Consider the following 55235-nt stretch of genomic DNA (forward strand, 5'->3'; position numbering starts at 1 on the left):
TGCGCCGCCGGCAGAAGGCGGCTGCCATCGCGTTCACCGTGCTGACGCTCATCCTGCTGTACGCGTTGGTGGAGAACGTGATCGAGAAGCCGGACGGCCTGACGATCTCGCTGTTCTTCATCCTCGGCATCATCGCGATCTCGCTGGTCTCCCGCGTCACCCGCACCACCGAACTGCGGGTCGAGCACATCGAGTTCGACGAGACCGCACGCCGGTTCGTCGCCGACACGCTCGCCCACGACGGTGCCGTGACCATCATCGCCAACCGCCGCCAGGCGGGTGACGCCGCCGAGTACGCGGAGAAGGAGGCCGAGCAGCGGGGCATGAACCCCGTGCCCGGGACGGCGGACGTGATGTTCCTGGAGATCGACGTGGTCGACCCGTCGGACTTCAGCGAGGTGCTGCAGGTGCGGGGCGTCGAGGTCGACGGGCACCGGATCCTGCGCGCCGGCAGCCCCGCCGCGCCCAACGCCATCGCGGCGATCCTGCTCGCCCTGCGCGACTGCACGGGTGTGCGGCCGCACTGCCACTTCGCCTGGAGCGAGGGCAACCCGCTCGGTCACCTCTTCCGCTACCTGCTGCTCGGCCGGGGTGACACCGCGCCGGTCGTGCGGGAGATCATCCGCGCCAGCGAACCGGATCCGGAGCGCCGGCCGGGCATCCACGTCGGAGGCTGATCACAGCTGCCGACGTGGACGACTCGGCGCTACTGGCCCCGGCGGGTCATCGGGACGACTCCTTGATCGAGGTGACGGTGTCGTGGAACAACCGCTCGGCGCGTTGCCAGGGCGAGGTGGCCCGCGGCAGGTCCCGCAGCAGGGGCAGCAGGTCGGCGGAGAACGCGTCGGTGGCTTCCAGTGGTACCAGCGAGGGGAGGTTGTCGATCGCGATGAGGTCCAGCGGCGGCTCGTCGCGCAACGTCCGTGCCGGCTGCTCCCAGGTGGTGGTCCGGTCGTAGACGGGCAGGACGTTGAACGGCGAGCCGACGTCGCACGTCACGTCGCACACGGTCCGCAGGACGCGGCCGGGCTCGTCGAGGTCGGAGGGCCGCAGGAACGGCGGCACGGGCTGGGACGTGAGCACCGCGTTCACCAGGACCTCGTGCCGCAGCAACGCGGGCCGGTCCAGGTCGCGGGTCTCGGCGAGGTCCCAGCGCGTCGGCGTGATGCCCGCGGCGGTGAGCGCCCGGTCCGCGCCGCGACCGCACCGGCCGAGGGCACCGATCACCACCGCGCTCAGCGGGGCACCGCCGGCCAGCCGCGCGTCCAGTTCGGTCGCGGACGTGGGGTGCAACGGCGTGTCGAGCGTGCCGCGGTGGTGCAGCACGGCGAGCGCCGCGCCCACGTAGCCCGCCCAGTAGCCGAACGCCGCGAGCCGCCTGCCGGAGTCGTCGGTGAGGTACTCCAGGTCGAGCAGCACGCCACCGCCCGCGTCGAACCGGCGCAGCAGCCGTTCGGCGCCCTCCTGCTGCTTGTAGGCGTGGCCGAAGAAGACGTGCCGGTGCCGCAGCGCGAAAGGCTCTTCCGGCAGCTCCTTCAGTCCTACGACCACGGCGTCCTCAGGCGCGTCGACCCAGCTGCCCGCTTCCGCCACGGAGCAGCCCGCGGCGGCGTAGTCGCCGATCGGGTGCACCCGTTGCGCCGACTCCTCGATGGTCACGGCGAAGCCGTCGCGCACCAGCGAGGCGGCGTCGGCGGGCGTGATCGGCGCGCGGCGCTCGGTGGCCCGCACCTCGTTGCGCATCCACAGTTGGACCGTCATGTCCTGGAAAGGTAGTCGGTGCGGCTGGCGGCGTTCCTCGTCGCCCGCGCCCGTTCACCCGTTCTCGCTCTGTGATCATTTCGAAGGTTGATGTTCGTCCGTGCTGGGCATCCGGGGCGCGCCCGTGCTCGACACGGACCGCACAGAGAGCCGGAGAATTGCAGATCCAGCACGCCACGCACTCGATGCCCGCTTTGCCGTCCGACGGGCTCTTCAGCCACCCGGACGTGGTGCACGCCAGGCCCGTGGCCGGCATCTCGCCTGCGCAGGGTGGGCGGTACACCGGCCTCTTCCACGAACCCGCCGGCCCGGTACCGGCGGGTGACGCGCGGGGCGGTCAGTCGTCGTAGGGGTCGTCGGCGGGTGAGGCGCTGTCCCAGTCCGAGGCCAGGTCGGGGTCGATGATCGCGAAACGGGTGCCGAGCGGGTCGGCCAGCACCGCCACCTGGCCCAGCGGTGAGGGATAGGGCTGGAAGCGGAGCCGCGCACCCGCCGAACGGGCCAGGTGCAGCGTCTCGTCGAAGCCCAGGCCGGGCGGGACCGCGAAGTGGGCGATCCACCGCGGCGGGACGGTGGCAGGGGTGTCCGGTGCCATCCGGACACGTCCGATCACGGTGTCGCCGCCGGTGGAGTACACGACGTGGTCCACGGACGTGCCGTCACCGACCTGCCGCTGCCGGTAGCCGAAGAGCGCGCCGTAGAACGGGTCGGCCAGGCGGGGACCGCGCGTGACGAACTCCAGCCACACCAGCGCGCCGGGCACACCCGCGGTGAAACCCCAGCCGTCCACGGGCTGGGCGATGCCCACCGTGGCCCCGCTCGGGTCGTCGACCAGCACCTTCGCGACGAGGCCGGGAAGGTGCTGCGGACTGGTCTCCAGCACGGTGCCGCCGAGGCGGCGGACCCGCTCGCTCGCCGCGTCGAGGTCGGCGACGGCCAGGTAGGGCGTCCAGTCCAGCGTCGCGCGTCCCAGCGGACGGACGCCGGCCACCGGTTCGCCGTCGAGCAGGGCGACCGCGTAGTCCTCGCCCGCGTCGTCCCGCGTCCAGTGGTACTTCCAGCCGAACACGCTCTCGTAGAACCGCGTGCTGCGCTCGGTGTCGTTCGTGGCGAGCTCCACCCAGCACGGATGTCCCGGTCGGATGATCATGAGAAGGCGTTGGCTCCTATGGACGTGTGGTGTCCGAGGCGTGCGTTCGAGGCACTCGTGGACACGATTCCACCGTACCTGTTCCCGCGGCCGTCGCGCGGACCCGAGTCCGTCCACTGTGGACACCGAGTTTGAGAGGAGCGGCCGGCGGCTAGCCAGTGGTCCTCATCGGACCTCCTGTGGAGGAGAGGCGTGCATGGCGAAGGACGAGCAACCGCAGGCGGCGCCCGAGGCGGTGGACCGCGCGCGGTTCGACGCGGCGTTGTCCGGGCAGGTCGCGCTGGAGAAGGAGGTCACCCGGCACAACGACCGGGTCGCCGCCGCCCGGCGCCGCCTGCCGATGGTGGAGGTGGAGGACTACGCGTTCACGGGACCGGACGGCCCGGTGCGGTTGACCGACCTGTTCGGCGACAGGTACCTGCTGCTGGTGCAGAACGTGATGTTCGGTCCTGACTGGGACGAGGGGTGCCCGAGCTGCACCTGGGCCGTGGACAACCTCCCGTGGAACATGACCCGGCTCTCCGACGAGGGGATCGCGTTCGCGATGGTGTCGCAGGCGCCGATCGGGAAGCTGGAGGCGTGGCGGGCGAAGCGCGGCTGGGAGCACCGCTGGGTGTCGTCCGCGGACACGACCTACCACCACGACTGGGGCTGGACGCGCACGGACGACGAGGGCGAGGAGTACTGGATGCCCGGCTACTCCTACTACCTGCGGCGCGACGGCAAGCCGTACCTGACGTACATGACCGACCGGCGGGGCACCGAGGCCATCCTTCCGGTGGCGCAGATCATGGACCGCACGGTCTACGGGCGGCAGCAGGACTGGGAGGACAGCCCGCACGGCTGGCCGCAGTACCCGACCTACGGGTGAGCGTGCCGGGGTTCGTCAGCCGTCGCGGTCCCCGAGTGCGTCCAGGCCGTCCTGCCAACGCTGCCGCCGCTGGTCCGCCGTCTGCTCCCACCACGGCGTGCCGCGCTCGCCGAGTGCGGTCTTCGCGAGATGGACCCGTGCGCGCGCATCGCGTTCCGCATCGGCGTCCTGAGCGCGGAGGGCGGCGCCGACGTCCCGGCGCGCCGCCATCAGCAGACTCCGCAGCCGTGCCGCGGGCTCGGGCGGGATCTCGGGATCGGTGGCCCGCCACCGCCGTCCCTTGATGATCACGAAGTGACCGTCTGGGGTGTGCTCCGGCTCGGCCATCACGTCAGGATCGCACCGATCGGGACGTCCGGCGTGCCGATCGCGGCTTGCCGCCGCCGTGGTGCCGCGCTAGATTCCGCCACGACGTGCGAAAGTCACTGCCCGGTGGGTAGTCCGGGTGACGCGTGAGCGTTCGTGCAAGAGCCTGGTCCCAGGTCACCGGTGCGTCCTTTGTCGGCAATCGACCAAAGGACACCCGTGTCTGATCTGAAGGTTCTCGTCATCGGCGCCGGTCTCGGCGGCCTGTCACTCGCCCAGTCGTTGCGCGGCAACGGGATCGACGTCGCCGTCTTCGAGCGCGACGCGAGTCCGGGGGAGCGGCCCCAGGGCTACCGCCTGCACCTCGACGCCGATGCCCTCAACGCGGCGCGCGAGGTGCTCCCGGCCGGGCCGTACGCCGTGTTCGACGCCACGGCCCAGTACACCGAGCCGTTCACGACGATCCTCGCGACCGACCTGTCGGTCGTGAAACGTCTCTTCACCCAGGACGTCCACGGTGACGTCTGGCCCCGCGGCGAGGCCCGTCACGCCAACGTGGACAGGGCCGTCCTGCGCCGGATCCTGTTGGCAGGACTGGAGAAGACGGTGCACTACGGCCGGACGCTCACGCACTACGAGAGCACCGCGCAGGGCGTCACCGCGTTCTTCGCCGACGGGTCCACAGCGCGGGGTGACGTGCTCGTCGGCGCGGACGGCATCCGTTCCGCGGTGCGCGGGCAGCGTGCTCCTCAGTGCGAGACGGCCGACGCGGGAGTCACCGCGATCTACGGCCGCGTGCCGTCGTCCGTCGCGGCGCGGTTCGTGCCCGCCGAGACGTTCACCGACATCTTCACGATCGCCTCGGACGAGCGGAAGGTCTTCCTGGGACTGGGATCCGTGCGTTTCCCGGTCGCGCCGGCGGAAGCCGCGCGGCGCTTCGCACCCGGTCTTTCCCTGCCGGACCAGGACGACTACGTCGTGTGCGTCGTCGGCGGACGGCACGAGCACTTCGCCGGTGTGCGTGACCTCAGTGGTCACGGCCTTCGCACGGCCGCCGCGGAAGTCCTGCGGGACTGGCCCGGTCGTGCGGCGGAACTCCTCACCCGCGCGGATCCCGAGTCGTTCTTCGTCGTGGAGATGCGCACGAGTGTGCCTGCCGAGCTCGACCCGCCGGTCAACGTCACGCTGCTCGGAGACGCGATCCACGCGATGACGCCGACCCTGGGGCGTGGAGCGAACGTCGCGATGCGCGACGCCGCGCTCCTCGGCCGCGCGCTGAAGGCGGTCGAGAAGCGGCGGGCCTGCCTGCGGGACGTCCTGGCGGACTACGAACGCGACGAGCTGACCGGCTACGGGTTCTCCGTGGTGAGGGAGGCCGCGAGGACCGGTGAGCAGCGGATGGCGCAGAACCCGTTGCCGCGCGGGTGAACCGGCCGGTTCACACCAGGGCCGGCAGAGCGCGGTCACTGGCGGCCACCTGGGTCGCCTTGGCCGTCAGGGGCGCCAGCAGCCGCGACGTGAGCGCCTTGTCTGCCAGGCGGCGCAGGCGCAGACCGAGCCGCGTGCGGGGGTAGGCGAACGGCAGGATCCAGCGCGGGAGGTTCTGCACGTCGTCGACGAGGGGCCGCATCCACTCCTCGTAGGCGGCGAGTCCGCCGTCGAGCCGCGCGGACCCGGACAGGGAGGCTGCCAGCACGTAGCCGCTGACGAGTGCCAGCGAGGCGCCTCCTCCGCCCATCGGGGTGACGCACCACGCGGCGTCGCCCGCGAGGCAGACCCGGCCGCGGTGCCACGTGGGCATCCGGATCTGGGTGAGCTGGTCGACGTAGACGTCGTCGGAGCCGTCGAATCCGTCGAGGACGCGGCGCGCCTCCCAGCCGGCGTCGGCGTAGCGGTCGCGGAAGCGGCTCAGCGCGCCGGCGCCGGTGGCGATGTTCCCCGTGCAGGCGAGCATGGCCCGCGTGGTGCCGTGGTTGTCGGGGCGCAGGTGGATCTGCCGTCCGCCGGTGGTGGTGTACCAGCGCCACCGGGTGTCGTCGTCCGGCGTGCGGGGGATCGTGCCGAACACCATCGCGACGCCGAGGTCGCGGCGGTCGACGAGGCCGTCGAAGAGCAGGTCGCGCGTGCTGGAGCCGACTCCCTCGGCGATGACCAGCAGGTCGGCGCGCACCGTCCGGCCGGAGGTGGTCGACACCGTGACGTCCTCGGTGCCGTCCTCGACACCGGAGATCGTGTCGCCGTAGAGCACTTCGACGCCCGCGGGCAGGTGCCGCAGGATCGTGCGGGCGAAGTCGCCGCGCAGGACCTCCAGTTCGGCGGTCGCCGCGTCCGGGCCCGCCGAGGGCAGTTCCGCGAGCACCTGACCGGACGAGTCGACGAACACCGTGCCGGTCTCGGTGGTGTTCTGCTCCTTCACCGCGTCGAACAGCCCCATCCTCGTGAGCACCTCGCGGGCGGTGCCGCGGACGTCGACGTTCTGCCCGCCGTCGCGGAACGCCTTCGCGCGTTCCAGCACGGTCACCTCCCACCCGGTGCGACGCAGCCAGAACGCGGCCGAGAGTCCGGCGATGCTCGCGCCGGAGATCACCGCGTGCCGTGTTGTCATCCGAAACTCCCCACTTGATAGCTTTGCAGCAAAGCTACTTCGGTGCGAAGGGGGTTGCATGACAGACGCGGATCCGCTGGTGGAGGCCTGGTCGGCGGCCCAGGTCGAGGTGATGCACGGCCTGCGTGACTGGGTGGTCGGGTTCACGGCCCTGAACCAGCACCTCGCGGAGTGGTTGCGACTGCCGGCCTCCGACGCCAACGCGCTGGGCCAGATCATCTGGGCGGCGGAGTCGGGCGCACCGCTCTCGCCCGTCCGGCTGGCCCGGCAGATCGGCATGACGACCGGTGCCACCACGATCCTGCTCAACCGGCTGGAGGCCGCCGGTCACCTCGTCCGCAGCCGCGAGAGCGCCGACCGCCGGCGCGTCACGCTGAGGCCGGCCCCGGCCTCACGCGAGCACGCTCGTGGCTTCCTCGCCGTCGCCGGAGCGGAGATCGCGGACGTCCTGCGCACGACCTCCCCGGCCGAGCTCCGCACCGTGGTGGCGTTCCTGGGACGGATCACCGGCGCGGCGGCCGCGGCCGACCACCGGCTCAGCGCGGACGCCGCATCGACGTGATCACGCCGATCTCACCTGCGGTCCGGAGAGGACGGACTCGGCTGCCAGCCGGAAACTCCTGATCATCGGGTTCGGGTCCGCCTTGCGGCTCACCAGGACGACCTGGCTGGGAGGAGCGTCGTCGATCGGGACGGTGACCAGATCGGGACGCAGTGAGCTGCGCCGGTCGCCGACCGGCAGCACGGCCACCGCCTGGCCGCTCGCGACCAGTTCCAGCTTGTCCTCGTAGTTCTCGATCACCGGTAGGTCGGCGCCGAGAAGCCGGTACGAGGTCCACTCGGTCGTCCCGAACGCGCACGGGGCCGCCTCTCCCGCCAGTTCCCCGGACGTCACCGAGGTGCGTGCGGCCAGGGGATGCCCGAGTGGGACCACGAGCACGCGGGGCTCTTCGTACAGCGGGGTGACCACCACGTCGTCGGCGTCGAGGGGGAGCGGCGCCCGCGCGATCAGCGCGTCGACCCGCTTCTCGGCCAGCGCGCCCACGTCGCGGCAGCTCAGGTGCCGCGACGTGATCTCGGCGTCCGGGTGGCGGCGCCGCAGTTCCCGCACCGCGGCGGTGATCACGAGGTCCTCGACGTAGCCGACGGTGATCCGTTCCGCGGCGGCTTCCGCGCGCACGGCCAGTTCGGCCTGGCGAGCGGCGAGCAGCAGGGCTCGTGCCCTCGGGAGGAACGACTGCCCGGCCGGGGTGAGCCGGGCGCCCTGGGGGCCGCGGTCCAGCAACCGCGCGCCGAGGTGGTTCTCCAGCCGTTGGATCTGACGGCTCAGCGCGGGCTGCGCGACGTGCAGATCGGCGGCGGCCCGGCTGAAGTTCTGGTGGGTCGCCACCGCCGTGAAGTAGCGCACCAGCCGCAGGTCCAGGTCCCGTCCGGAGTCGTTCACCCTGCCAGCGTACGCAGTATGCGTTTTCGGAATGACCACGTTGCCGGACGGGTCTTGGACGCCCGCACCGGTGCGGGCTTTGACTGGAGGAGCACCGATTCCCCAGGAGAGTGACGAGCGCGATGAAGGCGATCCAGTTCCACGAAGCAGGCGGTCCGGACGTTCTGCGGTACGAGGAGGTGCCCGTTCCCGAGATCGGACCGGGCGAGGTGCTCGTCCGCGTGCACGCGGTGGGCGTCAACCCGCCGGACTGGTACCTCCGCGAGGGTCTGGAGGTCATGCCGCCGGAGCTGAGGCCGCCGCTGACGTTCCCCCTCACCCCGGGAACGGACGTCTCGGGCGTGATCGAGGCCGTCGCACCGGACGTGCGCGAGTTCACCGCCGGCGACGAGGTCTTCGGCATGCTGCGCTTCCCGGGCTTCGACGGCAGGGCCTACGCCGAGTACGTGGCCGCGCCCGCGTCGGACCTGGCCCGCAAGCCCGCCAGCGTCGACCACGTGCGGGCCGCCGGCGCGCCGATGGCCGCGCTCACGGCCTGGCAGTACCTGATCGACCTCGGGCACGACGTGCCGTCCCCGTTCACCGGCCGCGTGCACCGCCCGGTACCGATCACGCCGGGAACGACCGTGCTGGTCAACGGCGCCGCCGGCGGAGTGGGCCACTTCGCGGTGCAGCTGGCGCGGTGGAAGGGGGCACGGGTGATCGCGGTGGCTTCCGGCCGCCACGAGCAGTTCCTGCGCGACCTGGGCGCCGACGAGTTCATCGACTACACCGCCACGCGTGCCGAGGACGTCGTCCGGGACGCGGACCTGGTGATCGACGCGGTGGGCGGCCAGGACAGCTCACGCCTGCTGGCCGTGCTGAAGCGCGGCGGCACCATGCTCCCGGTGTTCTTCGCCGAGTACGACCCCGAGGAGACGGCGCGTTCGAACATCTCCGTGTCCAACATCCAGGTGCGTTCGAGCGGCTCCCAGCTCGCCGAGATCGGACGCCTGCTCGACCTCGGCGAGCTCCAAGTCGGGCTGGACAGCACCTATCCGCTGTCCGGGGCGCGTGAGGCGCACGAGCGCGCCGCGCGGGGCCACATCCAGGGCAAGATCGTGTTGACGGTGTCCTGACACGGGAATCGCCGCTCCACCTTATGGCCAATTGGTATGTACCACTTGGGTGGACCCCGTCGTACGGTTCTGCGCGCAATCACCCTGCACGCAAGGAGCGGACATGAACCGCAAGCTCATCGCCGCCGCCATAGCGGCGCTCACGGGGGCCGGGCTGACCGTCGCGGTGGCGCTGACGTCCAGCGCCACCGCGTCCGGCACGGCAGACCCCGCCCTGCTGGCCGCCATGGCCCGTGACCTCGGCATCTCCTCGGACCAGGCGCGGGAACGCCTCGACGCGGAGAAGGTCGCGGCCCAGACCGACGCCGCGCTGAAGTCGCGCCTCGGCCCGGCGTACGCCGGGTCCTGGCTGGACGGCACCGGCCACACCCTCACCGTGGCGGTCACCGACCCGGCGCTCGCGAGCGCGGTCCGCTCGCGCGGCGCCAGCGCCACCACGGCGAAGCACAGCGCGTCCACTTTGGACAGCGCGAAGTCCAGTCTGGACGCCAAGTCCACCACCGCGCCCGGCGCCGTCCCCGGCTGGTACGTCGACGTGCGCGCCAACAAGGTCGTCGTGCTCGCCCGCTCCGGCGGCGAGGCGCAGGCCAAGGCGTGGGCGGCTGACGCAGGACTGCGAGGCGACATCGTCACCGTCGAGGCCAGCACGGAGAACCCGCGGCCGTTGATCGACGTCATCGGCGGCAACGCCTACGGCCTGCCCGGTGGCGGCCGCTGCTCCATCGGCTTCGCCGTCGAGGGCGGCTTCGTCACCGCGGGCCACTGCGGTGCCGCGGGCGGCCGCACCTCCAACCCCGGCGGCACCATCCAGGGCAGCAGCTTCCCCGGCAACGACTACGCCTGGGTCCGCACCGACGCGGGCAACACCCCGCGCGCCCTGGTCAACCGCTACCCCGGCACCGTCCCGGTCGCGGGCTCCCAGGAGTCCCCGGTCGGCTCCTCGGTCTGCCGCTCCGGCTCCACCACCGGCTGGCGCTGCGGCACCGTCCAGCAGAAGAACGCCTCGGTCACCTACCCCGAGGGCACCATCACCGGCCTCACCCGCACCAACGCGTGCGCCGAGCCCGGCGACTCCGGCGGCTCGTGGCTGACCGGCGACCAGGCCCAGGGCGTCACCTCCGGCGGTTCCGGCAACTGCCAGACCGGCGGCACCATCTACTTCCAGCCGGTGACCGAGATCCTGCAGGCCTACAACCTGCGCCTGGTGACCTCGGCCGGTCCGACCACGACCACCCCGCCGACCAGCACGACCACGACCACGCCGCCCGGCAGCGGTTCGTGGGCCCCGTACACCAACTACGGCAGCGGCGCCCAGGTCACCTACGACGGCGCGTCCTACCGCGTCATCCAGCCGCACACCTCTGTCCCCGGCTGGGAGCCGCCGAACACCCCCGCCCTCTGGCAGCGGCTCTGACGGCGCCACCGTCTCACCGGCCCCCGGCGACTTCTGTCGTCGGGGGCCGCTGACCTGGGTGTTCCGCTCACGCGATCGACGAGCCGGCGGCCGCTGCGCAATCTTGAGGTTCGCCAGAGGAAACGCGGAGCGTGCCCTGAGAAAGCCCCCGCAGTCTTGTGCCAGCGCCACCACACGGGGCAGGCGCGGAGACCACCGGGAGCACCGCAGATGACCAAGCACCACGCCGACCGCCGTTCCGCCTGGCGTCCGCTCGCCTTCGCCGCCGTCGGGACCGCGACGCTCGTCGCCATGGGCACCGGCGTGTGGGCGACGTTGTCCGCCACCGCGACCAACACGACGCCCGAGCAGGTCACCTCCGGCACGCTGAAGCTGACGATGGCCAACAACGGCGCCGGCTTCTCGCAGAACATCACCAACCTCGCGCCCGGCGACACGGTCAACCGCTACGTCGACCTGACCAACGGCGGCTCGCTCGACGGGCAGGCCCTGACCCTCCAGGTCGCGGCGACCGGGTCGGCCCCGCTCGTCACCGACGGTGCCACCTCGAAGGCGCTGCGGGTCTCGATCTGGCAGTGCACCGGCGGCACCTGGAACCCGAGCAGCGGTGTCTGCACCGGAGGGACGGCCACCAGCCTGCTCGCCGCCACGCCGTTGTCCGGCCTGGGATCCGCCGTGCCGCTGGTGCCGGGCAGCCTCGCGAGCGGCGGCGTGACTCGCCTGCAGGTGTCGGTCCAGCTGCCCGACCAGACCGAGACCACGGTGAACGGAGTGGCGCCCGCGGCCACCGTGCAGGGCCAGTCGGTGTCGCTCACCTACACGTTCAACGAGACCCAGCGCAACGCCGCCACCACCAACTCCTGAGCAGCGAAGGACGACGGACCGCGATGACGACGACCTCGTTCCCCGCCCGCCTCTGCGCGGTGCTCGGCGTCGTCCTCGCGGCCTGCGCCCTCACCGGCACCGCGCACGCCGAGGCGGACGCGGACGCCGTCGCGACCTCCCAGGCCGGCACCGCGCGGTGGGCGGCGACGCTCGTCCGTCCGGACGGGACGGTCCTGACCGGGAGTGCCTGGAGCACCAACTACTCCAGCGTCGCCACGACCTACCTCTACGGGAGCGTCCGCAACACCGGCACCCTCCCGCTCGCCGCCCAGACCTACGCGCTGACGACCTCCGGGTTCCTCCTGGGCGCGCCCGCCGCCACGGCGTGCGTGAACGGCGTGTGGCAGGCGGCCACCAACACCTGCACCGGCACCCCGGTGACCCTGTCCGGGGCGGCCGCGCTGCCGGTCGCGGTCGGGGGCACCGTCTCCGTGCGGCTCACCCTGCCGCCCGCCCTCAACGGCACGGTCGCCCTGTCCGTGTCCGTCGCTCGTTCCCAAGCTCGCGCCACCTCGTGAACGGAACCCCCATGACGATCACCACGAACAAGAAGCCCGTGCGCGGTGTCGTGTCCGGCGCGCTGCTGGCCGCGCTCGCCGTGGCCGCGGTCGCGGGTGCGCTGGTCGTCGTGCTGGGCAGGATCGGGTTCTCGCCGGTGCTGTCGCCCAGCATGGAACCCGCCTTCGCGCCGGGTGACCTGCTCGTCACCCGTGCGGTGCCGGTGGCGGACCTCAGCGTGGGCGACGTCGTGGTGCTGCCCCGCCCGGACGTGGCGGGGGAGCGGTACGCCCACCGCGTCGTCGAACTGACCACACGTTCGGGTGAACCCGTGGTGCGGACGAAGGGGGACGCGAACGAGGCGGCCGACCCGCAGACGTTGCGCATCACCTCGCCCACCGTGCCGGTCGCCGTCGGGAACGTGCCGGTCGTGGGCCGGATCGCGCTCCTGGGCCAGGACTCGGGCGTGCGGATCGGGTTGATCGTGCTGATCGGCGGCGCGGTGCTGCTGGGCATGCGCCGCCTGATCTACCGGGACCCGCGGTGACGCCCGTCCTGCCGCGCCCGGCCTACCGCTCCACAATGGACGGGATGGCCGCCGCGAAGATCCTCGTCGTCGAGGACACCCCGGAGATCAGCTACGTGATCGAGCTGGCGCTCGCCGACGCGAGGTTCGACGTGCGCGTCGCGGCGGACGGCGAGGAGGGCCTGCGCGCCGCCCGGCACTGGGTGCCGGACGTCGTCGTGCTCGACCTGAACCTCCCGGACCTCGACGGGTTCGAGGTGTGCCGTCGGCTGCGCCAGTTCACGTCGGCCTACGTGATCATGCTGACCGGCCGTGCCGACGAGGTCGACAAGCTGGTCGGCCTGACCAGCGGCGCCGACGACTACATGACCAAGCCGTTCTCCCCGCGTGAGCTGACCGCACGCGTGCAGGTGATGCTCCGGCGCCCGCGCGGCGGCCCGTCCGCGCCCGAGGTGCCGCACCAGCGCCGCACGCTCGGGCCCGTCGAGGTCGACCTCGACACCCGCGAGGTGCTCGTGCGCGGCGAACCGGTGCCCGTCACCCGCATCGAGTTCGAGCTGCTCGCCGCCATCAGCGAGAACCCGCGCCAGATCCGCACGCGCGACCAGCTGCGCTCGCGTGCGTGGGGCGAGGCGTGGCTCGCCGACGACCACGCCGTCGACGTGCACCTGTCGAACCTGCGCCGCAAGCTCGCCACCGCGGGCGCACCCGACCTGATCAGCACGGTCCGCGGCGTCGGCTACCGGATGAACTGGAAGAACCTGTGACGCGCCGGGTGCTCGTCGTCGACGACGAACCGGACATCCGCGAGCTGGTCGTGCTGTCGCTGCTCACCACCGGCTGGGACGTCACCACCGCGGCGTCCGGCGAGGAGGCGGTGCGCCTGTGCTCCGGGGGAGGTGTCGACGTCGTGCTCCTGGACGTGGACATGCCCGGCATGGACGGCAGGCAGACCGCCAGAGCACTGCTCGCCGACCCCGATACGGCCGTCGCGGTCGTGTTCCTCACCGCCTCGGCCGACGTCGAGGACCTGCCGGGACCGGTGCTGCCGAAACCGTTCGACCCGATGCTCCTGGCGGCGCAGGTGGAGGCTCTGGTCAGTCCCGGGGCACCGCCAGCGGCAGCTCCAGTGTGAAGGTCGTGCCCGCGGCCGACGTCTCCGTCACGGCGACGGTGCCCCCGTGCGCGGTCACGATCCCGCGGGTGATGGCCAGCCCTAGCCCCGCGCCCTTGGCGTCGCTGCGCACACCGGCCGCGAGCCGCACGAACGGTTCGAAGACGTGGTCGACCTGGTCCTGCGGGATTCCGGGTCCCTCGTCGCGCACGTGCACCAGCGCGGTCAACGCTCCGGTCTCGCGCACGACCTCGACCGCGGTGTCCGGGCAGGACACCTTCACGGCGTTCGCCAGCAGGTTCGTCAGCACCTGCACCAACCTGTCCGAGTCACCGCGCACCACCACGTCCGGGCCCGTTTCCGTCAACCGCACCCCGGCCCGGCGCGCGGTCTCCGCGACCGAGCAGAAGGCCTGCTCCGTCACGGACGCCAGCCCCACCTCACCGATCCGCAACGGCAGCGTGCCGCGACGCGTGAGCGTGAGGTCCATCAGGTCGTTCGTCAGCCGCACCAGCCGGTCGGTGTTGCGCACGGCGATCTCCACGAGCCGTTCCGCCTGCGGCGGCAGCGACCCGAACCGCCCCGACTCCAGCAGCTCCAGCGATCCGTGCACCGACGTCAGCGGCGTCCGCAGCTCGTGACTGGCGACCGCGACCAGATCCCCTGCCGCCCCGGCCTGGCACTCCAGCTCCGCCCACGCCGCCAGGTCGTTCAACAGCTCCCGCTCGTCCGGCGTCAGCCTGCGCGGCCGTTCGTCGAGCACGCACAAAGTGCCGATCAGGTGCCCGGACGCCGCGGCGATCGGCTTCCCGGCGTAGAACCGGATGTGGGGCGGCCCCAGCACCATCGGGTTGGTCGCGAACCGAGGGTCGTCGAGCGCGTCGGGCACCTCCATGACCTCGGGCACGTCGAGCGCGTACGAGCAGAACGACTCGCTGCGCGGCGTCTGCGCGGCATCCAGTCCCGCGGCCGACTTGAACCACTGCCGGTCGAGGTCCACCAACGACACCAACGCGATCGGCGCGTGCAGCAGACGGCGTGCGGTGCGGGTGATCCGGTCGAACCGCTCCTCGGCGGGAGTGTCCAGCACACCGGTCCCGCGCACCGCCGCCACCCTGCTGATCTCGGCGTCCCACGCGTCGCTGATCACGCTTCGAGTATCCGCGCGGCGAGGACGGCGCCGCACGTCGTTGACACCATCGGGGGACACGGGCACGGAGTGGCCGGATGCGTGCCAACGCGGCTTTTCTGACGCCCGGCAGGGGAACTCAGGCCCGGCTCATGCAGTCCACCCAGGACTCGGTGGAGACGACGATGTCGGTGGGGAGGGTTTGGGTCACGATCCCGTCCGACACCCAGATGTGCGCGTGGTAGGTCGTCATCGGCACCGATGTGGGCCCTTGCACGCCGACGAACCCGTTGACGACGATCGAGCCGTCAGGGCGGTGGAGGTTGGAGCCCGGCGGGAGGTGGGCCTCGGTGGCGGTCCAGCCGGGAGGCAGGTCGCGCATCCCGTACTTGAGGTCGGTGGTCCACTTCCCGCTCACCACGAAGATGAAGTAGGAGGAGTGGGTCCTCCCGTCGTTGCTGTGCAGAACGCACATCCGGCTGGTCCTGTCGAACTGCTCCAGTTGCCACGTCCGGGTGTGCGCCGACGCGACGGCGGATGTGCCGACCAGGGACAGCAGGAGCGCTGAGGCCAGGGCGAGCACCGATCTGACGATCCGGGACATCACTTTCACCGAACCCCTCCGGAGACTGGCGCGAACACGTTCCGGTCCACGCTAGCGACCTGATCTCAGAGCCTTCTGAGACCAGTCGGAGTTGTTGCGGCGCAAGGCGTTCCTGATCGAACGCGCAGGCGTCGGCGATGTCAACCCCGCCTACCGTGGTGGTCGCGCACCCGTCCGGACGTCACCGCCGGTGCGCGCGGGGCCGGTAGGCCGCCAGCACCAGGGCGAGTCCACTCAGGACGATGACGACACCTGCCCACAGACCGTGTTCGATGTCGGCACCCGTGGCCGCGAGTGCCGGAGTGCCGTCGGAGGGGCGGAACCGGGCCTGCGGAATGAGATCCTCGCCGCTCGACGCCGGCGGGGGAGTGACCGTCGCGGTCGGCGGCGGTGGCGGGGTGTCCGCGCAGTCGGCACCGAGGCGCATCGTCAGCGGGTCGAGATCGGTTCCTGTCTGGTAGAAGCCGGCGAACGCCTCCGAGTTCGCCAGGGTGACCGGGACCGACGACCAGGTGAGCAGTCCGCCGGAGGGGGTGGCCGCCGGCGCGGTGAGCTTGCCCAGTTCCACCCCGGGGAGGTCGACCGGGTTCGCGGGAGCACCGGGCTGGGTCCGCAGCTCCACGTCGGCGCGCAGCACCGTCGTTCCGTCCGAAGTGGACACCTGCGGGTTCGAGACCAGCAGGGTGAAGAAGTGGCTCGGGTAGGCGAGGGCGACCGTGCCGCGGAACTTCGCGGTGAACCGGCTCGGTGAGGTGTAGTCGGCGGAGTCGAACGAGAAGCGGTACGCCCCGGTGGGAACGCCTCTGGGGTTGGGAACGCCGTCGATCACCACCTCGTCCAGGTTCGTGACGGAGGCCCCGTCCGACGCGGTGATCGAGTTGCCGGTGGCACCGCCCAGACCGACGCCCACGTACTGCCGGAAGCTCTTCTTCAGGCCCCAGAGCAGTTCGCCGTTGCGCACGTTGGCGGAGGTGAGCGCGCAACCGGCGGAGGTGGTCGTGGTGGTGACGGGCGGACTGGTCGTCCTGGCGGTCACCGGGGCGGACGCACTGGTCGTCGTGACCGTGGTCGTTGTGACCGGTACGTCGGTCACGGGACCCTGTGCGGCCAGGAAGACCAGGCCCGCGACTGCGGCGATGCTCATGACCGGACCTTCTTCCGCTTGCGCACCAACAGGATGGCGGCACCGACCAGCGCGGCACCACCGATGCCCGCCGCCCACCGCCAGTCGAAGCCCTCGGAGGGCGGAGCGGGTGCCGAGGCCTGGGGGGTCTTCTCCCCGGCCGCCGCCGTCACCGTCAGCGGCACCGAGCCGGTCGCGCCGGACGAGGCACCGGTGAGCTCGATCGTGTGCGCGCCCGCGGTGACGTCGGCGGGGATCGTCGCGGTGTGGTTCACCGTTCCGGCCGCGTCGGACTTCGCGGGGGCGAGGAAGAGCTTCGAGGCGCCCAGCGTCACGGTGATCTGTTCGTCGGCGGCGAAGCCGGCGCCCGTCACCGTGACGGTCCCGCCCGCCGCGACCACGCCCGCCGCCGCCGTCAGCGTCGCCGCGCGCGCCGGTTGCGCCGCCGGGGTGCCCTGCTGCGGAGGTGGCGCCTGAGCGGCAGTGGGAGCAGGTGGGTTCGCGGCCGGGGGACCGGGCGCGGCGAACCGGATCGGCGTGAAGGTCTCGTTGTTGGGGTTGACCACGCCGTGCGCGCCGATGGTGATGATGCCGCACGTCACCCTGGTGCAGTCGACCTCGCTGGTGTTGCCGGCGCGGTCCACCGCGCGGAACCGGGCGCCCGGAATGATCATCTCCGCGCTCCACGACCCGTCGGCGCCGACGGTGCCTCCGTTGGCGCTGGACGCGGTGTCGCTGCCGGGGAAGGCCACGAACCGCTGGTAGCCCCGGTTGTCCTTCGCCTCGCTGTCCTGGACGTACCGGTAGGTCGAGCCGGCCGCACCACCCTTGCTCGGTTGCCACGCGCCGTCGGAGACCCAGCCGATCAGGACGTAGACCCCGCCGTGCGCCTTGGCCACGGACTGGAAGCCGGTGCCGCGCACGGTCACGGCGGTGGCGTAGTCGGGGTCGGCGGTGGACACCGACAGGCTCACCCTCGCCGCAGCGACGGCGGTGGCCGGAGGCAGTGCGGACAGGGCCGCACCGGTCACGGCCAGAGCGCTCAAAGCTCTTGCTGTGCGGGACATCGTCATTCCTCTCTGGAGCGCACGGGCAGTACGACGGGCATCCCTGTGCGCGGGTGCGGGAAGACCTCGACCGGATGGCGGTAGACGTCACTGAGCAACTCGGCCGTGCAGACGTCCTGCGGCGGACCGGCCGCGACGAGGGCGCCGCCGTCGAGGACCGCCACGCGGTCGGCGTGCGCCGCCGCCAGGGTCAGATCGTGCAGCACGACCAGCACCGCGCCACCGTCACGCGCCCGGCGACGGGCGAGGGAGAGCACCAGTTCCTGGTGCCGCACGTCCAGCGCTGCCGTCGGTTCGTCCAGCAGCAGCACCGGGGTGCGCTGCGCGAGCACTCGGGCCAGCGCGACCCGCGCCTGCTCCCCGCCGGACAACGTCGGGTGGGCGCGGTCCGACAGGTGCTCGACCCCGGTGTCCCGCAACGCGGTCGTGACGGCGTCGTCGTCCTCGTCCTCCTCGGGCGTGCCGTGCCAGGGAGCCCTGCCCATCTCGACGACCGAGCGGACGTCGAACGGGAACGCGACAGGGTTGTGCTGGGGCAGCACGGCTCTGCGTCGCGCCGCCTCGACGGTGCGCCACCTCGTGAGGGACATCCCGTCGAGCAGGACGTCCCCTGTGGACGGTGGCAGGTCGCCCGCCATCGCGGCCAGCAGCGTCGACTTGCCCGCTCCGTTCGGCCCCACCAGGACGAGGATCTCGCCCGCGTGCAGCTGGAGGGACACCCGGTCGACCAGCAGGCTGTGCCCGATCCGCACGCTGACGTCCACCGCGGTGATCACGCCCACCCTCCCGCCGTCGTCCTGGTCCTGCGCAGCAGCCAGAAGAAGAACGGACCGCCCACCAGCGCGGTGACCATGCCGATGGGCAGGTCCGCGTAGGACACGACGGTGCGCGCGAGCAGGTCGGCGCAGGCGAGCAGGACCGCACCGCCCAGCAGACTCGCGGGCACGAGCACCACGTGACCCGGTCCCATCACGATGCGCACCAGGTGCGGCACGACCAGGCCGACGAACGCGATGATGCCGGCGTAGGACACGGCGGCGGACACCCCGACCGCCACCGCGCAGGTGACGACCAGGCGCACCCGCTCGACGTTCACGCCGAGGTGCCTCGCCTGCCTGTCGCCGAGGGAGAGCAGGTCGAGTCGGCGGGCGGTGACGAGGGCGACGAGCGCGGTGACCGCGGCGAGCGGGAGCACGACCCAGACGTAGGGCCACCGCGCGCCCGCGACGGAACCCAGTTGCCAGAACACGATCTGCTCGCGCGCCGACTGGTCACCGACGAACATGAGCAGGGCGACGAGCGCTCCCGCCACCGCGTTGACGGCGACGCCGGTGAGGATCATCGACACGGTGCCGGTTCTGCCGTTCGAGCGCGAGAGCGCGTAGACCGACAGGGTGGTGATCAGCCCGGTGACGAACGCGATGCCCGGAGTGGTGAAGGCGCCGAGGAACGTCAGGCCGAACACGATCGACACGCAGGCCCCGACCGCCGCGCCGGAGGCCACCCCGACGACACCGGGTTCGGCCAGGGGGTTGCCGAACGTTCCCTGCATCAACGCCCCGCAGACGCCGAGCGTCGCGCCCACCAGGAGCGACATGACGACGCGCGGGAAGCGGACCGACCACAGCACGCCCTGCGCGTACGGGTCGGCCAGCTCCTGGCCGGTGAGCGCGCGCAGTACGTCCGTCACCGGCATCCCGTACTGGCCGGCTCCCGCCGACGCGATCGACACGACCACGAGCGCGGCGGTCAGTCCGGTGAACAACGCGATCACCTTGGTGCGGCGGTGTTTGCGCGCGTTGCCGAGTCGGACGGCGATGTCGGTGGTCATGGCGCGTACAGAGCCCTGGCCAGGCCGTCGAGCACGGCGGCGGTCTGGGGTCCGAACCCGAGCACGACGGTGTCGTCCATGTCGACGAACCGCTTGCGTTGCGCGGCAGGGGTTTGCGCCACACCGGGCACGGACTGCATGTTCTCGACCCCGCCCACGGACTTCAGGCCACCGGTCATCATCAGGATCACGTCCGGTTTCGCCTTGGCGAGGGCCTCGGGGTTGATCGGCCGCATGCCCTCCAGGCCGACCTCGGTGGCGACGTCGACCGCGCCGAGGGACTGGATCAGCGCGTCGGCACCCGACCCCTTGCCGAACAGGTAGTAGATGCCCGCCTGACCGCGCAGGTAGAGGAACGCCACCCTGGGCTTGCGCTCCTGCTCGTCCGGTGCGAGCCGGTCGATCTGGGCGATGGTGGCGGTGATCTCGGATTCCATGCGCCGCACCAGTTTCTCGCCGGTGGCGGGCACGCCGAGCGCCTCGGCGACGGTGCGCACGATGGGCGCGTTGGTCTCCAGGCTGCGTTTGGGGTCGAGGACGACGACGGGAACTCCCGCGTCACGCAGTTGCAGCACCGCGTCCCACGGCCCGAGGGTGGTGTCGGTGAGCACGACGGTGGGGCGCAGGCTCATCAGCGCCTCGGCGTTGAGCTGGTGGCCGTTCACGGTGACCAGGGGGAGGTGCCGGGCGGAGAGGAAACCGGTCGAGGTGTCCCTGCCCACCACGCGGTCTCCCAGTCCCAGCCCGAAGACCGTGGCGGACAGCGTGCCGGAGATGTCCAGGGCCAGGATGCGATCGGCCGAGGTGACCGTGACCTTCGTGTCCTGGTTGTCGGTGACCGTCACGGGAAGCGCCGGCGTTGGCCGCTCGACCGGGACGATGTCGTTGTTCGCGACCAAAGCCGTCGTCGGTCCCTCATGGGTCCGGGGGTCGGCGATCGGGGTGAGCTCCGACAGCGGAGGACGGTCACCGGCCAGGCTCGCCGCGTCGCGCGCGCCGCCCGGTGGGCTCGAACACGCGGCGAGCAGGACCAGTGCGACGAGCGACAGGGCGCGCATCAGGCTTCCTTCTTCAGCGCGGCGGCGACCGCCGCGTCGATCCGTTGTTGTTCCAGTGCCGCAAGGGACTTGGCGCGAGCGCGGAGTGCGAGCACGAGGCAGACGACGAGAAGCAGGCAGACGGCGGCGGACCAGGGCAGCGCGAGCGTGCCCGGCGTCGCGGTCACCGGCTCCAGTTCGGCTCCACCCGCGACGGCCGGTGTCACGGTGATCGCGGCCGACACCCTGCCCGAGGGCGGCATCGCGGCGGAGGCCGTCCTGACGACGCTCTCGCCGGGAAGGAGTTCCGGGATCGGATCGATCCGCGCGTCGGCGGCGAACCAGCCGAACATCCCGCGAAGGCGCACGGAGTGGGCGGCGGTCAGCCGGACGTTGCCGGTGTTGACCACGGTGTACTCGACCCGCGCGGTGCCCTTGCCGACCGGGTTCGGCGTGCCGTCGTAGTGGACCGCGACGTCCCGGATCTCGACGGAGGGGGCGAGCGTTCCCGCGACCCGCAGGTGCATCCTCGACCCCAGCCGCCGGTCGACGGTGATGCCGGACTCGGCCTCCACCCTGATCGAGGTGATCACCCCGCCGCTGTGGTCTCCCGGCGTGGCGTCGGCGGGAACCTTCACGGTGAACGGCACGGCGACCGTCTGTCCTGCTTGGACGGTCACGGCCGGTGAGTCGAAGGCGACCCACGAGCCCGCGCCGGTCGACGGTTCCCCTGCCGCCTTGAGGTCCAGTTGTCCCGACGAGGTGGTGAACGCGTCGGCGGCGTACACGGCGAACGTGAGTGCGCGCTTCTCGTGGTTGCTCACGGCAAGCGCGTCGGTGAGCACGGCACCGGGGACGACGGAGTACGAGAAGTTCGGTCGTTTCTCGCCCAGCGCCGAGTCGGCCGGCCGGACACCCCAGGTGACGTTCTGGGCGTGGGAGGTGCCGGGCAGGCCGAGAAGTGCCAGCACGACCGCGGCGCACGTGGCGAGGAGACGAAGCATGGCGAGTCCAGTCGGGAGAAGACGGGCGTGGGCACCGCGCGACGGTGCCCACGCACGGGATCAGCTCAGAGCGGTCAGGGTCAGGGTCGCGTCGTACGTGCCCGCTTCCGCGACGTTCAGCGGAACCTTGAGCTCCAGCGCGGCACCGAGCAGCGCCGAGCCGGACGCGTGGTCCAGGGGAGCGCTGCCGAGCGTCGCGGACTGCTTGAGGCCCTGTCCGCCGTCGAAGCCGGAGACCGTCCGGTTGCCGGCCACGGCACCACCGGTGTTCTCGGTGACGTTGGGGGACCAGCCGAGGTACTTGCCGTCGAACGACTTGCCCGCTGCCGAGAAGTCGCTCACCTGAGCCGACACCGACCACACGGGGGAACCGGCGCGGGTGTCGGTGACGCGGACGGGGTTGATCAGGCCCGTCGCCAGGAAGTGGTCACCCGCGCGCTCGGCCGTGCCGAGGTTGACCAGGCCGTTGCCGCCGTCGATCGTCCACACGAACTCGCCGGGCTCGACCGTCTCGGGCAGCGTCACCCGGAGGCTCTGGTCGGTGTCCGACGGCTCCGGCGTGACCTCGACCGAGTAGCCGACGTCGAAGGGCAGCGCGGGCTTGTAGTTCTGGTTGCCCCCGCACCCCGTCGAGTAGAAGTGGGGACGGATGGAGGACGGCACGGTGTTGACGAACTGGGGAGCCCACGAACCCCACCCGCTCGCGCAGTCGCGCACCTGGGCCGAGCCGTCGGCGACGTCCACCTGGACGCCCTGGTAGTCCGGCGTGACGCGGTACCCGGTCGAGCCGAGGTTCGACAGCGAGCCGGCGTCGTAGGTGACGAGGGTCAGCCTGCCGAAGTTCTGCGGCGGCGTGGGGTTGCCGCCCATGTCGACACCGGCGCCGAGGCTGAACTCCGCGGTGAGCGAGCCGGACCCGTCCGCGGCCACGGTGACCACGGGGTTGCTGTAGACCTCGTCGGGCGCGTTGAACTGCGCGGGGTAGGCGTTGACGGTGTAGCTGCCGCTGAACGACAGCGTGCCGGCGCCGTTCGCCGGGTCCACGGTGCCCGTGCCGCCGGTGAACTTGACGGCGTTCGGGGTCTTCTGCGGCGAGGACACCGGCATGGACGTGGCGGGGACCGGGCTCACGGCGTACTCGGTCTGGTTGCCGCCGGAGACCGAGCCCTGCAGCACCGACGCGTTGCCGGTCAGGTTCTTGTACGACCACGGACCGAAGATGCCGATCTGGGCGTAGCCGTTGAGACCCCAGACGAACGTGGCGTTCGTGACGGTCTCGGGAGCGGCGGAGGCGTTGGGCGCGCCGAACACGGTGGCCGCGAGCAGCGCCGCTGCTCCCGCGGCGACGGCTCTCGCGGCTTGCGGTCTTTGCATGACTTCACTCCGATGCGTGGGGGCCGACTTAGGCTAGGCAACCCTAACCTTCCTGCCTCGGGCGACGGTAGTGCGACGTGCATCTCACTGTCCACAAAGGATTTGGGCATGCCGCGGCCAAGGGTGCCCGTCTGGCGGACACCCTTGTGGGGCAAGCTTGTTCGGGTTAGACGTGCTTGGCGGCGAGGTCCGTGAAGACGGCCCGGTTGAGGCGGAACGCCCTGTTGGTCTCCTCGACCAGGTCGTCGCGCTCGGACTCGGTCCAGGGGGTGGTGTCGAGCAGGGCGCGGTAGTGGTCGCGGAACGGTTTGGGCTTCGCGACCTGGTCGAACCGGTAGAAGTGCACGCCGTCCTCTTGGAGGCCGTAGACCTCCTGCATCCTCCTGCGGATGATCTGGCCGCCGGAGAGGTCGCCGAGATAGCGCGTGTAGTGGTGAGCCACCCAGGCTTTCGGGTCCGTGAAGCACACCTCGCGCAAACGGTCCACATAGGACTGAGTGGAGGGAAGCGGGGTGAGCCGGTCCTGCCAGTCGTGGCCGAGGAGGTGGGTCAGGTCACGGCGCAGCGGTTCCCGCCGCGACAGGCCGCTGATGGCGAACGCGCCCACCAGCGGATCGTTCGTCCAGTGATCGCTCGCCTGTTCGAGGACGTCGTAGAACAGATAGCTCTGCCCCAGCAGGTCGGCGTAGGCGTCGAGGTCCAGTCTGCCGTTCAGCAGCGCCTCGACGAACTCCGACCGCTCCGCGTGCTCGTGTTCCTGACGGGTGCCCGCTCGCAGCCGAGCGGCGAAGCCTTCGTCCAGTACCGTCATCCCCACCTCTTATGGTTGCCTAACCTAACTTAGGCGGTGATCGAGGCTTCGGGCCAGAGCGACTTTTCGGACAGGCCGCTCACGTGGAGTGATCAGCTCGTGCTCGCCGGGGAGAGTCGGAGGTCAGCAAGCCCTGACGATGACCGAGTGCGCCTTGGGGCTGACGTCGAGGACCTTGACGGTCTTGGCGCCGGCCGGCACGCGCACCACGTAGGTACCGGGGGCGACCGGGTAGCCGAAGCTGCTGCCGGCGGGTGCGGCCGCGGTGCCCGCGATCATCGCGCCGCTGGTGCGGTGGATCGTGGTGGAGACCGCTTTGCCGCAGTTGTTGTTGATGACGATCCTGCCCTTGGTGGCGGCGGTGGCGGTGCCCGCGGTGAGAGCCGACATGACCAGGGCGGCGGTGGCCAGGCCGGTGACGAGACGCCGGGTGGTGGTCATGGTGCTCCTTCAGTCTTCCGGGTGCGGGCGAAAGATCAAGATATCGAGACGCGAGGCCGGGCGCAGTGGGTCGAACGACCGACACGGCCCCTTCCGGCTCGAAACATGCTGTGTTTTCGGAGCGTTTTCGCAAACCAGGCTGTTTTCGGAGTTTCCCGACCGCCGATCGTGGACCCGCCGAGTCCGATGCTCCTAACCTCGGTGTTCCGCCGCTTGTTCGCCACCCTGTTCGTCGTGCTCTCGAAAATGGGAACCCACATGAAGATCAGTGCGAAAAGCGCGGCCGCAGTGCTCGTCGCGGTATTCCTGGTCGCCGGAGCGAGCTCGTCCGCTGCCGCCGAATCCAGTGACTCGGTGCCGGCCGTCGCGGCGTCGGTGCAACAGCCTGTCCCGCGGGCCGTCGTCGACCGTTACCGGCTCGACACCAGGTGGTACGCGAAGTACGTGCAGGGACCGACGGACGTGAACACGGGCCAGTCGATCGCGGTGCTCGGATCGGCATCGGTCGCGGACGCGACGCTGCTCAAGGCCGCGCTCCAGCTGGAGACCATGGTGCGGACCTATCCCTACTACCCGGTCCCGGAACTGGACCGGCGCAACGTGCGGGTGGTCGTCACGGCGCGCGGCGAGAAGATGAGCTCGATCCCCGAGGTCCGCGCGATCTACGGCACGTCGCTGGACGAACGGTACTGGGCGGGAATGGGGGCGACGGACTCCCTGCCGTTGTCGGTCGGCACCGAGGCCAACCTCGTGGACAACCAGGGCGGCGAGAACTGCTACCTCCACGAGTTCGGTCATTCGGTCGCCGACATGGCGTTGCGGCACATCGACCCGAACTTCACCCGCGATCTGCAAACCGCCTACAACCGCGCTCGGTCGGCCGGTCTCTGGAACAACACCTACGCCGCGTCCAACACCTCCGAATACTGGGCGGAAGGAGTGCAGAGCTACTTCAACGCCAACAGGGAAGGCCCCCGCAACGGTGACGGCGTGCACAACAACGTCAACACCCGTGCCGAGCTCGCGAACTACGACCAACCACTCCACGCCCTGCTCGAACGCGTCTACCGCGGCGCGACCATGCCCGCCTAGGCCTCCGGCGCCAGTGTCCGCGGCCGGACGACCTAACCTGGGTGCCGCCGCGAAGCACCCGCGGTCCGACGGTGAGGACGGGTGATGAGACCGCTGAGCTTCAGCGACGACCAGGACAACGAGCAGGAGTGGCTGCCGGGCGGGAGCCAGTCCGCCGCCGAGTCCTTCCTGGAGTTCGTCGCCCGGCACCGGGGCGCGGACAACACGTCGTTCAGCATGGAGGACGCGGCCGCCGAGGAGGCGCTGGTGTTCATGCTGGACATCGGCGCCATCTGCCGCGTCAGGGGGTGGGAGAACCCGCACACCGAGTTCCGGGTCGTCACGAACAGCGGCGACCACCTGACCCAGGCGGCCGAGTTCGCCCGCGGCGGGTTCGCCGCACTGGACCTCCACGGGCCCTGGCTGCCGGACGCCGACAGCTTCCTGCAGGCACGGTCGGCCCATCTCGCGCAACGGGCGGTGCACGGTGCTCCCCGAGGCGGTGCGGAGCGGGACCGGGGTCGTGACGAGCTCCGATCCGAGTTCGACCGGTCCGTTCTGCGACGGACCCACCCGCGAGAAGTGCGGCGCCGCCTGGAAGTTCTCACTCGCATCGACGGACGTGAGCCGGTCACGGTCTCCGGCGTCACCCACTACGGCTATGGCACCGTCAACGCCTGGTTCGCGGCCGACGGTCGCGGTCTGGTGCTGACGTTCGACAGCTCCAGCGTTCTCGGCTCCACAGAGGACACTCGCGCGCAGGCGGCGCTGTACGACGGCGTGCCGGCGGACCTGCTCGCTCTGGTGAGGAACGTGCCGGGCACGACGCTCACCGTCCCGCACCCCGACGGCGGCACCGTAGTGGCGGCCACCGGGATCTTCACCTTCTCCGGCCCGTGCGCGATGGCGGACGGCCTGGTGACGCGCCTGCACGAGGAGGGGCTGGGCATCGAGGCCACCGGGGCCGGTCGGCTGCTCGAACCTTTCCTGGAACTGCGGGACTTCACTCCCGCGGCGGTCGCGGAGGCGGGTGAGCGGTGGAGCCCGGAGGACGTCGCGAGGGGTTTCGCCGCGGCCCCCGCACCGGAGCAGGCCGCGCCACTCGACCGCGAGGCGCTGACCAGTTTCTGCAAGATCTGGGCGGACACCGGGTACAACGACCGCTGGGACGTGCACTACGTCCTGTTCGACAGCCGCACGATCGAGGAGGTGGGAGCGGCCAGGGAAGACCTTCTCGGCCTGGTCCGGACGCTCGGACTCGAACGGGTCGACGCCCCACCCGCAGCGGCGACCGGCGAGGTGTGGGTCCGCACCGACCCGCGCATCGACGCGGAGCTCGGCAACTGGTCGTGAACGGGTGGCCGGCCGCGGATCAGTCGGCGAGGCCGGGCAGGTGGTAGCCGGCGTGGTCGTCCCACTCGATCTCGTAGTCGTCGAGGGTGAAGGTCCAGTCCGCGTCCGGCACCGCCCTGCGCAGCACGGTAATCGCGGCCAGCCAGTGCACGAGTGACGGCACCGCCCGGTCGTCCGCAGAGGGCAGCTTGGTCGAACCGTCGAGCACCGTCCCGGGATCCAGCCGGTCGTAGAGGTACAGCCCCTCTTCTTCCAGGGAGAACGGCGCGTTCGCGTTGAAGGTGTCGACGGCCTGTCCGACCGCCATGACCTCGGAGTCGGTCAGCAGGGTGGCACGGCGAGCCGTGTAGTAGAGGGAAACGCCCATGCGGGCCACCCTAACGGGCGATCCACACAGGACAGGTCCGGTTCAGGCCCCCACCCGGCCGGTGTCGTACGCCCACATCGCGATCTCGACCCTGTTGCGGGCGCCGATCTTGTTCAGCAGGCTGGCGACGTGGCTCTTGGCGGTCGTCAAGCCGATGAACAGCTCGGCGGCGATCTCGGCGTTCGTGCGGCCGCGGGCGACCAGCGCCAGCACCTCCTCCTCGCGTTCGGTGAGCGGCTCGACGGGGTGGGGCCGGCGGCCCGACGGCTCCCCGGCGGCGAGGGTGGCCAGCAGTCTCCGGGTGACGTTCGGCGCGATCAGGGCGTCGCCGGTGGCGGCGGCGTGGACGGCCTGGACGAGCAGCGGCGCCCCGGCGTCCTTGAGCAGAAAGCCCCGGGCGCCCGCCCGCAGCGCACCCTGGACGTACTCGTCGAGGTCGAAGGTCGTGATCACCACCACCGCGACCGGGTTCGGGACGCCCCGCCCCGCGAGCAGCGTGGTCACCTCGATGCCGTCGAGCCCCGGCATCTGGATGTCGACCAGGCACACGTCGGGGCGGAGCCGTCGCGCCAGCTCCACGGCGGCGTGGCCGTCGGCGGCCTGGCCGACGACCTCGATGTCGGGCTGCGCGTCGAGGATCATCGACAGGCCGGTGCGCACCAGGTCCTGGTCGTCGGCCACCAGCACGCGGACCGTCATCGGCGTGCCTCCGTCGGCAGTTCGGCGTCGACCGTCCACCCGCGCTCGGGCGCCGGCCCGGCACTCAGCGTGCCGCCGAGCAGCTGCACGCGCTCGGTCATCCCCAGCAGCCCGAAACCGCGGTTCACCGGTCGTGCCGGGTCGATCTGTCCGTCGTCCGCCACGCGCAGGCGCAGCCTTCCCGCGCCCTCCACGACCCGGATCTCCACGCGCGAGGCGTTGCGGGCGTGCCGCAGGGCGTTGGTCAGCGCCTCCTGCGCCAGCCGGTAGACCGCCGCGTCGACCTGGGGCGGAAGTTCGTCCAGGTCGTCCGGCAACTCCACGTCGACGACCGGAGCCGGGGCGCGCCGGGCCAGGGACACCAGGTCGGCGACGCCGGGCTGGGCGGCGTACTGCGCCGGCGCTCCTTCGCGCAGCACCCGGACCACCGCCCGCATCTCCGCGAGCGTCCGCGACGCTTCCCCTTCGATGACCGCCAGTGCCTCCAGCGCCGCTTCGGGCCGCTGCCCGGCGATCGCCCGCCCTGCCTGCGCCTGCACGGCGATCGCCGAGACGTGGTGGGCGACGATGTCGTGCAGCTCGCGGGCGAGCCCGGCCCGCTCCCGGCTGCGGCTCTGCTCCAACGCCCGCCGCCAGCTCTCGGCGCGGTAGCGGACCGCGGCACCGGCCGCCGCCGACGCCGCCAGGACGGCGAACCCGCCGAAGACGTCGGCGGGCCCGGCGTGGTCGGCGACCGTGCCGACGCCGGCGGCAACCGCCACCACCGCCAGCCCGATCACGACTTCGCGCCCGGAGCCCCAACGGGCCAGCGCGTAGACGAGCACCAGGACGTAGATCATCGTGTCGAGGCCGACGCTTGGTGCCCCGCCCAGCAGGCTCCCCAGCCCCAGCGCCATCGCGGTGCCGAAGGCGACCACGACGCAGGCCAGCGGGTGGGTTCGCCGCCACAGCAGCACCGGCGCGAGTCCGATCGCGACGATCGTCGCCAACGGCCTCCAGGCGACGTCGTCGCGGAGGACTCCCTCCAGCAGCGCTATCACCATCACCACCCCGGCCAGCACCCAGTCGCGCGACACCCGTGCGGGAGCGTCCGGGGCGCGGGGCTCGTTCCACAGCGAGCTCAGGGCGTTGGTGGTCACCCACCCAGCCTAGGGACCGCCCGGGCGCCGGGGACCGACCGAAAGAACGAGACGCGGCCTCTCCCAACGGCCAGGTCAGCTCCGGCCTCGACGCCGATGTGCCCGCCGCCGCGCCCGGCGATCGTGGACTCACCGGTCCTCACCACAAACGGAGCCTGCGATGAGAACAAGTCAACCCACCACGGCCGCTCTGGAAGACCAGCGGATCCCGGTGAGAGCGAAGCTCGCCGCGGCGTGGACGAGCCTGATGTTCCTGTACGCCTACGTGGACATCATCGCGTTCTTCAAGCCCGGCGTGATCGACGACATCGAGGTCGGCGTCGTCTGGGAGTTCGCCGTCAGCCAGACGCTGCTGACCACGTTCCTCGTGCTCATGGCGATCCCGATCCTGATGATCGTGCTGTCGATGACGTTGCCCGCCAAAGCGAACCGCGTCACGAACCTCGTCGTGGCCTCGGTGCAGATCCCCTACGCGGCGTTCAACCTGGCGGGCGAGACCTGGACGTACTTCTACGGCCTCGGCGTCGCACTGGAGGTGATCGTTCTCGTTCTCGTCCTGCGGTACGCCTGGACCTGGCCGCGCAGCGCACCGTCGCACAGGAACGATCTGTCCGGTCACCACGTTGCCGCACCGGCGAAGGACGTCGGCGTGGGCTCGTAACCGAGGTGCGTCCGGGCGGCCGTGATGTCCAGAGTGCGCTCGCTGGCCAGGTGGCTGATGGCGTACCTGGTCAGGCGGGGCGGCTCGGCTCGCCCCGCCAGCCGCCAGACGGGCTCGGCCACCGCTGCCAGAGACCACGCGAGTCCCCGTGGGAGGTAACGGATCCGGACGTCCATGCCACGTTCGCGCAGGAGGTCCCGCAACGCGCTCTCCAGCACGACGGGCGAAGCGTCCGCCACGTTGTAGACGCCGGGCCGGCCGGTGCAGGCCAGCAGGCTGGCCCGTGCGAGGTTGTCGATCGACGTGAGCGACTGCGGCGCCTGCCCGTCGCCCACGAGGAACAGGGTCCTGCCGCGGATCGCGCTCAGGACCCGAGGGAGCAGAGTGGGGTCGCCCGGTCCGTAAACGGCGTGGGGGCGGAGGATGACACTGTTCGGACGCGCCAGCACCACTTCCTCCGCCTCGGCCTTCGTCGCACCGTAGGCGGTGAGGTAGCGACTCACCGGGGCCGCGGACTCGATCGCCGAGACGGTCGGCTCGAACGGGTCGTACACGCTCGCCGACGACATGTGCACGAACCGTGCGTCGGGGAACGTCTCCAGGACGTTGCGCGTGCCGGAGACGTTCACCCGCCGGATCTCCGCAGACGAACCCCAGTCGGTCACGGCAGCGGCGCAGTGCACCACGGCGTCGACGGCCGGCGGATCGATCAGCGGCCCCGCCGTGATGTCCCACGAACGCGACCCGTAGGCGTGCACCTGCCAGCCCCGTGCTTCGGCGGCGCGGCGCACCGCCCCGCCCACGAAGCCGGTCGCGCCCGTCACCGCGAGCCGCATCAGCGAGCCAGTCTCACGCGGAGGGCGGACCGGTCGATCTTCCTGGTGCGGCCCGACAGCGGCAGTTCCGGCAGGACCACGACCTCGTCGGGCAGCGCGTAGACGTCGATCAGGTCCGGCAGCGAGGCCTCGACCCGCGCGGCCAGTTCGGCGCCGGCGTCCGGGGCGGGCACGAGTGCCAGCACGATCCGCTCGTCGCCGATCTCGTCCGGCACGCCGATCATGACAGCGGCTGCGACTCCCGGCAGGCGGGTGATGGCCGGTTCGTACAGGCCGGGATACACGTTGGTCCCCTTGCGGAGGATCATGTCCTTCTTCCGGCCGGTGAGCACGATCAGGTCGCCCTCCAGACGAGCCAGGTCGCCGGTGGCGTGCTCCGCCATCGGTGGCGATCCCAGGTAGCCGCGGCACATGTTGGGGCCGGACACCATCAGCTCCCCGTCCTCGGCGACGCGTGCCCGCACGCCCGGCAGCGGCCGGCCCAGGAGGTCGCCGTCGTGCGCGAGCTTCTCCTCGGCGGTCGCGATCGCCACCGGAAGGATCTCGGTCATGCCGTACACGGCGAGCAGTTCGACGTCCGGCAGCGCGGCTCGCGCACGTCGCAGCAGAGGTGGCAGGACCGGTGCGGAACCCAGCAGCACCTGGCGCAGCGACCGCGGCAGCGCGACCCCGCTGTCGAGGATCGCGGCCAGGTCGGACGGCACCAGGAACGTGTGGGTGGCGCCCTCCAGGCCGGCGGCGAGCGCGGCGGGTTCGGCGGCGGGCGCGAACCCGTAGGGCGGCATGGACCAGTGCGCACCCGCGACGAGCGCGGGCAGTCCCAGCATCATCTGGTCGGTGTGCACTCGGGAGTCCGGACCCAGTTCACACCGCGTCGCCAGCACGTTCAGCGCGGCCGCGAGCGAACCCCTGGTGTGCACGACGGCTTTCGGCTCCGCCGTGGTGCCCGAGGTGAACACGACGACGGCGTCCTGGTCCGGCCGCGGGTCGGGCAGCGGCGCGTCGGCGACCGGTTTCGCGAGCTTCCGGGTGGACAACGCCCGCAGTGGCACGCCGGGCAGCCATGGCCCGGATCTGATGTACCGCACCGGCAACGAGGTGTAGTCCGGCAGGAGCACGCCCCTGCGACGAGCCAGGGCGCGCACCGGTCCGGGCGCGCTCGCCGCGTACAGCAAGGACTCGGCCGCGACCCACGCCGGCCCTGCCAGTTCGGTGCGCCTCGTGAAGAGCTCCTGCCCGCCGCCGGGGTCGACGAACACCACCGTGCCACCGGCCGCGACGGTTCCGAGGGCCAGGACGATCGCGTCGGGACCTGGCCGTACCGAGAACAGCATCCGGCTTCCCGGCGTGAAACCCTTCGAGCGCAACCGATGCGCTGTGCCGAGCACGCGGTCGGCCAGTTCGGCGTAGGTCATCGTCCTTCCGCGTCCGTCGGTCAGCGCGGGCCTCCGGCTGTGGCGCCGGGCCGCTTCCAACACACCGGTCACGAGGTCGTCAGCCACGGCGTACCACCAGTCTCGAATAGCAGGGGATCAGCACCCGTCGGGCGGCGCTCCGGTCCACAACAGACAGAGGGGCTGCGTCGAGCACGGCACCGAGCACCGCGCGGATCTCCGCCTGGGCCAACGGCATGCCCAGGCAGAAGTGCGGTCCCGCGCCGAACCACAGCTGCCTGATCTCCGGCGGGTGCCGGCGTTCCGGATCGAAGGGCCCCAACGCGTTGGCCGCCGAAATCGTCGCGATCACCACCCGGTCGCCGGCCCGCACCCGCACCCGGCCGATCCGGGTGTCCGCGGCGACGCTGCGCAGCATCACCGGTGAGGGCACGGTCACCCGCAGCGCCTCGGCGACCGCGTCGTCGACCAGGCTCCTGTCCGCGGCCAGCCGGTCCAGCCAGCCGAAGTCGTGCAGCAACGCCACTAGGCGCGGGACGTACGACACCAACGTCTCCGTCCCCGTGAGCACGAACGCCGCCACCGCGCCGAGCGCCTCGTCCTCGGTCAGCCCGAGCTGCCGCATCCGGCCCGGCACGGTCGCCGGGTCGCCGTCGGCCCACGCCCGCGCGGCCGGCCGGGTGAGCACCCCCAGCGACTCCCGGCACCGCAGCACCTGCGCGGGCGTCAGCGACCGGCGGCCCAGCCGGATCGACGAGGTGATCGCGGTTCCCGCCAGGTGTGCCGCCACCGCCTCGGACGCGTCCAGCCCGACCAGTTCGCAGATCACCGCGCCCACCAGCCGCCGCACGACGTCCACCAGGTCGACCGGCTGACCGGCTCGCAGAGCGTTCCGCAACTCCTCCAGCGGTGCGTCGAGGACCGTCCCGCACAGATCGGACACGCTGCGCGGGGTGAACAGCCCGGACAGCTTGCGCCTCAGTTCTCCGTGCGCCGCGCCTTCCATGTTCAGCAACACGGTCGGGCCCACCACAGGCGTCCAGAGGTCCGCGGGTGACCCCGGTCCGGTCTTGGTGAAGTGCGCCGGGTCGTTGAGCACCTCCTTCGCGAGAGCGGCGTCGCTGACCACGACCCCCACCCGCGGTACGCGGACCACCGGTGCGACACGGCCGACGGCGCGGACCAAGGGGTAGGCGACCGGGTGCGCGGCCAGGTGGAGCTTCAACTCCCAGCTCATCGGATGTCCACAACGTCCGGCCGGTAGCGGTGGTCGGCGTACCAGGCGAGCGTCTTTCGCAACCCCCATGCCTGAGCCCGCCGCGACGAGCCGTGGACGACCACGTCGCGCCTCAGCCCGTACGCCCTGGTGTGCAGGCGAACCGCGTTGACGAGGGCGCGGTCCTCGTGCAGGTCCTCGATCTTCGACCGCGGGAACCCACCGGCGAGCACGTACAACTCGGCCGTGATCGCCATGTTGCAGCCGGGCGTCATCACGTACGGCCCCAGGTAGCGGGGATCCCGGTTGCCGGACCTCATCTTGCCGAACACCGACGCGACCTCGACGGCGACGATCAGCACCCACCGCGTGACAGCGCGGATCCCTTCGTCCTTGCGCGGCAGGAGTTGTCCTGACACCAGCCGAAGTCCACTGCCCAGCGCGGCCTTGATCCGGGCCGTCCAGTCCGGTGCCGGCAGGCAGTCGGCATCCGTGCGCGCCAGCCACCGTGCCCCGCGGGCGACGGCGTGGCGCATCCCGGTGTCCGCCGCAGCACCCGTGCCCTTCTGCGGCTCGTGCACGACCTCCAGCCGCAGCCCCGGATTCTCCCCGTGGAACCGCCGCACCAGGTCCACAGTGGAATCGGTCGAGCCGTTGTCCACCACGACCAGTGTGAAGTCCTGGTCTTCCTGCGCCGCGAGAGACTTCAGCGTCGCGACGATGGAGCGTTCCTCGTTGTAAGCAGGCACGACCACCCACAGGCTCACAGGCGCACCACCACGAGTCCGAGGCTCACGCCACCGGCCAGGCCCACCAACGCGACGAGATCGCCGGGCCCGCAACGGCCCATGCGCTGCGCGGTGACCAGTTGCAGGGGCAGGCTCGCGGACGCCACGTTGCCGTGCTCGGCCAGCGTCACGACCAGCTTGTCGCGCGGCACGCCCGCGCGGTCGGCGAAGATCTCCAGGTAGGGCAACGACACCTGGTGCACGCACGCCACCGCGAAGTCGTCCCACGTCAGATCAAGCCGGCGGAGCGTGTCGTCGAGGACGTCGCGGCCCAGGTGCAGGAACGCGTCCTTGAGCCGCGGGCCGTCCATGTCGAAGTAGGTGAACTCAGGATCGCGCGGATGCCGGGACCCGCCACCGGGAAGAGTGCCGACGTCCCACCACGTCGAATCCGCGGTGAACGCACTGCCCAGCACACCGGCCTCACCGGCGGTGAGCAGCACGGCCGCCCCCGCGTCGGACAGCGTGTATCCGGGGAAGGCACGCCGGAACTGCGCCGCGTTCGCCACCTCCCAGCGCACGGCCCGCGACGGTGACTCACCGCTCGCGACCAGAACCGTGCGGTAACGACCCGTCGCGATCAGGGCGTCGGCGACCTCGATCGCGTTGAGCACGCTGTTGCACGCGTTCTTGACGTCCATCACGGGACAGCGCAGCCCGAGCTTCGCCGCGACGATGTGGGCGGTCGCCGGCTCCACCATGTCCTGACTGGCGGAGGCGAACAGGAGCAGGTCGACGTTCGCAGGCTCGGTCCCGGTGTCCGCCAGCAGCTTGCGCGCCGCCGCGACCGCCAGGTCGGACGCCTGCTCGTCCTCGCGCATCACGTGCCGCGACCGGATACCGGTCAACCGCCCTATGAGCCCAGGCGGCGGGGTGAACGGACCCAAACGCCGCTCCACCTCGTCTGTGCTCAGCCGTGTCTCGGGCAGATGCACGGCTACGCCGGCCAAACGTGTGCTCACTCCCGCACCTCCTGGGTGCACGTTATATGCGGTTAGTTCGGATCGACGTCGGTAGAACTACTCGGTTGATCAGGCGTGGCGGTTCCCAGGCGCCGTGGGTCGAGTCCGCACCGGCGGGATCAACTACCGGAATCTGCCCATCGGCACGACGGCCGGATCTTGGTGCTTTCGAGTAGTAGCAACGACCCGGCCGTTGCGCGGGTACCGGAAGCGGCGATCTACCTCGGGACGTGCCAGCGTCAGTCACGAGAAAGGGGAGACCGCGCGATGAGGTTCAAGACGGGGTTCGGTTCGGCCGCAACGGTTCTGTGGGACACCGACTGGACGCCGGAACGCAAGTCGCAGGAGGCGCGGGAACTGCCCAGCGGTCTGTGCGTGCGCTTGCTGCCCGACATGGCCAAGAAGAGGGACGACCAGAAGGTGCTCGAAGACCTGACCCTGTTGCTCGACTGGACGCTGCGGCACCTCGACACCTGGGCACGACGTGACCTGCACGCCCTGCGGGCGAACCTGCCGCTCTTGCAGGCGCAACAGCACCTCCAGGCGGTGGAGAACGCGGTGACGGCGGCGGTGCGCCCTGCCGACACAGGTGGTGTCGCGCCCCAGAAGAAGACACCTGCCGGGAAGACGAAGGTGATCACCTTCAACTACAAGACCGGGCAGCAGGACGTGCGCAAGAGCACCGAGTTCGACCACGCCCGTTTCTTCGCCGACCAGGCACGCGCGCTCAAGCTGGGACTGCGGGTCCTCACCACCGAGGGCGGGCGGCGCGACCTGCAGAAGGACGACGTGTTCAAGGGCCTTGACCCGCACTGGACCATCGTCGACCGGGTGGCCTCCGAGTGGGCCGAGGACAGCGTCGAGTACCTGCAGTCGGGAGAGGTGGCGGTGCTGGAACAGTTCAGCGCCACCGCGTTGCGGGCGGGGCTGGTGGCCGGACGCCGTGCGCGATGGGCGGCCCTGCTGGACGCGACCTACACGAACGACATCTTCGACCCGGTCGGGTCGAAGCAGTGGGTGCCGGAAGGGCTGCTGGTCGTCGCCGGCGAGACCCGCCAGATGGTGGAGTCCGCGCTCGAACAGCAGCAGCGCAGAGCGAGACACCTCCGGTTCTACGCCGAGGGCGGCAACCTGATCGTCGGTGAGAACGCGGCAGGGGAGACGATCGCACTGGTCGGGCGGGACTCGATCGCCGCGACCGCCGGCGAGTACCTGTTCGTCGACGACGACCCGGTGCTGGCGTTGATCGCCGAAGACCTCGGCATCGCCGTCCAGCGAGTGATCCCCGTCGAGCAGCCGGGGAAGTTCCACCTGGACATGGGTCTGCTGTTCGTCGGCAAGGGCGTCGTACTGCTCAACGACAGCGGGGCCCAGCTCGGGGCGGCCGAGACCAGGCTCACGAACTTCCCGAACGATGCCAGCAGGCGGCACGCGGCGAAGCTGCGTCTGCAGTGCGGCCTGGAGGCGCTGGCGGCGCGCGACCTCGCGGCCGCGGGGTTGACGGTGCACCGGCACAAGCTGGAAAGCGGTTCGGTCTACAACTTCTTCAACGGTGAGTTCGTCGCGGACGAGAACGACCAGGTCCACTACCTGACCAACGGCACGAGCACCGAGGCGGCCATGAAGAGCTTCGTCGGTCTGCTGGTCGACGAGCTGAAGGTCGCCGTGGCCGTGCACACCAGCCCGGCCGGCGCGGCCGAGCACAGCCTGGAGAGCCAGGGCGGCGTCGGCTGCCGGATCAAGGGCGCACCCGGCCCGCGCTGAGTCCGCGGGGTGTCAGGCGCGTGCTGACGCGGGGGGCCGTTCCTCGCGTCAGCACGCCCTGCCGGTTCCGTTGAGGCGCGGGCCGCCGAGAACTGTCGGCCGTGAGCCTGCAACCCTCCCGTTGAGGTGGCCGATCTCGTCGTGGACGGCGCTGAACGGTCCGTGCGAGGGAGGCATGCGGTGAGGTACGGCCGCTCCGACGAGGACTGGGCGACACTGGTCGAGGCGGGGAAGAGATTCCTCGTCGAACGGGCCCGCCTGCGCACGACCACTTCGTACACCGAACTCAACGCGGCCCTCGTCAACCGGACCGGTACCGCGGGCTTCGACTTCGACCTCGCGGCGGACCGGGCCGCGATCGGCCACCTGCTCGGGCAGATCTCGGAGGAGTCCGTCGTGGAGACGGGTGGACTGCTGATCAGCGCTCTCGTGCAGTACCTCGATGCCAACGACGCCGGTCCAGGCTTCTACACGCTCGCCAGGAGCAAGAGGCTGAACGTTCCTGCGACGGCCGACGAACGTCTCCTCTTCTGGGCAGGCCACGTCGGCAAGCTGCATGACCACTACGAGGAGCGCCGACGTCGCTAGTCCGCGAGTATCGCCGTGCGGATCAGCCTGCATGGACATGATTTTGGCACGCACAACGCCACGGCGGCGGCACCTACCTCGTGCGCGAAACGAGGGTGACCGCCGCCGCGCACAGCTCATTGCTCGCGGACTTCCGTGCGCCTTGCGCAGTTCCTCCTCGGTCGTGCGTCGCTGCCCTTCGAGCGTGTCGATGGCCTTGGTCAGCGCGCGCTGCGACAACAGGGCCTTCTCCTTGCCCTTGACCTTGGTGTGGATCCTGTTCCAGCCGACCCCGATCGCCGCCGCCCCGCCGGCGATGGACATGACCGACACGGCGATCGTGCCGCCACCCGCCGCGGAGGAGCCGAGCCCGGCAACGCCGCCGAGGATGGCGGTCACCCCGCTGAGCCAGAACCACTCCTCCTTGGCGTAGCCGAACGTGCGGTCGAGGTCGGGCCGTTTCTGCAGGTCGGCCTCCGCGTCCTCGACGGCACGCGCCTTCACCTCGCGCAGCTCGGACAGGAAGAGGACTCCTTGCTGCAGCAGCACGATCTCGGACTGGTCCTGCAGATCATGGTCGGCGGCGGAGTCGCGGTGCGCATGGGCGACCCAGGCCTCATCCTTGCGCACGGCTGCGGCGCCCTCGTCGCCAGGCCACCTGATTAGTACACAATGGACAGTGCACACGGTATGTCGCATCGTTTCGCGACCTTGTGACCGAATTCCCGGGTCGATAGCCTTCGTCAGGCGCGGGGACACCAGGTTCCTTTACCGCCCAATGGAAGGCTTCTCAATGGCACGGCTCGGCCGCTCCGACATCGACGTGTTCCCGCTGGTGCTGGGAGGGAACACGTTCGGCTGGACCAGTGACGAGAAGAACTCGCACCGGGTGCTGGACGCGTTCGTCGCGGGCGGTGGAAACTTCATCCACACCGCGGACAGCTACACCGCGGACGTGCCGGGCAACTCCGGTGGTGAATCGGAGACGATCATCGGTTCCTGGCTGGCCTCCCGCGGGAATCGCGACAGCCTGGTCATCGGCACCAAGGTGAGCCGGCACCCCGCGTTCAAGGGCTTGGCCGCCGGCAACGTCAAGGCGGCCCTGGAGGCCTCGTTGGTCCGGTTGGGCGTCGACCACGTCGACGTCTACTACGCGCACTTCGACGACCCCAAGACGCCACTCGCCGAGACCGCCGGTGCGTTCGACGCGCTGCACAAGGCGGGCAAGATCCGCGTGGTCGCCCTGTCGAACTACAGCGCTCCCAGGATCAAGGAGTGGCTCGACATCGCCCGCCGTGAAGGGTACGAACCGCCGACGGTCGTGCAGCCGGACTACAACCTCGTGACGCGTCACCGCTACGAGCGCGAGATCGCCCCCGTCCTGGCCGAGGAGGGGATCGTGGCAGTGCCGTACTTCGCCCTGGCAAGCGGTTTCCTCACCGGCAAGTACCGCCAGGTCGGTCCGCGTCACAAGGTGGTGCCGTACTTCGAACTGATCGGCGCGTTCCTCACCGGCAAGAACCGCAGGAACAAGCAGGAGTTCGGCGAGATCGTCCGCCGCGTCGTGGCCAGCCGGTACTTCACCGGGACGGGGCTCGCGGTGGTCAAGGTGGTGGAGGACATCGCGTCCGCCAGGGGAGTGGAGATGTCGACGGTGGCGATCGCCTGGCTGCGCGGGCGTCCCGGTGTCGTCGCACCGATCGCGAGCGCGCGCACCGCCGAACAACTCCCCGCCTTGCTGGCGTCGGCAGAGTTCGAGCTCACCGCAGACGAGACGACCGCACTGGACGAGGTTTCCGCACAGGTCAGGTGAACCGCGTCTGGCGTTGACGCTGTGACCTCGACCGTTGTTCTGCAGCGCCTGGCGGTCCCACCTCGATCGGCCTGCCCAGGCCATGCGCGCCGGCGCCCGCGGCTTCCTGCTCGAAGACGCCGGCCCGATGCTCCTGGTGCAGGCCGTCCACGCGGCGGCCAACGGCGACGCGCTCATCGCCCCCGACATCACCAGCCGACTGCCGGCGATCTTCGCCGGCCAGGCGCCGGCAGTACCGGTCCAGCCCGCAGACCCGCTCACCAAGCGCGAGAAGGAGGTGTTCGCGCTCGGTGGCTCGGGGCCGGACCAACGCCGAGATCGCCACCGAACTCTTCGTCGGCCTGAGCACGGTCAAGTTCCACATCGCGTCGTTGATGACCACGCTCGGCGTCCGCGACCGCGTCGAGATCGCGATGTGGGCGTACGACACCAGACGGGTGAAAGCCAGTTGAGTGGTGGGAGGTCGCAGCCGCCAAGGCCAGGGCTCTGGCGGCTGCCGTCGGAGCATCATGCCTGCGACTTCACCGTTTCCCTCTTCGTGAAGTGGCAGTGGCCCGGGCCTGTGGTCAGCGCGTGCGCTGGTACTCCTCCCAGGTGTGGATGGGGATTCGGGGCCCGTCGTCGGGACGGTGGTTGGCGAGTCCGTTGAGTCCGAGGTAGTAGTCACCGACCTGGTTCTGGGCCTGGGTGGCCTGGTCGGTGTCGTTGATCGCCACGGCGTGGATGTGCCACGGCCAGTTGCCCTGCGACGGGCTGCGGACCCAGGCGGCGAAGCCGACCTGGCGCAGCGCCTTCGCGGCGGCGGTGCGGGTGGCGGCGGACATGCCGTCGACGTTGACGTCCAGGGCGCCACCGCCGTCGTGGGTGCCGGCGGAGGTCGGGTCGCCGCCGGGGTTGTACGAGCCCTGCGACAGCACGAGGTGACGTCCCAGCAGGCTTTCGGCCTCGGTGAGCATCGCCTGGGTGCGGGTGTTGACGACGTACCCGTCACGCTGCACCTTCGAGCCCGGCTTGAGCACGTGCGAGACGGTGTAGCGGTTCTGCCCGAGCGCTGCCAGCGAACTCGCGCCGGGCAACCCGTTCGCGGCCAGTCCGGTGTAGCCGAGCGAACGCTGGTAGGCCGCGTACGCCGTGATCGTCGTGGTGCCGAAGTAGCCGTCGACCCAGCGGGCGTCCAGCAGGTTGCGCGCCTGGAGCGCCCGTTCGACGGCCAGCACGGAATCCTTGGCGCCAGGGGTGAGCGTGTTGTCCGCTCGCCGGGGGTCGATCTGAGCGGCCAGGACAGCGGCTTCCATGTTGACGACCGGCAGCGCCGCGGCGGTTCCGGAAGGTGCCTGCGGGGCCACGGCTGAAGCCTGCGTCGCACTCAGCGTCAGGCAGCCCAGGACAGCGAAGGTCGCCAGCGCCGCGGTGCCGCTCCGGGTCTTGAATGTGGTCTTCATGCGGGTTTCCGTTCGGTCGAGCTCGTTGCGCGATGGGACAGCGCGAACGCGGTGTCCGTGGACAAGGCTCGGACATGGCGCTGACAAAGCTCTGACACGACGGTGAGCAGATGCCCTCGCCGCGCGGGAACGAGCAGAGCCGAAGCGCCTCATCGTCTGGTTTCACCCAGGGGAACGGTTCGAGGCGGTGGTGAGGCCGGACGTGCTGCCCTGGTGTGCACGAACCGCGTTCGACCCCCGTCCACGCCACCACGCGGTGCTCTACTCGGCCTCATGGACAACGACATCGTTCGCCACTCCCGCCACGTGCCCTGGGTGGCGATGGTCGTGGCGCTCTCGGTGACAGCCGCGGTGCTCACCCCGGCCCGGCCTTCGAAGGAAGGACTCGCGCGTGAGGACGGCGGCGACCGGAGCGGCGTGCTGGACCTGCCTCCTCCGCGCGTGCGGGACGGGGGAGACCGGACCGAGCAGGGAGACGTTCGCCGCCTTCCCGATACCGGGATCACGCCCGTCAACCGCGTCGAGCCGAGTCCGGGCGGTTCCGTCGCCGGTATTCCCGTCACGCTCTACACCGCCTACCGGAACGCGACCACGGCACTGGCGGCGTCGCAGCCCCGGTGCCGCCTGCCGGCGACCTTGCTCGCCGCGATCGGCAAGGTGGAGTCCGACCACGCGCGAGGAGGCAGGGTCGACGCGTCCGGTACGACGACACCGCCGATCATCGGTCTCCGGCTGGACGGAAGTCCTGGTCTCGCGGCGATCTCCGACACCGACGGCGGGGCGTACGACGGCGATGTGACCTGGGACCGGGCGGTGGGGCCGATGCAGTTCATCCCCGGCACCTGGCGTCGCTGGGCGACGGACGGCAACTCCGACGGGAGAAGCGATCCGCACAACGTCCACGACGCGACGGTCGCTGCCGGGCGCTATCTCTGCGCCGGCGGACGAGACCTGTCCACGCCGGGTGGTCTCAGGGCGGGGGTGTTGAGCTACAACCACTCCGAGCACTACCTGAACACGGTCCAGAAGTGGATGGACGTGTACCGCACGGGCGCTGTCGCGTTCCCCGACGTCTCCGGTGCGCCGGATGGTGCGGCCCCACCGGCCCAGGACCCGGTGGCACCTCCGCCCGAGGTCGTGGTGCCCGCACCCGGCACCACACCCGTGCCTCTGCCGACCCGGCCTCCCACCACCCAGCCGCCGGCGACGCAACCACCGAATCCTGGCACGACGCCGCCGCCCGCCACGTCACCCGGCATTCCGCTCGCGGATCTGGTCGACGGGGTGACGGGGACGGTCTGCGTGCTCGACGGACTGATCGTGCACGTGACCGACCAGGCGACCGGTCTGCTGGCCGGGTTGACATCGCTGCAGCTCCCGGCCGGGCGTCCGGCTGACCTCGAAGAGTGCCCGCCTGTCCGGTGAGGGTGGTTCCGTCACCGTCACCGTCGCCGATGACCTGCGTGGTTCCTTGAGCAGCAGGCGCACGGCCAGGTGCAGGCCGAGCCGCTCGTCGGGGTCTCCCAGGTCCACCGCGATGAGCGAACGGATCCGTTCGAGGCGCTGGAGGACCGTGTTGCGGTGGATTCCGAGGTCCAGTGCCGTTCCGGTCGCGGACGACTGTCTGTCCAGATAGGACGCGAGCGTGCGCAGGAGCTGGCCCGCCGGGTCCGCGGTGATCAACGGCCTGAGCAGCTGGGTGGCGGAACCGAGCTGGGTGTCGGTGACGTAGTGGTTGATCAGCAGCCTGGCGGCGCTGCGGGTGCCGACCCGTTCCACCGCACCGGGTTCCTCGCGCGTCAGTGCGATCGCGCAAGCGTGGCGGGCGTCGGCGAGGGAGTCGCGGATGCCGGCGGTGCCCTCCGCCGGTGTGCCGACACCCGCGCGCATGCGCAAGCCCTCGCAGGAGCCCTCCACCTCCAGCAACGCGTTCTGCAGCGACAGCACAGTTGCGGCCTCGTGGTCCTCGTCGGTGATCCAGAACGACCACCCGTCGCCGTCCGGCACCGGGCTCGACGTCCCGTCCACCGAGGCGAGCGCTTCCCCGAGGCGGTAGGAGAGGAAGGACCGGGAGACGGCACCACCGTCCGCGCGGATGTGCACGCCGGTGTGCAGGCCTCCGAGTCGCCAGTTCGCCGCGGTGGCGCTCTCCAGCACGTAGGTGGACGGCGCCTCCGCCTCGTCCAGCAGTCGTGCCAGAAGCGCGGCGCGTGTGCCCGCCACCCTCTCCAGGGTGAGGGAAACCGTGGCCATGTAGGCGATGAACGCCCAGACGGCGACGCTCAGGGCCTGGCTCACCGTTCGTGCGAGAGAGGGGACGAACGGGACCACCGCGGCGATCCTGAGGTTCACCGGGCTGGTGGGCACGAACCTGATCGGCTGGACGATCACCAGGGAGTCGTCGCCCACGGCGTGCACGCGTTGTGCTCCCGTCACCGCCTCCCCGCGGCCGGCGTTCGTCCGCAACGCCTGGGGTGGAAGCCATCCCGCCACCACCCGGTCCTGCGGGTCGACCACTCCCACCGGGAGGTGCAGGACGCTCGACAACACCCTGACCATGCCCTCCGCGTCGGCGATCTTCTGGTGCAGCTTCCGGGTGACCATGCCGATCACGGCGGCATCGGAGGACTCGGGCTCGGTCAGCAAGAGGTTCATGATCGGGACGAGACGTCCCGGTTGGTCGTCCACGTCCGTCAGCACGACGGCGACGCCCAACTGGTTCGCGAGAGCGCACACCGCGGCCGGTGTTTCCGCGCGGGCGCCGGGGACGAGCAGGCCCGCCGCCCTCCTGTCCCCGGCCACCCGCAACGCCAGGACGAACCCGGGCTGGTCGACGGCGAGACCGGGATCCTCGACGCAGATCAACGCTCCCGGCTCCACGTTCGACATCCCGGAGACACCGGTCACCGCGACGACCGCGCTCACCGGGCGATCCGACAACCGATCAGCGGTCACCACCTCGTGGTCACCCGTACAGCCGAACGCCAGCAGGTCCCGCAACGTCATCGGCATCGTCGCCCCCTTGGCCTAGGCCGTGTCCCGGAAGTTCGTCCGGTGACAGACGCGGGCGAACTTCCGGGACACGGCCTGGAAGCACATCAACAGATCTGATGGCCGAGGTGTCCGCGGAAGCCGGAACTTCCACTCAGGCAACGACGAATGGTTCGTCCAGATACGGAGGGGCCCCCGAATGCCTCAGATGAGCCCTTCCTTGAGCGCGAACGCGACCGCGTGCGTGCGGTTGCGGAGCTGGAACCGGTTCACGACGTCGTGCAGGGCGTTCTTGATCGTCCGCTCGGAGTAGGACAGCTGCGCCGCGATCTCCTTGACCTCCATGCCCTGCGCGATCATCCGCAGGACGGAGGCCTCCCGGTCCGACAGTCCGGTGAACTTCAGCCCCTTGGGGGCGAGGACCTGGTGCTGGAGCCGGCTGACCTGTGCCAGCAGTCTGCCCACGAGCCTCGGTGAGAGGACGCCGTTCTGCTCGGTCGCCTGGGTGATCGCGGTGACCAGTCGTTCGGGGGTCGCCTCCGCTCTGGCGACGACTCCGCGCGCTCCTGCCTCGATGGCCGCCAGCAGCGCGGCGTCGTCGATGGCCGACAGCACCAGGATCACCTGGCCGCCCGAGCGCGCCCTGAGCTCGCGGACCAGGCGCAGGATGTTCTCGTCGGCGATGTCGTTGACCACGACCGACACGACCTCCTGGCCGAGGTCCGCCCCGGTGACCAGCTCGACCTCCTGGCAGGACCGCAACTGGGCCGTCACGCCGGTCTTCAGGATGGGGTCGGTCGACGCCACGTGAACTGGAATCCGGCGCATGTGTCCTCCTGAGCTCCGCGAATGGCCTGCTGCGCAACAACTATGGCGCGCGTGCTCAACATGGGCTCAACACGGGAAACTGCCGGTCGTGCTCGTCGCCGGCTCAGCGGACGAGGGCGACCGTGAACTCGCCCGACGGGGTGCAGGGATCCCGCTGGTTGGTGCACGAGACGGCGAGGCTGACCCGTTCGCCGGGAGCCAGCAGGGGCGGGGAGTCCGGGACGAAGACCACGGGCGCGTTGCCGTCCCGGTTGACGACGGCGAGGTCGACGACACCGATGGCGACGGTCCCGTGCAGGATCCGGAGAGTTCCGGAGTCCGCCTCGGGATTGCGCAGCCTCACCGACATCACCCGTTTGCGGGGACCGTCGGGTACCACGTAGGAGAACGTCTGGGGACCTCCGCCGACGTTCGGGAACGCCTGGGTGTCGATGGTGAAGGCCGACGTGACCGGCGCCGTCGTGGAACGGGTCACCACCGGCGCGGCCTGGCTGACGGGCGGGCGCGCAGACGCCGGAGCGGACGAGGTGGTGGCGGTGGTCGTCGTGGCGGAGCTCGGGGACGGTGTCGCCGACGTGGTCCTGACCGGTGCCGGGCCCGCGATGGTGGCGGGGCGCTGGCGGAGGATCATCGTCACGACGATCACCAGCAGCATCAGGACGCCGAACAGGATCGAGATGAGCCAGAAGAAGCGTTGGGGGACCAGTGCCCTCTGGTCGTAGGCGGCGTCGATCTCGATCGCGGGCGAGTCGGGGACGAGCACCCTGATGGTGAAGGGCAGGTGTTTGTCCTCACCCTTCCAGAAGTACTTGTGCGGGCGGGCGCGCACCCGCACGAACGTCGTCGCTCCCGGAGCGAGCTCGGGGTGGGCGGGGGAGACGCGGAAGGACAACAGCGCGTCATCGTCCACACAGGACACTTCTACGTGGAACGGGTGGTTCCCTAGGTTGTCCAGCGCAACCGTGTGCTTCCCGGACATACGCCCAGTGGACGTGACCGGAACGACGGCCGCCTCCACTTGCTCGAACGGCTCAACGGTGACGATTCCCTCTTGCACGACCGAGCCGGCCGGGTCCTCGCGGGACACGACCTGCAACGCGAAGGGGTGCTCGCCCGCGGGCACCTCGTGCGTCCGCGGGGGCAGGAAGGTGAGTTCGACGCTGACCTCCTGCTGTGGCAACAGGTTGGCCACAGCAGGTTTGACCTGGGTCCAGTCCGCGACCGTCCCCCTGACGGAGAAGGCGAACTGGTCGACGACCGCCGAGTTGTTGCGCACCACCACGTGGCACCGGGCGGCGCCGCCGGGCTTCACCACGACCTCGGGCGTGCGGAGTGTGGCGCTCACTGCCATGCCGACAGCGTGGCGCACCGCCGGCACCGGGGCAGCGCCGTGACAGCCCGACCACGGGACACCGTTGAACGGCACTCCAGGGCAACGAAGTGTGCCCGATGTGCGACCTGCCCGGTCCGGGCTGACTGCTATGGGCACTTTGCCGTGTGTCGTCCCAGACGATCCGGGAGATCGTTTCCCCATGCGTCCGAGACACGTCAGCCTGACCCAGGTCACCCCGAGGTCGAGGGTGAGCGGCACCGTTCCCCGCATCGCCGCCCTGAGCGCCCTGGTGAAGGCGGACGCGGCTCGTCTGCGGCTCGTCACCGGGCCCGCCGGCGCCGGGAAGTCCGTGCTCGTCAGGCATCTGCTGGCGGAGCCGTCCGGACCGACTCCCCACGTCGCGGTCGACTGCCCGGCGGTGCGGCCCGGTGAGCTGCCTCAGGTCCTCGGCGGTCTCCTCGGGTCCGACACCGCTGACGTGGACGCGTTTCTGGTGGCGCTGGAACGTCTCGACCACCCGTTGACCGTGGCGCTCGACGGAGTGCACGCGCTGACCCACGCCCCGGATCGGCACGCGATCGGCCGTCTCGTCGCCGAGGCACCGGAACGGGTTCGTTTCGTCGTGACCACGAGGGACGTGCGGGACCTGCGGCTGACCGAGGTGCCGGGGCCCGTTCACCGGCTGGGGTTCGACGAGCTCAGGTTCACCCCCGCCGAGGTGGAGCGGCTCTTCGAGTCCGCGGGATCCCGCCCGCCCGCGGACCCGGAGGCGTTGTGCCGCCGGGTCGACGGGCTCGCCGCCGCCCTCGTGTTGCTGCGCATGGACGTCTCGCTGCTCGACGCCGGGCAGGCCGACGCGGTGTTCGCCGACCCGGTGAGCGGTTCCGACCGCCTGCGGGAGTTCCTGACCAGGGAGGTGCTCGACCCGCTGCCGGCGCCCCTGCGCGACCTGATGATCGACATCAGTCCGCTCGGGCTGCTGGAGGGGCCGATGTGCGACGTCCTGCTGGGCAGGGACGACTCGGGGGACATGCTCGCGGAACTGGCCGCGAGGGAGTCGATGGTCTTCAGGGTCGGCAGCGGTTCCTACCGCCTGCACACGTCTCTGCGGGAACTGCTGGAGCGGCGCCTGGCGGAACGGTACGGCACCCGCCTGACCAGTCAGGCGTACCTGACGGCCTCCGTGATCCTGAGCGAGGCGGGCAGGTGGTCCGATGCCCACCGGTGCTCCGCGAGGGCGGGGGACTGGGTCACGGCCGCGCGGATCGCGCACGAGTACGGGGTGCCGGCGCCGCGGTTCGCCGACCCGTGGGGGACGCTGGCGGAAGCGCGCAGGCTGCGCGCGGCGGGGCGTTTCCCCGAGGCCCACGCGCTCTACACCGAGGCGGTCTCCCGGCTGCCGGAAGGTGTGCTCCGCGACCAGTGCGCCGAGGAACGCGCCTACCTCTCCCACTGGCTCGCGGACATTCCCGTCACGCCCCCGTCGTCCCCGGTCGCGACCGACGTGCTGGGGAGCCTGGTGCTGGCCCTGCGCGCCCGGCCCTCGACCCTGGTGGGGCGGACCGTTCCGTCGGTGACGCCGGTGTGGACGCTGGCGAGGGCGCTCGCCGCGATGGTCGACGGCCGCACCGACATGGCCGTCGAACTCGCCCGGCCCCTCGCCGGTGTCAACGACCCGTTCACCTCGCTGGGCGCACGCATCATGGTCACCACCGTCGAGACGGCCCTGCACGGTCGCGGGACCACGGCCCAGTTCCACGCGCTGGCGGCGGAGGCGGAGGCGGAGGGCTGGCTGTGGCTGGCGCGGTTCGCGCGCGCCGCCACGGCGGTGCTGGACGGAGCGGCCTGCGCCGACGCGCAGGCCGTCCTCGCCGAGTTCGAGGAGGCGGGCGACGCGTGGGGTTCGCTGTTCGCGGTGTGGCTGCTGCTGATCGGGCAGATCCGGGCAGACCTGCCGCACGACCAGGACGTCGTGCGGACGGCGCTCGTGCGGCTGCGGCAACTGGACGCCCCGCTGCTGGAGATGTGGCTGCGCGCCCTGGTGGGTGATCTCGTCGAGCGGATCGAGGCGGAGGACCCCGAACTCGGGCGCACCGGTCCCGGCTGGGCGTGGGACGAGGCGATGGAGCGGCACAACTGCCGGGTGATCGTCGACCTCCTGCGGCGTCCCCACCGCCCAGCCCGGCCGGTGCTCGCACCCGCGGCGGGACAGGCCGGGGAACGGGCCGTGTCCGTCCGGTGCTTCGGCGGGTTCGAGCTGACGGTGGGCGGTGTGGCCCTGGGCCTGGGCGGGCTGCGCGCCCAGGCCCGCCGCGTGCTGCGCGTGCTCGCCGCCCACGCGGGTCAGCCGCTGCACGAGGAACGCCTCATCGCGGTCATCTGGCCGGACACGCCGCAGAGGTCGGCGAAGCGCCGTCTCCAGGTGGCGGTCTCGAGCCTGCGCACCCACCTGAGGGACCGGGTCCCCGGCGCCGAGATAGCCCGGCGGGGCTCCTCCTACCTGTTGAGGCTGCCCAGCGGGTCCGTCACCGACGTGACCGAGTTCGAGAGTGCCATGCGGCAGTGGAGGTCCCGGCCGCGCAACGTCGCCTCGGCCGCGGCCAGGGCGATCGTGGTGACCGTGCTCGACCTGCACCGGGGCGAGTACCTGGCCGACGAGGGCGACGCCGAGTGGGTGCTGACCCGGCGCGAGACCCTGCGGGGCGAGGCCTGTGGCGTGGCCGCCGCCCTGGCACGCCTGGAACTCGACGGGGGCGATCCCGCCGCGGCCATCGGTGTGTGCGAGCGCGCACTGGCCGTGGACGAGCTCGACCACAGGCTGTGGTCGCTGCTGTCGGAGGCCCGCCGTCGCGCGGGTCACCCCGACGGTGCCCTCCGCGCCTGGCGCACCTACCAGGACCTGGTCGCGGAGGGCTGAGCCACCGGCACTACTTCAACGCGAAGAACTCCAGCTCGCTGATGGCGACCGTCTGCCGCTCGGTCCCGCTGTACACGTCGACCACCTCGATCGTGACCGACGTGACGAGAGTGGCGTTCTTCAGTTCCAGCGTCTGGCTGCCCCTCGTGTCCACGGGCAGGACGTTCTCGGACTTCCCCGTGTTGTAGGTGAGCCGGAGGATGGAGGGACGGCCGTTCTCGCTGAAGTTCTGGTGGGCACCGGAGTGGATGATGACCGCCCGGAGCAGGAAGCTCTCGTCGAACCGGACCGTGATCTTGGGCTTGCCGCCTCCCAGCTCGGACATCCAGTAGGTGTCGTTGTAGGTGTCCACGAGCAGCTTGGGGTCGTGGTCCGGCAGGGCGGTGAGCGAGGAGACCGTGGACGGCCGCACGGGATCGAGCGTGGGAACCACCTTCCGGTACAGCGCCCTGGTGTTGTCGATGATCGTCGTGCGGAACGGCGGGTAGAGCGCGTAGACCAGTGTCAGCAGGAGGCCGACGAGCACCAGCGTCGCCCGGACCCGCCTGAAGGTCATCTTCACGACCCAGGACCGGTGGCTCCTGGTGCCCTTCGCACCGGGCCGGGTGCCCAGCGCGTACCGCTTGGTGCGGCGGCGGAAGAGCCGGCGCCACCACACGAGCCTGACGACCCCGGCGTCGGCGAGGGACTCACCGCATCGGCTGCAGAAGTGGCGGCTCGGCGAGTTGCCCTCACCGCAGACCGCGCACACCAGGTCGTCGGGTTCCAGGCGGCGACTCGGCTTCGTCCGGACGATCGCGCGCGTCTTGCGCACGGCCGGTGCGGGCAGCAGCTCCGGGGTCGCCTCGTCCCGCGCTTCGGCACGCCCCTCCACCGGCTTCGCCAGCGACGCCACGAGATCGGCGTCCGGGCGTGACCGGTCCTCACCGGCTGGTGGTGGGGTGTTGGAGGCGGCTCCGGGTGGCGGCGGGGGAGGGGTGGCTGCGCCGGGAGGGGGTGCGCTCGTCGCAGGCGGGGGCGCCGGCGCACCGGGGGGAGGCGGTGGTGCCGCTCCCGGCGGCTTCGCTCCCGGCGGTGCCGGCGGTGCTGGTGGCGTCGCCCCCGGTGGTGGCGGTGGTTTCGCCCCCGGCGGAGGTGGCGGCGCCGCCGCACCGGGAGGGCGCGGTGGAGGTGGCGGCCCGCCAGGCGGTGGCGGTGGCCCACCCGGCGGAGCGGGAGGCGGGGTGGCGGGAGGCGGAGGCTCGGCCTCCGACGTCCACGTCGCCACGGCGGCCGCGCCGGTGCGCGCGGGCTCCACGCGCACCCGTTCGGGCAACCACGAGGCGACCCGGCGGCGCACGCGCTGCCACCAGGTGAGCTTCTCCTCCACGACCGGAGGCGGCTCCTCGACCACGACGATCACCTCGGGCGGAGGCGCGACCTTCTCGCCGTTCCACTCCAGGAAGCGGCCGCAGTCACCGCAGAACGCGTCGGCGTCGCCGTTGTGGTTCCCGCACATCCTGCAGACGATCATCGGATCACCTGCAGGGTGTGGGCGACGTGGACCGGTTTCGCCGCGCGGATCACCGCGGCGACGGCCTCCTCCGACAGCGCGCGCGGGTCGCGCGGCCTGACCACGACGCTGACCCAGTGCTCCACGTCCGTCGGCGGCTCCGGTCGCGGTCGCACCGACCACGACGTGCCGCCGCTCTCGAAGATGTCCACCTCGCCGTCGACGACGACGGTGAGGTGCCGGCGCAGTCCGGCGATCGTGCCGCGCATCCGGAACAGGTCGACGGCCTCCGCGACCACCGCCCGCTGTGCGGTCATCGGCCAGCTCTCGTCGAGCAGGACGCCGAACCAGCTGGACAGCCAGCGCACGAACTCCTCGGGCGCGAGCAGCGGATCGATGTAGGCGTCGACGCAGTCGATGGTGCTGATCAACGGTGCGAGCAGGTCGTCGAAACCGGCGGTCCACCGCACGGCGAAGGTGCTCTCCGCGAACACCGCCGGCAGGAAGTCGATCAAGGGGTAGGGGCTCGGGAGCGTCTCACGGACGGTGACGGGTGACGAGGTCATCTCGACTCCTCCACGCGCACCTGGTGGTCGTAGGAGAACACGAGTCCGCCGGTGCCGACGGGGAGCAGCATCGTCTCCACCCCGCGTTCGCCGGTGACGGGGTTCGCGCCGTAGAGGCGGACGTCCTCGACGATGTCGACGCCGCGCACTCCCTGCAGCACCGCGAAGACCTCCCCGTGCGTCACCCGCCTCCCGAACGGCCAGCCGGTGCCCTCCGGGCCGCCGGTGAGCGGGTTGAGGTACCCGTAGAGCGCGTCGAGCGCGCGGGCGCGGATCTCCTCGGTGTCGAGCCGGGGGCGGGCCACCAGCCGCGTGACCGCGGTGACGCCGCGGTAACGCGGTGGTTCGACCAGGACCCTGGTGCCGACGAGGCGGACCTCGTCGAGCCGGCCGGCGATCCGTTCCAGGGTCGCGGGTGCGGGAACGAGGTCGGCGAACAGCAGTTCGCCCGACCGGTGCGCCGCCGCCGGGACCACGAGCACCTTCACCGCCCCGTGCGGGACGTCGTCCTCCCCGGCCGTCACGCAGTGGATCCGCGCGGCCTCCGGCGCGGCTTCCCTGGAGATCGCCTCGTAGTCCTCCGCCGTGACGGCGCGGCTGCGGGTGCGCAGCATGATCGGTCCCCGCGACTTGGCCTCGGCGAGCGTCTCCCCGTCGACCCCTCCGGACGCCGGCCGGAGGTTGGTCACCCCCGAGACGAACGGGATGGACGCCTTCAGCGTGTCGATGGCGAACCGGGCGACGTTCCCCCGGCTCCCTCCGCCGTGGTAGTACCGCCGTGCCCTGATCCTGGCTCCCTGCGGCGGAACCGCGCCGTGGCGCCGCAGTGAACCGTCCTCGACGCGCACGGCGGGACCGAAGGCGATCTCGCCGGAGACCCAGTCGATGACGAAGTGCCGGTCGTCCGCGCCACTCGCGGAGAAGTCGTCGACGGCGGTCCACTCCTGCCAGCCGTCGCCGTCGGAGACCTCCACGATCGCGGAGTGCGATCCCGCCAGCACGGGAGAGCGGGACAGCCCCAGCCGTTGCCCCGGAACGCCTTCCGACTCTCCCAGCTCCTCGAACTCGACGATCTCCCCGTGCACCGCTCGGGCCGTCGCGCCGACGGTTCCGGCGTGCAGGGAGCGGACGACGGGGGTCGAGCTGTAGGACGGTTGTCCCGCAAGGGGTTCGACCACCCGGATCCTCAGCCAGCCCGCGCGCTGCTCGTCGATGACGCTGGCCTCGTGCCCCTCCGGCAGGTGCACGACGATCCGGCCGGGGCGGTTGAGACCCGCCGTCTCGTCAGTGGTCAGGTCGCACTCGGCCCAGCCGTCGCCCGTCCACGCCTCCCAGACGATCGGCGGGTGCAACGGGTTCACGCCGACACCGGAGATCGCGCCGTCGAAGTCGATGCGCACCGCGCAGGAGGGAGCCGGGTCGAGCAGGCCGACGAGCAGGGTGTCGCCGAGTTCGGGAGGTTCGCTGAACGCCTCGAACTCCTGCCCGATCTCGACGGCCGTCGTCTGGTTCTCACTGCCCACACCCGACTTCCTGACCCGCCGCACGGCGCTGATGGACGTCGGGCTCACCGCGAGGTCCTCGGCCGTGGAGAAGACGATCGCGGCCTCGCTCTCCGTGCGCGTCGTGGACACCGTGGTGCCGCGCCTGATCACCAGGGGCGAGCGCGCGGGTGTGGACAGCCAGAAGGTGATCGGGACCTCCGCCGGCGTCGGCGGGAACATCCGCAGTCCCAGCAGTTCGAGGAACTTGACGTAGAGCCGGTCCGGGACCCTGTTGAGCCGGTAGCACAGCTGCTCGGTCATGAAGGCGAACACCTCGATGAGGGTGACGCCGGGGTCGGACACGTTGTGGTCCGTCCATTCAGGACAGCGGCGCATCACGAAGCGCTTGGCGTCGTCCACGAACTCCTGGAACCGCCGGTCGTCCAGAGTGGGCGCGGGAAGCACCATCAGTAGTCGCCCTCCTCGGGAATCGTGTAGAAGGGGTGGACGAGGTTGCGCTCGTCGTTCTCCCCCTTCACCTGGTAGGTGATCTCGATCAGCAGCAGGCTCGGCTCGTCCGGGTCCGACCGCACGATCACGTCCGAGACGGTCACGCGCGGTTCCCAGAGGTCGAGGGAGGTCCTGACCTCGCGTTCGATGGCGGCGAGCACGTCGACCGATGCGCCCTCGAAGGTGAAGTCGCGCAGCTTCGAACCGAAGGCGGGCCGGAAGGGCCGTTCTCCCGGGTACGTGCGCAGGACCAGCGCCATCGCCTGCTCCAGCTTCCTGGGGCCACCGATCGTGGCGATGGTGCCGTTGGCGGTGACGTCCAGCGGGAACGCCCAGCCTCGTCCGACGAACTCGTCGTCGATCACCAGTACCTCCGTCAGAGCGGGATGGGGAGGCCGTTGACCGTCAGCAGGCCGACGATGTTCACGGTCTCGGCGGTGAGCGTGATCGTTCCCTGGGCGACGATGCCCATCGCGGTGCCGGCGTTGACCACGGTGGCGCCGCTTTCGCCCGCTCCCAGGTAGACCAGGCCGTTCTGGGCTGTGATGGACACGCTCGGCATCGGGCACACCGACACGCCCGGCACCAGTTGGGCGTTGATGCTCACGCCGGCGTTGACCTGGTCGACGGTCAGGCCGATCTCCCCGTTCTGGCTGCCGAGACGGGCCGCCGAGGCGAGCGCGCCGATACCGGGGGACGGGGGACCGCCGGGCCCTCCCGAGCCGAGACCGGCGCCGACCCCGTCCGCGATCGAGCCGATCGCGTCCAGGCCCGCGCCGCCGCCCAGGGGACTGCCGGACGTGGCGGCGCCCATGCCGATGTCGAAGGCGGCGCCGGCGAGTCCGCTCGCCATCGCGCCGGCACCGCCTCCCGCGCCACCGGAAGGGGTTGCGCCCAGTGGCATCGGGACGTCGTAGAACAGCAGCGAGTTGCCTGTGCTGGACACGAAACCGCGGTGGTGGACCTCGCTCAGGAGCCCTGGGGTCACGACGGAACCCGCCTGGGAGGGGACGTCCGTTCCCGGCATGCCCGGCACCGCGGGCAGGTCCGGCACGTCGGGCATGCCGGGAACGCTTCCGAGGTCGTCCAGGCCGGGCATCCCGGGCAGCGGGCTTCCCGTGCTGCCCAGGCCGCCGCCCAGGGGCGACATGAAGCTGCTGAGATCACCGGACTGCACTCCCGCGGCCGCCGCGACCGCGAACGGACCGCCTGCCATGACCGGACCCGAGGACGCGACGTTCCACGTCGTCAGGTTGTTGATCATTCCGCCGAGCACGTACGGGCGGCGCACGTCCCCGAACTCGAACGCCACCAGCACCTCGTCGCCCACCTCCGGCAGGAAGCTCGCTCCCGTGCGCTGTCCCGAGGCGAACTGCACGTTCGGTGCCCAGTCGGTCTCGAACTCGGGGGAGAGCCAGGGAAGCGTGACCTTCACCCGTCCCTTGCCCAGCGGATCGGCGCAGTCGGCGACCACCCCGCACACCACGCTGTCGAGCACGGACCTCTCACCGCCGCCGGACGCACCCCGCGAAGCGAGTCCCACCACCGAACGGTCCTGCCGGCCGTGCGCGGAGAAGATCACCCGGTAGCCGTGCTCCGACTCGTCGAACACGTGCCTGGCCCTGGACACCCGCCACGACCCGGCGAAGACGCTCTGCACGCCGGAGACCTCGATCCAGGCACCGGGCTGGATCGCGGCGTTGCCCTTCACCTCGCCCTCCGCCTCGGCGAAGGTGCTGCCGGCGTCCGTGCCCCACGCGTTCGCGACCACGGGACCGTTGACCGGCATGGTGGTCACGGAGGCGAAGGGCTTGCCCACCTGGACGTTCGCGGTCGGGCTCGGGACCGGGCCGAGGTCGCCGACCGGTGAGCCGAGCATTCCTCCCACCGACGACACCGCGGCACCGACCTCGTTGACCACCGACGACGCCGCGGACCCGATGTCGTTCACCACTGACGACAGCCCACCCGTGACCGCTGACGTCACGGCCGACGTCACCGCCGACGCGAGCCCGTTCGCCACACCCGCCGGCCCGCCGGACGCGGCGAACATCCGCCCCAGTGAACCCGGTGAGTGCTCGCCACCACCCGGCGCGGCCACGACCTGGCTCACGGCCTTGCGCGCCAACGGATCCCAGGTGCGCACCTCGACGTCCGGGGTGAGGTTCCCCGCCGTGATCCGCGGGCGGAAGCTGATCAGCTTGTCGGGGTAGGGCACCTCGACCGGGCGTGACCCGGCCGAGGCACCGCCCGCGACCGGCCGGAAGTGGAACACCCCCGCCGCGACGCCGAACTCGTAGCCGATCTCCCTTGCCCTGCCGTCGAGGAAGTCCCAGTCGGTCTGGTTCACCTGGGCGAGATAGGCGTGCGTGACGGTGCTCGTGACCACGTCCCCCGGGGTCAACCCGGCCTGCGCCGCGATCTGCAGCGCCACGTCGGAGTCGGTGACGTTGACGAAGCTGCGGCTCCGCTTCGCCCGCTGGAGCCGGTGTTCCCTGGTGTAGCCGCGGACCACGGTGCGCATCGTCATCCCGGCCAGGAGGCCTTCCACGGAAGTGACCTCACCGCTGATCAGCACCAGGGGCTCGCCGGACGGGCCGGCGCCGCCGATCTCCACGGGCGCGCCGATCGACAGCCCCGCCTGGCCGAGCGTGGAGCCGTCCGGGTCGAGGAAGGTCAGCTCGAACATGCCGGGCAGGTGCGCGTCGTTGTCCACCACCGTGCGCAGCAGCCGCGCCGACACCTCCTCCCGCAGAGGCGTTCCGCCCACCGCCACGCTCGCGCGACCGGTCGCCTCACCGTTGGCGACGGTCTCCACCGGCTCGGTCATCGTCCCTGCCCTTCGGAGGTCTCGTTCGCCGGCGGCAACGCCAGGGCGCGGCCCGGTTTCACCCGCAGCGGGTCGTCCAGGGCGTTCGCCTCGGCGACC

At 71.1% G+C, this 55235-nt stretch carries 54 protein-coding genes and 1 pseudogene (2 of these 55 running past the window's edge); 20 read left to right on the plus strand and 35 right to left on the minus strand.

Annotated elements, in window-relative coordinates; translation table 11 throughout:
• On the plus strand, positions 1–677 hold the end of the coding sequence (locus tag ACFWN2_RS03615; protein WP_382424697.1) for an amino acid transporter. It extends 1303 nt beyond the left edge of the window; the window shows 677 of its 1980 coding nt (coding positions 1304–1980); its start codon lies off the left edge, out of view; the stop codon is at positions 675–677.
• 46 nt (positions 678–723) lie between these two features.
• Here ACFWN2_RS03615 and ACFWN2_RS03620 read toward each other — a convergent pair whose 3' ends face one another.
• Positions 724–1761 (minus strand): saccharopine dehydrogenase, encoded by a 1038-nt coding sequence (locus ACFWN2_RS03620; protein WP_382424698.1) that lies wholly within the window; start codon positions 1759–1761, stop codon positions 724–726.
• Positions 1762–1919: 158 nt separating this feature from the next.
• Between ACFWN2_RS03620 and ACFWN2_RS03625 the strand changes: the two genes are divergently transcribed.
• Positions 1920–2111, plus strand: coding sequence for a hypothetical protein (locus ACFWN2_RS03625; protein ID WP_382424699.1), 192 nt, complete (start codon positions 1920–1922; stop codon positions 2109–2111).
• Here the strand turns inward: ACFWN2_RS03625 and ACFWN2_RS03630 are convergent.
• Positions 2099–2911: a VOC family protein gene (locus tag ACFWN2_RS03630; protein ID WP_382424700.1), complete on the minus strand. Its 813-nt coding sequence runs from the start codon at positions 2909–2911 to the stop codon at positions 2099–2101. The two genes, ACFWN2_RS03625 and ACFWN2_RS03630, sit on opposite strands and share 13 nt — an antisense overlap.
• Positions 2912–3107: 196 nt before the next feature.
• Between ACFWN2_RS03630 and ACFWN2_RS03635 the strand changes: the two genes are divergently transcribed.
• Positions 3108–3782, plus strand: coding sequence for a DUF899 family protein (locus tag ACFWN2_RS03635; protein WP_382424701.1), 675 nt, complete (start codon positions 3108–3110; stop codon positions 3780–3782).
• A 15-nt stretch (positions 3783–3797) separates the two neighbouring features.
• Here the strand turns inward: ACFWN2_RS03635 and ACFWN2_RS03640 are convergent, their stop codons facing one another.
• Positions 3798–4109, minus strand: a complete 312-nt coding sequence (locus ACFWN2_RS03640) for a hypothetical protein (protein ID WP_382424702.1) — start codon at positions 4107–4109, stop codon at positions 3798–3800.
• Between the two features lie 198 nt (positions 4110–4307).
• On the opposite strand from ACFWN2_RS03640, the gene ACFWN2_RS03645 reads away from it, so the two are divergent.
• The gene (locus ACFWN2_RS03645; protein ID WP_382424703.1) at positions 4308–5516 is read left to right on the plus strand and encodes an FAD-dependent oxidoreductase; all 1209 of its coding nucleotides are present in this window, start codon (positions 4308–4310) and stop codon (positions 5514–5516) included.
• Between the two features lie 10 nt (positions 5517–5526).
• On the opposite strand, the gene ACFWN2_RS03650 is transcribed toward ACFWN2_RS03645, so the two are convergent.
• The gene (locus tag ACFWN2_RS03650) at positions 5527–6693 is read right to left on the minus strand and encodes an FAD-dependent monooxygenase (protein ID WP_382424704.1); all 1167 of its coding nucleotides are present in this window, start codon (positions 6691–6693) and stop codon (positions 5527–5529) included.
• 58 nt (positions 6694–6751) lie between these two features.
• Between ACFWN2_RS03650 and ACFWN2_RS03655 the strand changes: the two genes are divergently transcribed.
• Positions 6752–7255 (plus strand): MarR family winged helix-turn-helix transcriptional regulator, encoded by a 504-nt coding sequence (locus ACFWN2_RS03655; RefSeq protein WP_382424705.1) that lies wholly within the window; start codon positions 6752–6754, stop codon positions 7253–7255.
• Here the strand turns inward: ACFWN2_RS03655 and ACFWN2_RS03660 are convergent, their stop codons facing one another.
• A complete protein-coding gene (locus ACFWN2_RS03660; RefSeq protein WP_382424706.1) occupies positions 7256–8137 on the minus strand; it encodes a LysR family transcriptional regulator in 882 nt (293 codons plus the stop codon).
• A gap of 122 nt (positions 8138–8259) precedes the next feature.
• Between ACFWN2_RS03660 and ACFWN2_RS03665 the strand changes: the two genes are divergently transcribed.
• From ACFWN2_RS03665 to ACFWN2_RS03695, 7 genes are all read left to right on the plus strand, one after another.
• On the plus strand, positions 8260–9255 hold the full coding sequence (locus ACFWN2_RS03665; protein WP_382424707.1) for an NADP-dependent oxidoreductase: 996 nt from the start codon (positions 8260–8262) through the stop codon (positions 9253–9255).
• A 103-nt stretch (positions 9256–9358) separates the two neighbouring features.
• Complete coding sequence (locus tag ACFWN2_RS03670; protein WP_382424708.1) at positions 9359–10669, plus strand: alpha-lytic protease prodomain-containing protein; 1311 nt, start codon at positions 9359–9361, stop codon at positions 10667–10669.
• Positions 10670–10879: 210 nt separating this feature from the next.
• On the plus strand, positions 10880–11533 hold the full coding sequence (locus ACFWN2_RS03675; RefSeq protein ID WP_382424709.1) for a TasA family protein: 654 nt from the start codon (positions 10880–10882) through the stop codon (positions 11531–11533).
• 23 nt (positions 11534–11556) lie between these two features.
• Positions 11557–12072 carry a hypothetical protein gene (locus tag ACFWN2_RS03680; protein WP_382424710.1) on the plus strand — a complete coding sequence of 172 codons (516 nt, stop codon included), beginning with the start codon at positions 11557–11559 and terminating at the stop codon, positions 12070–12072.
• 11 nt (positions 12073–12083) lie between these two features.
• Positions 12084–12599: a signal peptidase I gene (locus tag ACFWN2_RS03685; protein WP_382424711.1), complete on the plus strand. Its 516-nt coding sequence runs from the start codon at positions 12084–12086 to the stop codon at positions 12597–12599.
• Positions 12596–13345 (plus strand): response regulator transcription factor, encoded by a 750-nt coding sequence (locus ACFWN2_RS03690; protein WP_382424712.1) that lies wholly within the window; start codon positions 12596–12598, stop codon positions 13343–13345. The genes ACFWN2_RS03685 and ACFWN2_RS03690 overlap by 4 nt, the downstream gene beginning before the upstream one ends.
• A complete protein-coding gene (locus ACFWN2_RS03695) occupies positions 13342–13713 on the plus strand; it encodes a response regulator (protein ID WP_382424713.1) in 372 nt (123 codons plus the stop codon). Before ACFWN2_RS03690 ends, ACFWN2_RS03695 begins: the two co-directional genes overlap by 4 nt.
• Here ACFWN2_RS03695 and ACFWN2_RS03700 read toward each other — a convergent pair.
• The 11 genes from ACFWN2_RS03700 to ACFWN2_RS03750 form a co-directional block, all read right to left on the minus strand.
• Positions 13676–14842, minus strand: a complete 1167-nt coding sequence (locus tag ACFWN2_RS03700; protein WP_382424714.1) for an ATP-binding protein — start codon at positions 14840–14842, stop codon at positions 13676–13678. The two genes, ACFWN2_RS03695 and ACFWN2_RS03700, sit on opposite strands and share 38 nt — an antisense overlap.
• Positions 14843–14960: 118 nt before the next feature.
• A complete protein-coding gene (locus ACFWN2_RS03705; RefSeq protein WP_382424715.1) occupies positions 14961–15425 on the minus strand; it encodes a DUF5980 family protein in 465 nt (154 codons plus the stop codon).
• A 181-nt stretch (positions 15426–15606) separates the two neighbouring features.
• Positions 15607–16569 carry an HtaA domain-containing protein gene (locus ACFWN2_RS03710; protein WP_382424716.1) on the minus strand — a complete coding sequence of 321 codons (963 nt, stop codon included), beginning with the start codon at positions 16567–16569 and terminating at the stop codon, positions 15607–15609.
• The gene (locus ACFWN2_RS03715; RefSeq protein ID WP_382424717.1) at positions 16566–17615 is read right to left on the minus strand and encodes a hypothetical protein; all 1050 of its coding nucleotides are present in this window, start codon (positions 17613–17615) and stop codon (positions 16566–16568) included. Before ACFWN2_RS03715 ends, ACFWN2_RS03710 begins: the two co-directional genes overlap by 4 nt.
• A gap of 2 nt (positions 17616–17617) precedes the next feature.
• Entirely contained in the window at positions 17618–18391 is a 774-nt protein-coding gene (locus ACFWN2_RS03720) for a heme ABC transporter ATP-binding protein (RefSeq protein ID WP_382424718.1), read from the minus strand.
• On the minus strand, positions 18388–19446 hold the full coding sequence (locus ACFWN2_RS03725; RefSeq protein ID WP_382424719.1) for a FecCD family ABC transporter permease: 1059 nt from the start codon (positions 19444–19446) through the stop codon (positions 18388–18390). Before ACFWN2_RS03725 ends, ACFWN2_RS03720 begins: the two co-directional genes overlap by 4 nt.
• Complete coding sequence (locus ACFWN2_RS03730) at positions 19443–20504, minus strand: hemin ABC transporter substrate-binding protein (protein WP_382424720.1); 1062 nt, start codon at positions 20502–20504, stop codon at positions 19443–19445. The genes ACFWN2_RS03725 and ACFWN2_RS03730 overlap by 4 nt, the downstream gene beginning before the upstream one ends.
• Positions 20504–21487: a WxL protein peptidoglycan domain-containing protein gene (locus ACFWN2_RS03735; RefSeq protein WP_382424721.1), complete on the minus strand. Its 984-nt coding sequence runs from the start codon at positions 21485–21487 to the stop codon at positions 20504–20506. Before ACFWN2_RS03735 ends, ACFWN2_RS03730 begins: the two co-directional genes overlap by 1 nt.
• A gap of 60 nt (positions 21488–21547) precedes the next feature.
• A complete protein-coding gene (locus tag ACFWN2_RS03740) occupies positions 21548–22861 on the minus strand; it encodes a hypothetical protein (RefSeq protein ID WP_382424722.1) in 1314 nt (437 codons plus the stop codon).
• A gap of 166 nt (positions 22862–23027) precedes the next feature.
• Positions 23028–23672 carry a heme oxygenase (biliverdin-producing) gene (locus ACFWN2_RS03745; protein WP_382424723.1) on the minus strand — a complete coding sequence of 215 codons (645 nt, stop codon included), beginning with the start codon at positions 23670–23672 and terminating at the stop codon, positions 23028–23030.
• A 123-nt stretch (positions 23673–23795) separates the two neighbouring features.
• Positions 23796–24113 (minus strand): hypothetical protein, encoded by a 318-nt coding sequence (locus tag ACFWN2_RS03750; RefSeq protein WP_382424724.1) that lies wholly within the window; start codon positions 24111–24113, stop codon positions 23796–23798.
• Between the two features lie 258 nt (positions 24114–24371).
• Between ACFWN2_RS03750 and ACFWN2_RS03755 the strand changes: the two genes are divergently transcribed.
• Both ACFWN2_RS03755 and ACFWN2_RS03760 read left to right on the plus strand, forming a co-directional pair.
• On the plus strand, positions 24372–25205 hold the full coding sequence (locus tag ACFWN2_RS03755; RefSeq protein WP_382424725.1) for a hypothetical protein: 834 nt from the start codon (positions 24372–24374) through the stop codon (positions 25203–25205).
• A gap of 84 nt (positions 25206–25289) precedes the next feature.
• Positions 25290–26537, plus strand: coding sequence for a DUF6357 family protein (locus ACFWN2_RS03760; RefSeq protein WP_382424726.1), 1248 nt, complete (start codon positions 25290–25292; stop codon positions 26535–26537).
• Positions 26538–26556: 19 nt separating this feature from the next.
• Here the strand turns inward: ACFWN2_RS03760 and ACFWN2_RS03765 are convergent, their stop codons facing one another.
• From ACFWN2_RS03765 to ACFWN2_RS03775, 3 genes are read right to left on the minus strand one after another with little or no spacing between them, the layout of a single operon-like run.
• Positions 26557–26904: a hypothetical protein gene (locus ACFWN2_RS03765; protein WP_382424727.1), complete on the minus strand. Its 348-nt coding sequence runs from the start codon at positions 26902–26904 to the stop codon at positions 26557–26559.
• A gap of 42 nt (positions 26905–26946) precedes the next feature.
• A complete protein-coding gene (locus tag ACFWN2_RS03770) occupies positions 26947–27603 on the minus strand; it encodes a response regulator (protein WP_382424728.1) in 657 nt (218 codons plus the stop codon).
• A complete protein-coding gene (locus tag ACFWN2_RS03775; RefSeq protein ID WP_382424729.1) occupies positions 27600–28742 on the minus strand; it encodes a sensor histidine kinase in 1143 nt (380 codons plus the stop codon). The genes ACFWN2_RS03770 and ACFWN2_RS03775 overlap by 4 nt, the downstream gene beginning before the upstream one ends.
• A 160-nt stretch (positions 28743–28902) precedes the next feature.
• Here ACFWN2_RS03775 and ACFWN2_RS03780 point away from each other — a divergent pair, with 160 nt between their 5' ends.
• Positions 28903–29403 (plus strand): DUF6326 family protein, encoded by a 501-nt coding sequence (locus ACFWN2_RS03780; RefSeq protein ID WP_382424730.1) that lies wholly within the window; start codon positions 28903–28905, stop codon positions 29401–29403.
• Here ACFWN2_RS03780 and ACFWN2_RS03785 read toward each other — a convergent pair.
• Genes ACFWN2_RS03785 through ACFWN2_RS03805 form a run of 5 tightly spaced genes read right to left on the minus strand, consistent with a single transcriptional unit; the run spans position 29358 to position 34485 of the window.
• Positions 29358–30239: an NAD-dependent epimerase/dehydratase family protein gene (locus ACFWN2_RS03785; RefSeq protein ID WP_382424731.1), complete on the minus strand. Its 882-nt coding sequence runs from the start codon at positions 30237–30239 to the stop codon at positions 29358–29360. The two genes, ACFWN2_RS03780 and ACFWN2_RS03785, sit on opposite strands and share 46 nt — an antisense overlap.
• Positions 30239–31741, minus strand: a complete 1503-nt coding sequence (locus ACFWN2_RS03790) for a class I adenylate-forming enzyme family protein (RefSeq protein ID WP_382424732.1) — start codon at positions 31739–31741, stop codon at positions 30239–30241. The genes ACFWN2_RS03785 and ACFWN2_RS03790 overlap by 1 nt, the downstream gene beginning before the upstream one ends.
• Positions 31734–32870, minus strand: a complete 1137-nt coding sequence (locus ACFWN2_RS03795) for a cytochrome P450 (RefSeq protein ID WP_382424733.1) — start codon at positions 32868–32870, stop codon at positions 31734–31736. The genes ACFWN2_RS03790 and ACFWN2_RS03795 overlap by 8 nt, the downstream gene beginning before the upstream one ends.
• On the minus strand, positions 32867–33616 hold the full coding sequence (locus ACFWN2_RS03800) for a glycosyltransferase family 2 protein (RefSeq protein ID WP_382424734.1): 750 nt from the start codon (positions 33614–33616) through the stop codon (positions 32867–32869). The genes ACFWN2_RS03795 and ACFWN2_RS03800 overlap by 4 nt, the downstream gene beginning before the upstream one ends.
• Positions 33613–34485, minus strand: a complete 873-nt coding sequence (locus tag ACFWN2_RS03805) for a 3-oxoacyl-ACP synthase III family protein (protein WP_382424735.1) — start codon at positions 34483–34485, stop codon at positions 33613–33615. Before ACFWN2_RS03805 ends, ACFWN2_RS03800 begins: the two co-directional genes overlap by 4 nt.
• 381 nt (positions 34486–34866) lie before the next feature.
• Here ACFWN2_RS03805 and ACFWN2_RS03810 point away from each other — a divergent pair, with 381 nt between their 5' ends.
• On the plus strand, positions 34867–36363 hold the full coding sequence (locus ACFWN2_RS03810; protein WP_382424736.1) for a hypothetical protein: 1497 nt from the start codon (positions 34867–34869) through the stop codon (positions 36361–36363).
• Between the two features lie 48 nt (positions 36364–36411).
• Here ACFWN2_RS03810 and ACFWN2_RS03815 read toward each other — a convergent pair whose 3' ends face one another.
• Complete coding sequence (locus ACFWN2_RS03815; protein WP_382424737.1) at positions 36412–37560, minus strand: hypothetical protein; 1149 nt, start codon at positions 37558–37560, stop codon at positions 36412–36414.
• Positions 37561–37723: 163 nt separating this feature from the next.
• Between ACFWN2_RS03815 and ACFWN2_RS03820 the strand changes: the two genes are divergently transcribed.
• On the plus strand, positions 37724–38743 hold the full coding sequence (locus ACFWN2_RS03820; protein ID WP_382424738.1) for an aldo/keto reductase: 1020 nt from the start codon (positions 37724–37726) through the stop codon (positions 38741–38743).
• 290 nt (positions 38744–39033) lie between these two features.
• Positions 39034–39195, plus strand: a complete 162-nt coding sequence (locus ACFWN2_RS03825) for a response regulator transcription factor (protein ID WP_382424739.1) — start codon at positions 39034–39036, stop codon at positions 39193–39195.
• 114 nt (positions 39196–39309) lie between these two features.
• Here the strand turns inward: ACFWN2_RS03825 and ACFWN2_RS03830 are convergent, their stop codons facing one another.
• Positions 39310–40185, minus strand: a complete 876-nt coding sequence (locus ACFWN2_RS03830; RefSeq protein WP_382424740.1) for a peptidoglycan-binding protein — start codon at positions 40183–40185, stop codon at positions 39310–39312.
• A 273-nt stretch (positions 40186–40458) separates the two neighbouring features.
• Here ACFWN2_RS03830 and ACFWN2_RS03835 point away from each other — a divergent pair, with 273 nt between their 5' ends.
• Positions 40459–41610, plus strand: coding sequence for a lytic transglycosylase domain-containing protein (locus tag ACFWN2_RS03835; RefSeq protein ID WP_382424741.1), 1152 nt, complete (start codon positions 40459–40461; stop codon positions 41608–41610).
• 69 nt (positions 41611–41679) lie between these two features.
• Here ACFWN2_RS03835 and ACFWN2_RS03840 read toward each other — a convergent pair.
• The 3 genes and pseudogenes from ACFWN2_RS03840 to ACFWN2_RS03850 all read right to left on the minus strand — a co-directional run.
• Positions 41680–43197, minus strand: a pseudogene (locus ACFWN2_RS03840) (PucR family transcriptional regulator); the annotation flags it as partial.
• Positions 43198–43380: 183 nt separating this feature from the next.
• The gene (locus ACFWN2_RS03845; protein ID WP_382424742.1) at positions 43381–44004 is read right to left on the minus strand and encodes a LuxR C-terminal-related transcriptional regulator; all 624 of its coding nucleotides are present in this window, start codon (positions 44002–44004) and stop codon (positions 43381–43383) included.
• 103 nt (positions 44005–44107) lie between these two features.
• Complete coding sequence (locus ACFWN2_RS03850) at positions 44108–45355, minus strand: mobile sperm domain-containing protein (protein WP_382424743.1); 1248 nt, start codon at positions 45353–45355, stop codon at positions 44108–44110.
• A 181-nt stretch (positions 45356–45536) separates the two neighbouring features.
• Here ACFWN2_RS03850 and ACFWN2_RS03855 point away from each other — a divergent pair, with 181 nt between their 5' ends.
• Positions 45537–48254, plus strand: a complete 2718-nt coding sequence (locus tag ACFWN2_RS03855) for a BTAD domain-containing putative transcriptional regulator (protein ID WP_382424744.1) — start codon at positions 45537–45539, stop codon at positions 48252–48254.
• Positions 48255–48264: 10 nt separating this feature from the next.
• On the opposite strand, the gene ACFWN2_RS03860 is transcribed toward ACFWN2_RS03855, so the two are convergent.
• The 6 genes in view from ACFWN2_RS03860 to ACFWN2_RS03885 are tightly spaced (at most 11 nt apart) and all read right to left on the minus strand, a layout consistent with a single transcriptional unit that may run on beyond the window.
• Positions 48265–49767 carry an NADase-type glycan-binding domain-containing protein gene (locus tag ACFWN2_RS03860; protein WP_382424745.1) on the minus strand — a complete coding sequence of 501 codons (1503 nt, stop codon included), beginning with the start codon at positions 49765–49767 and terminating at the stop codon, positions 48265–48267.
• Positions 49764–50312, minus strand: a complete 549-nt coding sequence (locus tag ACFWN2_RS03865; protein WP_382424746.1) for a phage tail protein — start codon at positions 50310–50312, stop codon at positions 49764–49766. Before ACFWN2_RS03865 ends, ACFWN2_RS03860 begins: the two co-directional genes overlap by 4 nt.
• Positions 50309–52264 (minus strand): putative baseplate assembly protein, encoded by a 1956-nt coding sequence (locus ACFWN2_RS03870; protein ID WP_382424747.1) that lies wholly within the window; start codon positions 52262–52264, stop codon positions 50309–50311. Before ACFWN2_RS03870 ends, ACFWN2_RS03865 begins: the two co-directional genes overlap by 4 nt.
• Complete coding sequence (locus ACFWN2_RS03875; protein WP_382424748.1) at positions 52264–52671, minus strand: GPW/gp25 family protein; 408 nt, start codon at positions 52669–52671, stop codon at positions 52264–52266. Before ACFWN2_RS03875 ends, ACFWN2_RS03870 begins: the two co-directional genes overlap by 1 nt.
• Positions 52672–52682: 11 nt before the next feature.
• Complete coding sequence (locus ACFWN2_RS03880; protein ID WP_382424749.1) at positions 52683–55136, minus strand: phage baseplate assembly protein V; 2454 nt, start codon at positions 55134–55136, stop codon at positions 52683–52685.
• Positions 55133–55235 carry the end of a hypothetical protein gene (locus ACFWN2_RS03885; RefSeq protein ID WP_382424750.1) on the minus strand. 767 nt of this gene lie beyond the right edge of the window, so the window shows 103 of its 870 coding nt (coding positions 768–870); the start codon falls outside the window, past its right edge — the gene reads right to left on this strand; it ends in the stop codon at positions 55133–55135. Before ACFWN2_RS03885 ends, ACFWN2_RS03880 begins: the two co-directional genes overlap by 4 nt.

This window comes from Lentzea sp. NPDC058436, from assembly GCF_042721515.1.
Lineage (GTDB): Bacteria > Actinomycetota > Actinomycetes > Mycobacteriales > Pseudonocardiaceae > Lentzea.

Excerpts from the sequence above, each read along its gene's own strand:
- ACFWN2_RS03620 (WP_382424698.1), bottom strand. The coding sequence starts at position 1,761 with ATGACGGTCCAACTGTGGATGCGCAACGAGGTGCGGGCCACCGAGCGC.
- ACFWN2_RS03630 (WP_382424700.1), bottom strand. The coding sequence starts at position 2,911 with ATGATCATCCGACCGGGACATCCGTGCTGGGTGGAGCTCGCCACGAAC.
- ACFWN2_RS03635 (WP_382424701.1), top strand. The coding sequence starts at position 3,108 with ATGGCGAAGGACGAGCAACCGCAGGCGGCGCCCGAGGCGGTGGACCGC.
- ACFWN2_RS03640 (WP_382424702.1), bottom strand. The coding sequence starts at position 4,109 with ATGGCCGAGCCGGAGCACACCCCAGACGGTCACTTCGTGATCATCAAG.
- ACFWN2_RS03650 (WP_382424704.1), bottom strand. The coding sequence starts at position 6,693 with ATGACAACACGGCACGCGGTGATCTCCGGCGCGAGCATCGCCGGACTC.
- ACFWN2_RS03655 (WP_382424705.1), top strand. The coding sequence starts at position 6,752 with ATGACAGACGCGGATCCGCTGGTGGAGGCCTGGTCGGCGGCCCAGGTC.
- ACFWN2_RS03665 (WP_382424707.1), top strand. The coding sequence starts at position 8,260 with ATGAAGGCGATCCAGTTCCACGAAGCAGGCGGTCCGGACGTTCTGCGG.
- ACFWN2_RS03670 (WP_382424708.1), top strand. The coding sequence starts at position 9,359 with ATGAACCGCAAGCTCATCGCCGCCGCCATAGCGGCGCTCACGGGGGCC.
- ACFWN2_RS03675 (WP_382424709.1), top strand. The coding sequence starts at position 10,880 with ATGACCAAGCACCACGCCGACCGCCGTTCCGCCTGGCGTCCGCTCGCC.
- ACFWN2_RS03680 (WP_382424710.1), top strand. The coding sequence starts at position 11,557 with ATGACGACGACCTCGTTCCCCGCCCGCCTCTGCGCGGTGCTCGGCGTC.
- ACFWN2_RS03685 (WP_382424711.1), top strand. The coding sequence starts at position 12,084 with ATGACGATCACCACGAACAAGAAGCCCGTGCGCGGTGTCGTGTCCGGC.
- ACFWN2_RS03705 (WP_382424715.1), bottom strand. The coding sequence starts at position 15,425 with ATGTCCCGGATCGTCAGATCGGTGCTCGCCCTGGCCTCAGCGCTCCTG.
- ACFWN2_RS03710 (WP_382424716.1), bottom strand. The coding sequence starts at position 16,569 with ATGAGCATCGCCGCAGTCGCGGGCCTGGTCTTCCTGGCCGCACAGGGT.
- ACFWN2_RS03715 (WP_382424717.1), bottom strand. The coding sequence starts at position 17,615 with ATGTCCCGCACAGCAAGAGCTTTGAGCGCTCTGGCCGTGACCGGTGCG.
- ACFWN2_RS03725 (WP_382424719.1), bottom strand. The coding sequence starts at position 19,446 with ATGACCACCGACATCGCCGTCCGACTCGGCAACGCGCGCAAACACCGC.
- ACFWN2_RS03730 (WP_382424720.1), bottom strand. The coding sequence starts at position 20,504 with ATGCGCGCCCTGTCGCTCGTCGCACTGGTCCTGCTCGCCGCGTGTTCG.
- ACFWN2_RS03735 (WP_382424721.1), bottom strand. The coding sequence starts at position 21,487 with ATGCTTCGTCTCCTCGCCACGTGCGCCGCGGTCGTGCTGGCACTTCTC.
- ACFWN2_RS03740 (WP_382424722.1), bottom strand. The coding sequence starts at position 22,861 with ATGCAAAGACCGCAAGCCGCGAGAGCCGTCGCCGCGGGAGCAGCGGCG.
- ACFWN2_RS03745 (WP_382424723.1), bottom strand. The coding sequence starts at position 23,672 with ATGACGGTACTGGACGAAGGCTTCGCCGCTCGGCTGCGAGCGGGCACC.
- ACFWN2_RS03750 (WP_382424724.1), bottom strand. The coding sequence starts at position 24,113 with ATGACCACCACCCGGCGTCTCGTCACCGGCCTGGCCACCGCCGCCCTG.
- ACFWN2_RS03755 (WP_382424725.1), top strand. The coding sequence starts at position 24,372 with ATGAAGATCAGTGCGAAAAGCGCGGCCGCAGTGCTCGTCGCGGTATTC.
- ACFWN2_RS03760 (WP_382424726.1), top strand. The coding sequence starts at position 25,290 with ATGAGACCGCTGAGCTTCAGCGACGACCAGGACAACGAGCAGGAGTGG.
- ACFWN2_RS03765 (WP_382424727.1), bottom strand. The coding sequence starts at position 26,904 with ATGGGCGTTTCCCTCTACTACACGGCTCGCCGTGCCACCCTGCTGACC.
- ACFWN2_RS03770 (WP_382424728.1), bottom strand. The coding sequence starts at position 27,603 with ATGACGGTCCGCGTGCTGGTGGCCGACGACCAGGACCTGGTGCGCACC.
- ACFWN2_RS03780 (WP_382424730.1), top strand. The coding sequence starts at position 28,903 with ATGAGAACAAGTCAACCCACCACGGCCGCTCTGGAAGACCAGCGGATC.
- ACFWN2_RS03785 (WP_382424731.1), bottom strand. The coding sequence starts at position 30,239 with ATGCGGCTCGCGGTGACGGGCGCGACCGGCTTCGTGGGCGGGGCGGTG.
- ACFWN2_RS03795 (WP_382424733.1), bottom strand. The coding sequence starts at position 32,870 with ATGAGCTGGGAGTTGAAGCTCCACCTGGCCGCGCACCCGGTCGCCTAC.
- ACFWN2_RS03810 (WP_382424736.1), top strand. The coding sequence starts at position 34,867 with ATGAGGTTCAAGACGGGGTTCGGTTCGGCCGCAACGGTTCTGTGGGAC.
- ACFWN2_RS03820 (WP_382424738.1), top strand. The coding sequence starts at position 37,724 with ATGGCACGGCTCGGCCGCTCCGACATCGACGTGTTCCCGCTGGTGCTG.
- ACFWN2_RS03830 (WP_382424740.1), bottom strand. The coding sequence starts at position 40,185 with ATGAAGACCACATTCAAGACCCGGAGCGGCACCGCGGCGCTGGCGACC.
- ACFWN2_RS03835 (WP_382424741.1), top strand. The coding sequence starts at position 40,459 with ATGGACAACGACATCGTTCGCCACTCCCGCCACGTGCCCTGGGTGGCG.
- ACFWN2_RS03845 (WP_382424742.1), bottom strand. The coding sequence starts at position 44,004 with ATGCGCCGGATTCCAGTTCACGTGGCGTCGACCGACCCCATCCTGAAG.
- ACFWN2_RS03850 (WP_382424743.1), bottom strand. The coding sequence starts at position 45,355 with ATGGCAGTGAGCGCCACACTCCGCACGCCCGAGGTCGTGGTGAAGCCC.
- ACFWN2_RS03855 (WP_382424744.1), top strand. The coding sequence starts at position 45,537 with ATGCGTCCGAGACACGTCAGCCTGACCCAGGTCACCCCGAGGTCGAGG.
- ACFWN2_RS03860 (WP_382424745.1), bottom strand. The coding sequence starts at position 49,767 with ATGATCGTCTGCAGGATGTGCGGGAACCACAACGGCGACGCCGACGCG.
- ACFWN2_RS03865 (WP_382424746.1), bottom strand. The coding sequence starts at position 50,312 with ATGACCTCGTCACCCGTCACCGTCCGTGAGACGCTCCCGAGCCCCTAC.
- ACFWN2_RS03870 (WP_382424747.1), bottom strand. The coding sequence starts at position 52,264 with ATGGTGCTTCCCGCGCCCACTCTGGACGACCGGCGGTTCCAGGAGTTC.
- ACFWN2_RS03880 (WP_382424749.1), bottom strand. The coding sequence starts at position 55,136 with ATGACCGAGCCGGTGGAGACCGTCGCCAACGGTGAGGCGACCGGTCGC.